47 protein-coding genes and 1 pseudogene (1 of these 48 running past the window's edge) are annotated in these 57,671 nt (G+C 36.9%); 33 read left to right on the top strand and 15 right to left on the bottom strand.

Going from position 1 to position 57,671, the window contains the following annotated elements:
• The 10 genes from ACEN3Z_RS03935 to ACEN3Z_RS03890 form a co-directional block, all read right to left on the bottom strand.
• On the bottom strand, nucleotides 1-1,429 hold the 5' portion of the coding sequence (locus ACEN3Z_RS03935; protein ID WP_407089714.1) for a heparinase II/III family protein. 428 nt of this gene lie to the left of the window's left edge; 1,429 of the gene's 1,857 nt are visible here — the first part of the coding sequence; the start codon lies at nucleotides 1,427-1,429; its stop codon lies beyond the left edge, outside the window.
• A 15-nt stretch (nucleotides 1,430-1,444) separates the two neighbouring features.
• Nucleotides 1,445-2,698, bottom strand: coding sequence for a glycosyltransferase family 4 protein (locus ACEN3Z_RS03930; protein ID WP_407089713.1), 1,254 nt, complete (start codon nucleotides 2,696-2,698; stop codon nucleotides 1,445-1,447).
• Complete coding sequence (locus ACEN3Z_RS03925) at nucleotides 2,698-3,306, bottom strand: acetyltransferase (RefSeq protein ID WP_407089712.1); 609 nt, start codon at nucleotides 3,304-3,306, stop codon at nucleotides 2,698-2,700. The genes ACEN3Z_RS03930 and ACEN3Z_RS03925 overlap by 1 nt, the downstream gene beginning before the upstream one ends.
• A gap of 75 nt (nucleotides 3,307-3,381) precedes the next feature.
• On the bottom strand, nucleotides 3,382-3,990 hold the full coding sequence (locus ACEN3Z_RS03920; RefSeq protein WP_407089711.1) for a sugar transferase: 609 nt from the start codon (nucleotides 3,988-3,990) through the stop codon (nucleotides 3,382-3,384).
• Between the two features lie 10 nt (nucleotides 3,991-4,000).
• On the bottom strand, nucleotides 4,001-5,110 hold the full coding sequence (locus ACEN3Z_RS03915; RefSeq protein WP_407089710.1) for a DegT/DnrJ/EryC1/StrS family aminotransferase: 1,110 nt from the start codon (nucleotides 5,108-5,110) through the stop codon (nucleotides 4,001-4,003).
• A 22-nt stretch (nucleotides 5,111-5,132) separates the two neighbouring features.
• Nucleotides 5,133-5,909: a tyrosine-protein phosphatase gene (locus tag ACEN3Z_RS03910; RefSeq protein ID WP_407089709.1), complete on the bottom strand. Its 777-nt coding sequence runs from the start codon at nucleotides 5,907-5,909 to the stop codon at nucleotides 5,133-5,135.
• Complete coding sequence (locus ACEN3Z_RS03905) at nucleotides 5,906-6,646, bottom strand: CpsD/CapB family tyrosine-protein kinase (protein WP_407089708.1); 741 nt, start codon at nucleotides 6,644-6,646, stop codon at nucleotides 5,906-5,908. The genes ACEN3Z_RS03910 and ACEN3Z_RS03905 overlap by 4 nt, the downstream gene beginning before the upstream one ends.
• Nucleotides 6,647-6,648: 2 nt before the next feature.
• Nucleotides 6,649-7,386, bottom strand: coding sequence for a YveK family protein (locus ACEN3Z_RS03900; protein ID WP_407089707.1), 738 nt, complete (start codon nucleotides 7,384-7,386; stop codon nucleotides 6,649-6,651).
• An 18-nt stretch (nucleotides 7,387-7,404) separates the two neighbouring features.
• Entirely contained in the window at nucleotides 7,405-9,291 is a 1,887-nt protein-coding gene (locus ACEN3Z_RS03895; RefSeq protein WP_407089706.1) for a polysaccharide biosynthesis protein, read from the bottom strand.
• Nucleotides 9,292-9,304: 13 nt separating this feature from the next.
• The gene (locus tag ACEN3Z_RS03890) at nucleotides 9,305-10,123 is read right to left on the bottom strand and encodes an LCP family protein (RefSeq protein ID WP_407089705.1); all 819 of its coding nucleotides are present in this window, start codon (nucleotides 10,121-10,123) and stop codon (nucleotides 9,305-9,307) included.
• Between the two features lie 431 nt (nucleotides 10,124-10,554).
• Between ACEN3Z_RS03890 and ACEN3Z_RS03885 the strand changes: the two genes are divergently transcribed.
• The 7 genes from ACEN3Z_RS03885 to sufB all read left to right on the top strand — a co-directional run bounded on the left by ACEN3Z_RS03885 (nucleotide 10,555) and on the right by sufB (nucleotide 17,233).
• A complete protein-coding gene (locus ACEN3Z_RS03885) occupies nucleotides 10,555-10,797 on the top strand; it encodes a hypothetical protein (RefSeq protein WP_407089704.1) in 243 nt (80 codons plus the stop codon).
• A gap of 283 nt (nucleotides 10,798-11,080) precedes the next feature.
• Nucleotides 11,081-11,221 carry a hypothetical protein gene (locus tag ACEN3Z_RS03880; protein WP_407089703.1) on the top strand — a complete coding sequence of 47 codons (141 nt, stop codon included), beginning with the start codon at nucleotides 11,081-11,083 and terminating at the stop codon, nucleotides 11,219-11,221.
• A gap of 740 nt (nucleotides 11,222-11,961) precedes the next feature.
• Complete coding sequence (sufC, locus tag ACEN3Z_RS03875) at nucleotides 11,962-12,732, top strand: Fe-S cluster assembly ATPase SufC (RefSeq protein ID WP_138404801.1); 771 nt, start codon at nucleotides 11,962-11,964, stop codon at nucleotides 12,730-12,732.
• A 9-nt stretch (nucleotides 12,733-12,741) separates the two neighbouring features.
• Nucleotides 12,742-14,046, top strand: a complete 1,305-nt coding sequence (sufD, locus tag ACEN3Z_RS03870; RefSeq protein WP_407089702.1) for a Fe-S cluster assembly protein SufD — start codon at nucleotides 12,742-12,744, stop codon at nucleotides 14,044-14,046.
• Nucleotides 14,047-14,081: 35 nt separating this feature from the next.
• Entirely contained in the window at nucleotides 14,082-15,353 is a 1,272-nt protein-coding gene (locus ACEN3Z_RS03865; RefSeq protein ID WP_407089701.1) for an aminotransferase class V-fold PLP-dependent enzyme, read from the top strand.
• Nucleotides 15,340-15,834, top strand: coding sequence for a Fe-S cluster assembly sulfur transfer protein SufU (gene sufU / locus ACEN3Z_RS03860; protein WP_407089700.1), 495 nt, complete (start codon nucleotides 15,340-15,342; stop codon nucleotides 15,832-15,834). The genes ACEN3Z_RS03865 and sufU overlap by 14 nt, the downstream gene beginning before the upstream one ends.
• A 4-nt stretch (nucleotides 15,835-15,838) precedes the next feature.
• Entirely contained in the window at nucleotides 15,839-17,233 is a 1,395-nt protein-coding gene (gene sufB, locus ACEN3Z_RS03855) for a Fe-S cluster assembly protein SufB (protein WP_407089699.1), read from the top strand.
• Nucleotides 17,234-17,811: 578 nt separating this feature from the next.
• On the opposite strand, the gene ACEN3Z_RS03850 is transcribed toward sufB, so the two are convergent.
• From ACEN3Z_RS03850 to ACEN3Z_RS03840, 3 genes are all read right to left on the bottom strand, one after another.
• A complete protein-coding gene (locus ACEN3Z_RS03850) occupies nucleotides 17,812-18,036 on the bottom strand; it encodes a hypothetical protein (RefSeq protein WP_407089698.1) in 225 nt (74 codons plus the stop codon).
• Nucleotides 18,037-18,299: 263 nt separating this feature from the next.
• Entirely contained in the window at nucleotides 18,300-19,754 is a 1,455-nt protein-coding gene (locus ACEN3Z_RS03845) for a hypothetical protein (RefSeq protein WP_407089697.1), read from the bottom strand.
• A 515-nt stretch (nucleotides 19,755-20,269) separates the two neighbouring features.
• A complete protein-coding gene (locus ACEN3Z_RS03840) occupies nucleotides 20,270-27,307 on the bottom strand; it encodes a Cna B-type domain-containing protein (RefSeq protein WP_407089696.1) in 7,038 nt (2,345 codons plus the stop codon).
• Between the two features lie 127 nt (nucleotides 27,308-27,434).
• On the opposite strand from ACEN3Z_RS03840, the gene ACEN3Z_RS03835 reads away from it, so the two are divergent.
• The 4 genes from ACEN3Z_RS03835 (at nucleotide 27,435) to galE (ending at nucleotide 32,155) form a co-directional block, all read left to right on the top strand.
• Complete coding sequence (locus ACEN3Z_RS03835; RefSeq protein WP_138405491.1) at nucleotides 27,435-28,373, top strand: IS30 family transposase; 939 nt, start codon at nucleotides 27,435-27,437, stop codon at nucleotides 28,371-28,373.
• Between the two features lie 74 nt (nucleotides 28,374-28,447).
• Complete coding sequence (locus tag ACEN3Z_RS03830) at nucleotides 28,448-29,623, top strand: galactokinase (protein WP_407089695.1); 1,176 nt, start codon at nucleotides 28,448-28,450, stop codon at nucleotides 29,621-29,623.
• Between the two features lie 26 nt (nucleotides 29,624-29,649).
• On the top strand, nucleotides 29,650-31,152 hold the full coding sequence (galT, locus tag ACEN3Z_RS03825) for a UDP-glucose--hexose-1-phosphate uridylyltransferase (protein ID WP_407089694.1): 1,503 nt from the start codon (nucleotides 29,650-29,652) through the stop codon (nucleotides 31,150-31,152).
• 13 nt (nucleotides 31,153-31,165) lie between these two features.
• The gene (galE, locus tag ACEN3Z_RS03820; RefSeq protein ID WP_407089693.1) at nucleotides 31,166-32,155 is read left to right on the top strand and encodes a UDP-glucose 4-epimerase GalE; all 990 of its coding nucleotides are present in this window, start codon (nucleotides 31,166-31,168) and stop codon (nucleotides 32,153-32,155) included.
• Between the two features lie 46 nt (nucleotides 32,156-32,201).
• Here galE and ACEN3Z_RS03815 read toward each other — a convergent pair whose 3' ends face one another.
• Nucleotides 32,202-33,230, bottom strand: coding sequence for an aldose epimerase family protein (locus tag ACEN3Z_RS03815; RefSeq protein ID WP_407089692.1), 1,029 nt, complete (start codon nucleotides 33,228-33,230; stop codon nucleotides 32,202-32,204).
• A 171-nt stretch (nucleotides 33,231-33,401) separates the two neighbouring features.
• On the opposite strand from ACEN3Z_RS03815, the pseudogene ACEN3Z_RS03810 reads away from it, so the two are divergent.
• Nucleotides 33,402-34,298 (top strand): annotated as a pseudogene (locus tag ACEN3Z_RS03810) (NAD(P)-dependent oxidoreductase); the annotation flags it as partial.
• 190 nt (nucleotides 34,299-34,488) lie between these two features.
• On the opposite strand, the gene ACEN3Z_RS03805 reads toward ACEN3Z_RS03810, so the two are convergent.
• A complete protein-coding gene (locus ACEN3Z_RS03805; RefSeq protein ID WP_407089691.1) occupies nucleotides 34,489-35,253 on the bottom strand; it encodes a MurR/RpiR family transcriptional regulator in 765 nt (254 codons plus the stop codon).
• A gap of 106 nt (nucleotides 35,254-35,359) precedes the next feature.
• Between ACEN3Z_RS03805 and pfkB the strand changes: the two genes are divergently transcribed.
• From pfkB to ACEN3Z_RS03700, 21 genes are all read left to right on the top strand, one after another.
• Nucleotides 35,360-36,289, top strand: a complete 930-nt coding sequence (pfkB, locus tag ACEN3Z_RS03800) for a 1-phosphofructokinase (RefSeq protein ID WP_407089690.1) — start codon at nucleotides 35,360-35,362, stop codon at nucleotides 36,287-36,289.
• Nucleotides 36,290-36,292: 3 nt separating this feature from the next.
• Nucleotides 36,293-37,696 carry a PTS fructose transporter subunit IIC gene (locus ACEN3Z_RS03795; protein ID WP_407089689.1) on the top strand — a complete coding sequence of 468 codons (1,404 nt, stop codon included), beginning with the start codon at nucleotides 36,293-36,295 and terminating at the stop codon, nucleotides 37,694-37,696.
• 104 nt (nucleotides 37,697-37,800) lie between these two features.
• Nucleotides 37,801-38,151 carry a PTS sugar transporter subunit IIA gene (locus tag ACEN3Z_RS03790; protein ID WP_407089724.1) on the top strand — a complete coding sequence of 117 codons (351 nt, stop codon included), beginning with the start codon at nucleotides 37,801-37,803 and terminating at the stop codon, nucleotides 38,149-38,151.
• Nucleotides 38,152-38,179: 28 nt separating this feature from the next.
• A complete protein-coding gene (gene lacD / locus ACEN3Z_RS03785; RefSeq protein WP_407089688.1) occupies nucleotides 38,180-39,169 on the top strand; it encodes a tagatose-bisphosphate aldolase in 990 nt (329 codons plus the stop codon).
• Nucleotides 39,170-39,375: 206 nt separating this feature from the next.
• Nucleotides 39,376-41,145, top strand: a complete 1,770-nt coding sequence (locus ACEN3Z_RS03780) for a LytS/YhcK type 5TM receptor domain-containing protein (protein ID WP_407089687.1) — start codon at nucleotides 39,376-39,378, stop codon at nucleotides 41,143-41,145.
• Nucleotides 41,126-41,869 carry a LytTR family transcriptional regulator DNA-binding domain-containing protein gene (locus ACEN3Z_RS03775; protein WP_407089686.1) on the top strand — a complete coding sequence of 248 codons (744 nt, stop codon included), beginning with the start codon at nucleotides 41,126-41,128 and terminating at the stop codon, nucleotides 41,867-41,869. Before ACEN3Z_RS03780 ends, ACEN3Z_RS03775 begins: the two co-directional genes overlap by 20 nt.
• 120 nt (nucleotides 41,870-41,989) lie before the next feature.
• On the top strand, nucleotides 41,990-42,931 hold the full coding sequence (gene arcC, locus ACEN3Z_RS03770) for a carbamate kinase (RefSeq protein ID WP_138405037.1): 942 nt from the start codon (nucleotides 41,990-41,992) through the stop codon (nucleotides 42,929-42,931).
• A 225-nt stretch (nucleotides 42,932-43,156) separates the two neighbouring features.
• Nucleotides 43,157-44,638 (top strand): carbon starvation protein A, encoded by a 1,482-nt coding sequence (locus ACEN3Z_RS03765; RefSeq protein WP_138405036.1) that lies wholly within the window; start codon nucleotides 43,157-43,159, stop codon nucleotides 44,636-44,638.
• Between the two features lie 211 nt (nucleotides 44,639-44,849).
• Nucleotides 44,850-45,116, top strand: coding sequence for a hypothetical protein (locus ACEN3Z_RS03760; protein ID WP_407089725.1), 267 nt, complete (start codon nucleotides 44,850-44,852; stop codon nucleotides 45,114-45,116).
• Between the two features lie 81 nt (nucleotides 45,117-45,197).
• Nucleotides 45,198-45,674 (top strand): hypothetical protein, encoded by a 477-nt coding sequence (locus tag ACEN3Z_RS03755; RefSeq protein WP_407089685.1) that lies wholly within the window; start codon nucleotides 45,198-45,200, stop codon nucleotides 45,672-45,674.
• A 97-nt stretch (nucleotides 45,675-45,771) separates the two neighbouring features.
• Complete coding sequence (locus ACEN3Z_RS03750) at nucleotides 45,772-46,140, top strand: iron chaperone (protein ID WP_407089684.1); 369 nt, start codon at nucleotides 45,772-45,774, stop codon at nucleotides 46,138-46,140.
• A gap of 184 nt (nucleotides 46,141-46,324) precedes the next feature.
• A complete protein-coding gene (locus ACEN3Z_RS03745) occupies nucleotides 46,325-46,465 on the top strand; it encodes a hypothetical protein (protein ID WP_407089683.1) in 141 nt (46 codons plus the stop codon).
• 275 nt (nucleotides 46,466-46,740) lie between these two features.
• A complete protein-coding gene (locus tag ACEN3Z_RS03740) occupies nucleotides 46,741-47,418 on the top strand; it encodes a YoaK family protein (protein WP_407089682.1) in 678 nt (225 codons plus the stop codon).
• A 427-nt stretch (nucleotides 47,419-47,845) separates the two neighbouring features.
• Nucleotides 47,846-48,910, top strand: coding sequence for an extracellular solute-binding protein (locus tag ACEN3Z_RS03735; RefSeq protein WP_407089681.1), 1,065 nt, complete (start codon nucleotides 47,846-47,848; stop codon nucleotides 48,908-48,910).
• 167 nt (nucleotides 48,911-49,077) lie between these two features.
• On the top strand, nucleotides 49,078-50,109 hold the full coding sequence (locus tag ACEN3Z_RS03730) for an ABC transporter ATP-binding protein (protein WP_407089680.1): 1,032 nt from the start codon (nucleotides 49,078-49,080) through the stop codon (nucleotides 50,107-50,109).
• A complete protein-coding gene (locus tag ACEN3Z_RS03725) occupies nucleotides 50,109-51,869 on the top strand; it encodes an ABC transporter permease (RefSeq protein WP_407089679.1) in 1,761 nt (586 codons plus the stop codon). Before ACEN3Z_RS03730 ends, ACEN3Z_RS03725 begins: the two co-directional genes overlap by 1 nt.
• Before the next feature lie 47 nt (nucleotides 51,870-51,916).
• Nucleotides 51,917-53,713, top strand: coding sequence for an ElyC/SanA/YdcF family protein (locus ACEN3Z_RS03720; RefSeq protein WP_407089678.1), 1,797 nt, complete (start codon nucleotides 51,917-51,919; stop codon nucleotides 53,711-53,713).
• Nucleotides 53,697-54,572, top strand: coding sequence for a metallophosphoesterase (locus ACEN3Z_RS03715; protein WP_407089677.1), 876 nt, complete (start codon nucleotides 53,697-53,699; stop codon nucleotides 54,570-54,572). Before ACEN3Z_RS03720 ends, ACEN3Z_RS03715 begins: the two co-directional genes overlap by 17 nt.
• 244 nt (nucleotides 54,573-54,816) lie before the next feature.
• Nucleotides 54,817-55,728 carry a ribokinase gene (gene rbsK / locus ACEN3Z_RS03710; RefSeq protein WP_407089676.1) on the top strand — a complete coding sequence of 304 codons (912 nt, stop codon included), beginning with the start codon at nucleotides 54,817-54,819 and terminating at the stop codon, nucleotides 55,726-55,728.
• Nucleotides 55,704-56,234, top strand: a complete 531-nt coding sequence (locus tag ACEN3Z_RS03705) for an acyl-CoA thioesterase (RefSeq protein ID WP_407089675.1) — start codon at nucleotides 55,704-55,706, stop codon at nucleotides 56,232-56,234. The genes rbsK and ACEN3Z_RS03705 overlap by 25 nt, the downstream gene beginning before the upstream one ends.
• 309 nt (nucleotides 56,235-56,543) lie before the next feature.
• On the top strand, nucleotides 56,544-57,512 hold the full coding sequence (locus ACEN3Z_RS03700; RefSeq protein ID WP_407089674.1) for a nuclease-related domain-containing protein: 969 nt from the start codon (nucleotides 56,544-56,546) through the stop codon (nucleotides 57,510-57,512).
• Nucleotides 57,513-57,671 lie beyond the last annotated feature (159 nt).

Here is a 57,671-nt window from a genome sequence, read left to right as displayed (position 1 = left end):
CAATTTTTACAGTATTATGTGCAGCAGTTAATGATAATTCTTGGCCTAATTTTGATGCATATGAATATGTACCGCTATCACAAAAGATATTTAATCCTTTATGCCACAAATCAATATGCATTTGATCCATTTGCGCTGGTCGCGTTTTATAATCAGATAAAATTGTCATTAAAAAACCATTTTGATGTCTAAGCGAGTAGAATCCAGCATTTTCAAAGGCTAATGATTCTCTTTGGATATCTACTATCGGCAAATCATCGATATTGTTCTTTGTAAACCATAATATTTCCTCATCATAAATGTCAGATTGATAAAGTCTTTCATTATTTATTAAAGAATGGATTGTATTAATTACAGGTCTAAAATCTCTATAAGTAGATGATGATAACGGGAAGATTAAAGCTCCATCATTTGAACCATAGTTAGGCATTACTCCTGATTCATCTTGTAAATGATAAAGAAGTAAAGAACTTTTTAAGATTAATGATTCACTTTTTTTAGATAAAGTTTTTGTTGTTTTAATATTAATTTTCAAAAGCATTTCCATAATTTGAAGCGCAAACCTTTGGTAGTTAAACGAATATTGTATATAACCTCCGTCTGGCATAAATTGCTTTGCTATTTCTTCATCCATCAAATTATAGGCTTTTAATAAAGCTTTATCATCTTGACAACACCAAGCACCTATTATGAGTCCTAATATTTCTGTTAAAGTATGGTTATTTTTTATACATTTATGTGCATAAAAAAAATTCGATAATACCTTTTTGTATGAATCTGAAATTAGTTTAGTAATATTCTTCTCATCTTTAGCTGTAGTAACTTCATATGCTTCAAAAACAGAATAAGAGAATAACCCACCAATCATGCGTAATGTAGTTTCCTGGCTACATTTATAATTTGCTCCATAGCTATATTGGTTGTTTATAAGCCAGTTATTAAGTTGTTCTGAAAATGCTCTATAGTATTTTAATTCTTTGGTTAGCATAAATGCGCGGACAAAACTGAAAAAATGTGTAAATCGTGAAGCTTCCCAAACAATTTTTATATCCCCTCTTTCAGGATCAAAGTCTGGAATTTCATACCATTTTGTTTTACTATCAACTTGCACGCCTGTTATGGGATTTAAATGCCAATTTATAGGGTTACCATAATCTAATTCTATCGAAGAAAATCCTTTTATTTTGCCCTCAATGGCTGCATCAGCAATATTAATGATCTCTTGTTTATTATCATCAGGCAGTTTTTTCAAAAATTGCTCTATTTCCTTGATATTAAAATTAAATATATCAGTTCTTTTAATATTAACTTTTTTTTCATATAATTTTTCTGTTGTAGGTATCTTTTTCATCAATCCTAATTTAGTAGCATATAATGTTCTATTAAACACCCAAGGTATGCCATATTCTGATAATACTGATTTAATCATAGCATATCTCCTTCTCTATAATGATTCAATGATTTCTAATAATTTCTGTGTATGTACTTTGAAATCAAAATATTCAGCCCCATTTTTTGCATTTCTAGATAATTCTTCGTATTTACTTGGTGACAATTCCTTTACCTTTATTATGGCTTCTGCAAGTTCATCATGTGATCCTGTTTCCAATTCTAGCCCACATTTATATTTTTCAATAATAGAGTAACCCATGCTAACAGTCGATATAATCGGTTTACCTGAAGCCATATACTCAAATAATTTGTTGGAGCTATTACCTCGTGACCAGTTATATTGTGTATTGGAGTAGTTTAAAATATTCACAGATGATTTACTTAAAATATATGGTATATATTTTTTCTCAATAAACCCTTTTATTTTGACATTTGTTATATCTTCCTCAACTATTCTTTTTTCAAGCATTTCTCTTTGATTACCATCACCATAAATTAAAAACTGAAAATTTGGGTCATCCTTAAGATGTTTAGCAGCATCCAATATATTTCCTACATTGTTTACTGGTCTAATAGTACCAATATATGTTATGTTGAATTTTTCAGTCTCCAAATCTTTATCATCTAACATATTTTCTGATATAGCTCTATTAAATTCTTCGATGTCTAGTCCATTATTAATGTAATATGCCTTATCAAGATTAACTTCTCCTCCTTGCGCTACGTCCCACTTTCTTTCTTTTATGTAGTCAGTATCGCCTTCTTTAGTGAAAATCAGTGCATCTGCGTTTTTATATATCCAATGCTCACCTTTTATTAATAGCTTACCTAACAAGCTCTCTTCTTTAAGTTTATTAAATTTAAAGATTGCTTCTGGCCAAAGGTCTCTTATTTCACATATACACGGGATATTTAATCTTTTTGCAACCTTTATCCCTGCTACCATTGTTAATGGATGGACACTCGAAGCTAATATAAAATCCGGCGTCCCATTTTCTTTAATATATTCTTTAGCAACAGCGAATATATTATAAAAAAAAACTACCATATTCATAATACGATCTAACCCGTTCTCAGTTGATAGTTTAGTCTTTACGAACACAAATGGGATATTGTTAATCATATTCGTAACATATTTTTTGCGACCTGTATCTATATACTCTTCTGTATAATGGTAAGTATTAGCACAAAAAATTGTTACATCATATCCTATTTTTTGTAAATTTTCAGCAAACCAATAATGACGTCCGCCCTTTACTTTGTACATCTCAGTAGCATAATGATTCCATATCCAAATCTTCTTCATTAACCAATTCTCCTTACCGGTGTTCCAACATATGTTCCTTCTGTAATAATATTCTTTACTACCGTACTACCTGCTCCTAACGTAACATTTCTAGTAATTTCAATTTTATTTATCACTGAACTGCCCATTCCAATCCAAGACAATTCTCCTACTTTAACTTCTCCAGATAAATTCGATCCAGGCGATATGTGAACAAAATCTCCTATTACATTATCATGATCCACAGTACAGGCAGTGTTTAATATATTTGCTTTACCAATTAAAGTAGAAGCATTTAAAATAACACCTGGCATAATTACAGTTCCAATTCCAATGTTAACTGTTCGACTAATTGTTGTATGTGGATGGATTAAAGTCACAATTGTCAAATGTTCTTTCTCAAGCATTTCAAATATTTTTTTTCTTACTTTATTTGAACCTATTCCAACAAAGAAATCTGATTCTTTATAGTTTTTATAATCCGATATTGGTCCGGTGATTTTAAAACTTTGATTAGAAAGATTGTCATCTAAGAAAATGATATTTGACCATTTGTTCATTTTTTCCGCAATCTCATGGCATACTTTGGCGTGCCCACCTGCACCCAATATTACTAGTGTATTCTTCATAAACATTCTCCTTATCCAAATATATCGATTTAAGTATTTGGGAAAGCACTATTTCATTGGAGTATTTTGTCTTAATTACTTTTTATTACCTTTAAATGGTTCCATTGTTACTGAATCCTGAGATGCAATTCCATCACGTTTAAATACAGTTATTACTGTCAGCAAGACTATCTTGACATCATTCATAAACGTTATATTATTCACATATTCTACATCTAAGTTAAACTTATCATCCCAAGCTAAAGTGTTTCTCCCTTTTACTTGAGCTAACCCTGTCAGGCCTGGTCGAACCTTATGACGTTGATTTTGATGTTCATTATATAAAGGTAAATACTGAACCAGTAACGGTCTTGGCCCAACGATACTCATATCTCCAATAAAAATATTCCATAATTCTGGTAATTCATCTAAAGATGTCGACCGTAGTAATTTTCCGAATTTATTTAAACGAATCTCGTCAGGTAATAATTCCCCATCTTTATCCCGTTCATCGGTCATAGTTCTAAACTTATACATTTTAAATATCTTCTCGTTCATACCAGGCCGTTTCTGAACAAATAGAACTGGTGTCCCTAGTTTAGTCTTTACTAAGAAGTAAACAATGATAAAGATTGGCGAAAGAACAATTAGTGCCAATCCTGATAAAATCACATCTAATAATCTTTTGATATATTTTTGATACATCATCCTCACCTTACTTCCAAAGTGATTTGATAATTTCTATAACTCTATCTTGTTCAGATTCTGTCATCTTAGTATCACTTGGCAAGCATAAACCTTTTTCAAAGTATGCTTCGGATACTTCTCCACCAACGACATCATACTGTTCGAATATAGGTTGCATATGCATTGGTTTCCATATTGGACGTGATTCAATATTCTCATTGTTTAATACTTCCATAATCATACTTGGTGTCACTCTATCTGACTCTAAGATAATGGCACTCAACCAATAGTTCGCCCGTTCATCGTCTCGTTCTTTAATGAAAGTAATCTCAACGATATCTTTAAAGCCTTCAACATAACGGTTGAAGATTTCACGTTTTTTTTCAACACGATCTTCTAGTACCTTTAATTGTCCACGACCAATACCAGCTAATACATTACTTAGACGATAATTATATCCAATATCTTCATGTTGGTAATGAACTGCTTGTTCGCGTGCTTGCGTAGCCCAAAAACGTGCCTTATCAATACCTTCTTTATTATCAGATACTAACATCCCACCACCTGAGGTTGTGATAATCTTATTACCATTGAATGAATAGATTCCATAATCGCCATATGTTCCTGTCCATTGATCTTTGTAGATAGTTCCTAGACTTTCAGCAGCATCTTCAATTAAGGGAACATTATGTTCTTCACAAATCGCTTTAATCTCATCAATTCGTGCAGATAGTCCATATAAGTGAACTGCGATCACAGCTTTAGGTTTGTATTTCTTAAACGCTTCGCGTAACTTTTCAGGATCCATATTCCAATCACCTGGGGCTGAATCAATAAATACTGGTTTCGCATGTTGATAAATAATCGGGTTGATTGTTGCTGAGAAAGTTAATGATTGTACAAACACAATATCACCTTTCTCGACACCTACTGCTTTTAACGCTAAGTGAACAGCAGCTGTCCCTGATGTTAGAGCAGCTGCGTTAGAAGTACCTACCATAGTTGCGAGTTCTTCTTCAAAAGAATCGACATTCTTACCAAGGGGTGCAATCCAATTTGTATCAAATGCTTCTTTAACAAACTGTTGTTCATACCCTTGTTCACTCATATGAGGTGAAGCTAGAAAAATTCTTTCCATTATATTTCCTCCTAAACAAATTTTAAAATAATCCAAACCACTTTTTACGGAGCTTATTAGGTTCAATTGGTTCTAATATCTGCACTGGATCACCAATAAAGATATTCTGGGCATTTACTTTAAGGTAATTCGTTGTTTCTTCATCATATTCTTGCGTCAATTTAGCAAACGCGTTCTTCATATTCATCGGTCTGTGTTCCATATGATGGACATCAGAGGCTAATATGTGGCATAAGTTATGGTCAATAATTTGTTTGCTGTTTTCAACTAGTTTTTCACCGTAGTAGCCTGAGTAACTTGATGTTGTAATTTGTGTTAAACATCCCATTTTAACTAATTCATAGAGTCGATGCAGATTTGTTGATAGTTCATGGTTACGTTCTGGATGGGCTATGACGGGCGTAATGCCATTATCAATTAATTCTTGCAATATCTCATCTGCTATTTCTGGTACTTTGTCTGATGGGAATTCAATTAAATAATATTTACCCGTTACATCTAATGACAATAAATCATCATTATACAAATCATCAAAAAACTTATCCGTCAGTCGAATCTCCTGACTAGGGTAAACTGCAAGTGGAATGTTTGCTTGATGATACTCTTTTTGTAAAGCTTCTGCACTTCGAATAACATCCGCTTTACGATTCAGATATCTCCCATTACGGTGATGCGGGGTTAGAACCATATGTTCCACCCCTTCATCAACTGCTTGCCTAGCTAATTCAATGGATAGTTCTAATGTTTGAGCACCATCATCCACACTTGGTATTAAATGCGAATGTAAGTCTATGATCATGCTTCATCATCCTCTAAGCCATAACCATATCCGTAACCATAACCTTTACCTTCTTCAAAAGGTACATTATTTACAACAAAGCCTAACAAATTAGCTTTTACATTCTCTAAAGCTTCCTTGGCCTCACGTACTTGATCTTTACGAGCATAGTTTTGACGAGCTACTAATATGACACCATCTACTCGAGTCGCAATAATCTGTGCATCTGTTACAGAATTTACTGGCGGTGTGTCATATATGACCATATCAAAGTTCTCAGCCAACTCTTGCATTAATACACCCATTTGTGGTGATCCAATTAATTCTGCTGGATTCGGGGGTATCGGTCCCGAGGGTAAGAAATATAAATTCAATTCTTTTGACTTTTGAACCACTTGGTTGAATGGAAGTTCTGGATTAGCTAATAAAGTAGTCAACCCTTGTTCATTATTCAATTTGAAAGTTCGATGTAAAGTTGGCTTTCTTAAGTCGGAATCTACAACTAAAACATTTCGTCCTGTCTGTCCTGTTGTATAGGCTAGGTTTGCAGAAGTTGTTGATTTCCCTTCCATCGGCATACTCGACGTGATCGCAATCGAACGCATCTCTTTACCCATTTGTGTAAAATCTAAGTTAGTTCTCAATGTTCTGTATTGCTCGGAAATCACTGACTTTGGTTCATAATATGTCACTAATGGAGCTCCAAGTCTTTGTTCTTTTTCCGCTTTAGCTCTATTGTTATTTCCAAATCCAAACATCTCTACACTTCCCTTCTTAATGGTGTATTATTCGTTTCAATTCTATAACGATTTTTCTTCACTTGTGCTGGTGTCAATTCATTAATCTCACCTAAGCGAATCATTCCCATATTGGTTAGGTCTTCTGCTGATTTCACTCGGTTATCCATTAACTCTTGAATTAAAGCAATCCCTACCATTATAATAAACCCAAGCATTCCACCAATTAAGGCATACATAATTAAACTTGGTGATACAGGATTCGGATTGTATGAAGCTGACGACATAACATAAATACCGCTCACATCATCGCCGTAGAATTCTAATAGTGTGTTTTCAAATTCAGCAATGATACTGTTCACAATGTTTTGTGCATCTGTAGGTGACTCCATTGTTGCTGAAATATAGAAGGCCTGTGAGTTTTGGGATTGTTCTACGCTAATTGCATTCCTTAATTCACCAATCGTGAAATGATTCCCTAAACTTTCATTTACAGCTGTTAATACAGCATCTCCTTGAATGATGTCGGTATATGTATTAATCAAGAATACATTTGATTGAATTTCATTATATTGCAATGCCGTTTCTTGATTGCTACTTTGATTCACTAGTAACTGTGCTTCTGATTCATACTGACGATCGACGAATAATATCATAAAAGCCACCGCTAATGTTGCACCGATAATCGTCATACCAGCAATTCTTACAAAGTACTTACGAAATAGATTCCACAAATCTAATAAACTAATTTCTTGTTCCATATATCCTCCACTAACTTCTTATTGTTCAGCACTATGATTGGCGAAGTCAATAATCGCCTGTTTTAATTTTCTTGGGTGTAAGTCATTTAGACTTTCAACAAACTCAACGGTTTCACTGAGCGGTTTGTCCACGACTTTACCGATAAAGATATTCTCATCAATTTGTTCTTCGACGAGTTCGCCGGATGTTAATAACTCTTCATATAACTTCTCACCCGGTCTTATCCCGGCTTCCACAATTGGAATCTCTGATTCCGTATGGCCGCTAAGTAGAATTAACTTGCGCGCTAAGTCTACTATCTTGACTGGCTCTCCCATATTCAAGATGAATACTTCTCCGCCTTCTGCATGTGCTCCCGCGAATACAACCAGACGACTTGCTTCTGGTATGGTCATAAAGTAACGGGTCATTCTAAAGTCTGTTACTGTAACAGGTCCGCCGGCGGCAATTTGTTTCTCAAAGAGTGGGATGACACTTCCACGGCTGCCTAACACATTTCCGAACCGAACCGCACAAAAGATCGAGTCACTTTGTTTGTTCATTCCTGTGACGATGAGTTCGGCGACACGTTTTGATGCTCCCATCACATTCGGTGGGCGAACGGCTTTGTCCGTTGAGATCATCACCATCTTACCAACTTTAGCTTGGTCAACGGCTTTGGCTACATTGTAAGACCCTAGAATATTATTCTTTAAGGCTTCTTCTGGGTTCCATTCCATGAGCGGTACATGTTTATGCGCTGCTGCATGATATACAATATCCACTTCTTCTTCTTTGAATAATTCATAGATTCGCTCATAATCTTGCACATCCGCAATCACAGGAACGAATTCGGTCATCGTATCGAGTTGTTGAAGTTCTTGATAGATTAAGTAGATTGAGTTCTCACCATGTCCAATGAGTAGGACACGCTTTGGATTAAAGCGACTGATTTGTCGAGTGATTTCTGATCCAATAGATCCACCAGCTCCGGTGATCGCAATGGTCTTGCCTTCAATTTCTTTTCTTAAATGACTTTCATCCAATTGGATTTCTTTTCTTCCTAAGAGATCACCAATATCTACTTTTTTAGGACCATGATTCATTTGATAAACTCCCGTAATGACATCTTCCACTTTAGGCATCTTATAGGGTTTAATATCATATTTGTTGAGTTCAGTAATGATTCTTTCATAATCTTCGGGCGTTAAACTTGGTATAGCAATAATTGCTCGATCGATGTCGTAGTCTTTCTCAATAGCTTCCAATTGTGATAGATTTCCCGCAACTTTTATACCCGAGATACTTTTACCTTGTTTTTTGGGGTCTTCATCTAGAATCGCCACTACTTCTGTATCTTGTGGATTCCGTATGTGATTCTCTACGAAGAGTGATCCACCGTCACCTGCGCCAATCACAATAATTTGCTTAATATCATCCGTTTGGGTACGCCGACTTTGATCTTTCAATAGGTAGATATTCTGCCAAAGAACACGTAAACCAATGCCGATAATTCCAGCTACAATCCCCGCAAGTACCATGAAGCGTAAAGCAATCATAAAATCGAAAAAAATGGTGATTAAACCACTTAAAGATCCACTCAGTACGAATGCCATGAATAGAGAGAATAAATCTCGTACGCCACTATAGCGATTAATCCGCATATTTAATTTAAACACTCGACTGATAATTATATAGATAACAAAAGCTACAATTGTGAAAAGAAAGTACCCTTTTAATCTTGGGCTAATCATATTCCAGTAAAAGATATAGGCGCTCGCTGATCCAATACAAAGACAAATGAAATCTGCGAGTAACCAGACTATTGTTTTTTGAATGTTGTTCATTTTCTCAATCCACTTAACAAATACAGTGGTTGAATTTTGTTTTTCCAATCGGTCACCAACTTTACTATTTTTATTCATTTATTATCTTTTATTAATGTAGTTGTTCTTTTAATGCTGCTAATGAGTTTTCATCAATGATGTCATAGTAAATACCATCGATCATCTCACCTGTTCCCGTTAATTGATAAGTTTCAATTTCGATATTTGAATTGTAAGTTTTGTATAAATCGAATAATTGTGGCAAGCTTAAGTTTGTTTCAATATTATCTGATAAGGCAGAGAACATCTTAATATAGTTTGGTATTGATTCCAGTTCCGTTGCTTTTTGCATCACTGCTTGTACGATTTCACGCTGGCGTTCTTGTCTCGCGTAATCACCGCCTGATGTATAACGCTCACGTGCATAAGCTAATGCCATATCGCTATCTAATTCGGTTGTGACTCCAACTACGAAATCATAGCCTCCTATCGAGAAAGATGTCGGTGGTGTCACTTCAATCGTTCCAACTGCTTCTACAATCTCCTTCAGTCCTGCCATATTAACTACGACATAGTTTTCAATATTTGTTTCTAAGAAGTTATTTACCGTGCTTAAACTTAATTCTGCGCCACCAAAGGCATATGCATGGTTAATTTTATCTAATCCATAACCTTCGATCTCAACATAGGCATCTCGTGGGATACTTGCAAGAATTCCAGTTTCTTCTTCCTTATTAATATCCATAACCATCATTGTATCTGAACGACCTTGATCCACTCTTCCTAAGTCTCCAGTGTCTGCTCCCATAAATAACATCGAAAAATGCTCAGAAGATTCTGATGACTCTTCCTGAGCGGATACAAAGGGGTTGGGACTTAATGTTGAGGTAACCATTAGTAATATAAGTAAAACATTCCGGGGAAATTTCATCCTTTTTACTCCTCTTGATTAGATTATCAATCCTTCGATATTAAGTTAATTTTTAATTTTTCTAGTTTTGATAATATTTTTTTATAGATTGTTTAATTTTACCTTAATTATACGCATAAATCTATAGTATTTAAAGGGGAAATTCGTTTATATTTCATTGAAAACGATTAATATATGTATATTTAATTATAATAGTAATGAAATAATTTATTCTATGCGACGAATGTAGCCTTATTATTCACTTAAATTATGATACTACATTTTTCTCTTTTTTCTTTATTAACCCTTAAAATTTACATAAACTTTACAATACTAATGGCTAAAACTATAATGAGTAACTTTATATTACAGTATATTTTGTTGGACTCTGATTAGAAAGCATTTGTTTATTGATAAGTTGAAAGGGATTCTATGAGACGTTTATTTAAGGCATGCAATCTTCCCCGCCTTTAATTAATTGGCTTATTGCTGTAACGGGATGTCTGATAACAATTTCTACCTTAGCTGAACATCTAGACGATACTGCTCGTATTATAAAGGAAGATATTACTTTCTTAAGTGGGTCGAAACTTGATTTTGACATTGATTCACCGCATAAAGGATATCGAATTATGATGGAACAAACAGCAGATATGCAAGAATATTTTCATGTGCAGTTTCCTAAGTCTCACTAAGCACTTTATGATATATATCATGAGTTTAGACAATTACTGGGTCGGTCTATGGATGAGAATAAGATTGACTTACGAATCTATATAGATTCATTAATTTGAAATATTTAATGGTTGATTTGCACGGGAAGTATTATGATGGGCACTATTCTCATGCGCGGATGATTCAGAAGTTGTTATCATTTGAATTGTGAGATTATTTGGCGATTGAGACGTACCAGCACCGGGAGTTGAGTGTTGCGCGCTTGAATTCAAGTAAGGTGGAATTATTATTAGTACGTTTAAGTTGCCTGATACGATTGGGAAGTTGATGGTGGTGATTGATCACTACCTGAACTTTAGTGATTTGAGCCGAATTAAGGCAGCGATTCAAATTGTGTTGGAGGAGAAAGCTGAGAAGTATTGGGAGTTTGGTCTTGAATTTTAGGTGGGATGGGCGTTACCTTGGTGGGTGATGCTCTTTTTTTGTGGGGATTTTTGGAGAATTTGGCGTTTGCGGGGCGTCGTGAGGTGGCGCGATGGACCGTATTTGCGTTTGAGGAGTGTCGTGAGTCAGGACGATGGACCGCATGTCGATTTGCGGAGTGTCGTGAGTCAGCACGATGAACCGTAAGTCAATTTGCGGTACGTCGAGCCGGTGCGCGACGCCCTTTTCTATTGATCAAATCGAAAAAAGTCACCCTGTTGGATGTGTCGCGGTCCAATCGGTGCACGAGAAGATACGGTTGCGACGGTTGCCTTTTTGGACGTATTTTTACACGAACGCTTGTTAATCAAGTAAAGAAACATATTTGTCGCAATGATTATTACAATTCAACATGTTTAAAACGATTTTTTCAAAGTTTGAGGATAGAAATTATTAATTTACTTATATAGTTTATGGTATTGTATTTGCTAATGATGCGTGGAGATACTTTTGATATTTATTTATAGACTGATTTTCTTCTACCCTCATAACATGACAAGCTTAGTGCTTAATTTATCTAAACGCTTTCCCAATTCATTTAAATATTAAAGACATGGTAAAAGTAGAGTAGTTTTATAATTTTTTATGTGTTATATTATATAAAATAAAGTTATATGAACGTTTGCCACTCGGCTCATTTAGCTAATTTAATAAAATAAAGTATGGAGCCATCATTTTTATTGAATAATTGGAGGGTATCAATGAAGACATTAGAAATTAAAAACTTACACGTATCAATTGAAGACAAGGAAATTTTAAAAGGTCTAAACTTAACCATTAACACGGATGAAATCCATGCCATAATGGGACCAAACGGAACGGGTAAATCAACCTTAGCAGCGGCGATCATGGGAAATCCAGCTTATACAGTGACCGAAGGAGAAATTTACTTAGATGGTAAAAATGTATTGGAAATGGAAGTTGATGAGCGTGCTCGAGCTGGGCTATTCTTAGCAGTCCAGTACCCAAGCGAGATTCCTGGTGTAACAAATGCCCAGTTTATGAAAGCTGCCATTAATGCCCGTCGCGCTGACGATGACAAAATGAGTGTCATGGAATTTATTAAAAAACTCGATGAAAAGATGGCCATCTTAAACATGCCGGAAGAAATGGCAGAACGTTACTTGAACGAAGGTTTCTCAGGTGGTGAGAAGAAAAGAAACGAAATCTTACAATTAATGATGATTCAACCAGCCTTCGCCATCCTAGACGAAATTGACTCAGGACTTGATATTGATGCCTTAAAAGTTGTTTCACGTGGTGTAAATGAGATGCGTGGCGAAAACTTTGGTGCTTTAATCATTACGCATTATCAACGATTACTAAACTACATTACACCGGATTATGTTCATATTATTATCGATGGAAAAATCGTTAAATCAGGTGGTCCTGAATTAGCCAAACGATTAGAAGATGAGGGATATCGTGGCATCGTTAAAGAGTTGGGCTTAGATTTTGAATTAAAAGAGTAGGTGAAACCTTTGACACAAATACCATTACATGAACAAAAAAGCTTAATTCCACAATACTCAAACGTTACTCAAGCTTTTCAAGACGCACAACAACAAGCCTTAGCTACTTGGGAAGCACTGCCCTTACCTTTTATAGAGCGTATGAGCTACCCAACGTGGGAATTATTCAACCAAGTGATTGCAAGTCCAAAAGCCAGTGCCAATGACTTAGTCTCTACTTATAAAAACAACCTAAAGCTTTCGGATGACCAACAACTGAGCGCCCGCATCGCTCACTGTGGTAATACGACGGATGTTGATTTCGTGCTAGCAGACTTAATGGAGCAAGGTGTAATTATTCAAGACCTCCTCACTGCAATGAATGAATTTCCTGAGTTAGTGGATGCGCATCTATTCAGTGCGATTCCTGCTGCAGAAGATAAAGTTGCTGCCTACCATACAGCCTTTATGAACGGTGGATTATTCATCTATATTCCAAAAAACGTTGAAGTGAACTTGCCGATTGAAGCAGTGTTGCTACAAGACAGTCGTCAAGAACTCGCATTCAATAAGCATATTTTAATTGTAGCGGATACGAATAGTCGCGTTGAATACTTAGAGAAATCAAATACGATCGGCGATAAATCCAATAGTGCCACTTTATTTGTTGAAGTGATTGCTCTCAATGGGGCTAGTGTTAAGTATGTCTCGATGGATTCACTGGGAGCAAACACGACAAGTTTCATTCGCCGCTACGGCTTGACACAACCTGATGCGAATATTTCTTGGGCAGTGGCGGCTATGAATAATGGGGATACAATCTTAGATAGTTATACCGTCTTAGATGGTAACGGCTCATCATCCAACGTTGATGTTATTAGTATCAGTAACCAATCGCAGACACAGACGATTAACACGAAGGTCCTCAATGTTGGTAAGAATACAACTGCCAACATCTTCCAACATGGGGTTATTCTTGACCAAGCGCGTCTAACGTTCAACGGTATCGGCCATATCGTTAAGAATGCTAAGGGCGCAGATGCACAACAGGAAAGCCGTGTAATGATGCTTTCTGATGATGCCCGTGCGGATACAAACCCAATCTTATATATTGATGAGTTTGAAGTCACAGCTGGTCACGCCGCGAGTGTGGGTCAAGTTGATGAAGAGCAACTGTATTACTTAATGAGTCGTGGTTTAAAGCACGAGGAAGCTGAATACTTACTCATCCGAGGATTTTTAGGTCAAGTGATTCAAACAATGCCATCTAATAAAGTAAGACAACAAATGGTCGAGATCATTGATGAGAAACTTAAAACATTAAACCATGATTAATAAATTAACTGTATCAACTATTAGGAGGTGACACCATGACATTCACACCTTTAAGACTCTTCTCTCAAGAGAAAAGCCAGTCTATTCGAGCCCAATTTCCAATCTTAGAACAAAGTGTCAATAATGAACCCTTAATATACTTTGATAATGCAGCTACATCCCAGACACCTCATTCAGTTGTTGAAGCATTAGCCGACTACTACCATCATGATAATGCCAATATTCACCGCGGTGTCCATACTTTAGCCGAGCAAGCCACTCGTGCTTACGAAGGAAGTCGGCAATATATTGCGGACTTCATTGGTGCAAAGGATGCTAGTGAAGTGATCTTCACGAGTGGAACCACCGATGGGATTAATTTTCTTGCTAGAGGGCTTGTTGAAGACCAACTAGAAACCGATGATATTATTTTAACAACACCTCTAGAACATCATTCTAATCTAGTGCCTTGGCAAGAACTTTGTCAACGCAAGGGGGCAAAGTTAGAATATATGCCGCTTAATGAGGATTTTCAAGTTAACCTTTCTGTGTTAAAGAAAAGAAACACAGAAAATATTCGTGCCATCGTGATCCAACATGTATCCAATGTTCTTGGAGTTGAACAACCGATCCAAGCTCTTAGTGAATGGGCACGCGAACACGATATTTTAATCATTGTTGATGGCGCTCAAGCAATCCCTCATCAAGCGATTAACGTGAACGATCTAGGTATTGATGCGTATTGCTTTAGCGGGCATAAAGCTTACGGTCCGACTGGGATTGGTATTTGTTACTTAAATGAAAGACACCACCAACATGCACGGCCCGTTCAATATGGTGGTGAGATGATCCACTCTGTCGGTGATTATGAGAGTAATTATAAAGACTCACCATGGAAGTTTGAAGCCGGCACCCCACCGATTGCACAAGCGATCGCCTTACAAACGGCCTTAGAATATATTAACCAAATTGGTGTTGAAGCCATTGCTCAACATGAAGCCGCTTTGACCCAACAGTTGTACCAAGGGCTTCAAGAAATTGATGGTATTGAACTTTACCAGAGCCCTGATATCATTGCACGGAATCCTCATGGTATTATTAGTTTCAACTTTACTACTATTCATCCCCATGACGCAGCCTCTGCTTATGATATGGAAGGTATTGCTGTGCGAGCTGGACATCATTGCGCCCAAGTATTGATGCGCAAACTTGATGTCGCGGCTACTTTAAGAGCGAGTGTTGGTATGTACAATACTGCCGCTGAAGTTGAACAATTTTTGTTAGTGACAAAGAAAATAAAGGAGTTTTTTGATTATGTCTCTATTTGATCTAACGAGCCTTTACAAAGAAGTCATCATGGACCATTCAAAGAACCCGCGCCATAAAAAACCGATTGCCCATTACACTCATCGTGTTGAATTATTAAATCCGACTTGTGGCGACGCCATTGTTGTTGAATTCACACTGCATAATGACACAATTGAAGAAGTTGGCTTTACCGGCCAAGGTTGTGCCATTAGTATGGCCAGCGCCGATATGATGTGTGACACGTTAAAAAACAAAACAAAGGAGCAAGCGCTTGAGATTATAGAGAACTTTACCCATTTAATAGGTGGAGAACTGAAATCGCAAGCTAAACCTTTAATGGACACGACTCAATTACAAGATGTATTGCAAGATGCCTACTTGTTAGAAGGCATTAAGAAATTTCCTGCACGTTATAAATGTGGCATACTTGCTTGGAGAGCCCTTGAATTAGGCATGAGTCAAATTGCTCAGACAGAAGAAGGAATTATAGAAAGAGAGTGATACAATGAGTGACGTACCAGTTCTCGGCGATTATGAATTTGGTTTCCAAGATAATGCTGAGATTATATTCTCGACTGGATTGGGATTAAATGAAGAGGTTATCCGAACCATTTCCCAAGAGAAGGATGAACCTGAATGGATGTTAGACTACCGATTAAAAGCTTATGAAATATATAAGAACAAACCCATTCCAGAATGGGGGCCTGATCTATCTGGAATTGACTTTAATGACATCACGTATTACCAAAAAGCAACTAACCGCCCTGTTCGTACTTGGGATGATGTTCCCGATGAGATTAAAAAGACTTTCGAACGGATTGGTATCCCAGAAGCAGAACGTGCTTATTTGGCAGGAGCGACAGTTCAATACGAATCTGAAGCAGTATATACACGTATGAAAAGTGCATATGAAAACTTAGGTATCATCTTTACGGATATGGATTCTGCCTTACGCGATTATCCTGAATTGGTTAAAGAATACTTTGGTAGTGTTGTCCCTTCAGAAGATAACTTCCAAGCAGCATTAAACAGCTCTGTATGGAGTGGTGGAACCTTTATCTATGTACCAAAAGGGGTACAAACAACTCTTCCACTGCAGACTTACTTCCGAATGAACAATGAAAAGTCTGGACAATTCGAGCGTACATTAATCATCGTAGATGAAGGTGCAAGTATTCATTACGTTGAAGGGTGTACTGCCCCAACTTTCTCATATGCCAACTTACATGCTGCCGTAGTTGAAATTGTCGTTAAAAAAGACGCCTATTGTCGTTATTCTACCATTCAAAACTGGTCAGACAATGTCTACAATATCGTGACTAAACGAGGTCACTGTGAAGAAGGCGCAACACTGGAGTGGATTGATGGGAACCTTGGTTCTAATCTCACTATGAAATATCCAAGTGTCTTCTTAAATGGACGTGGTTCTCGCGGAACCGTCTTATCAATTGCTTTCGCTGGTGAGAATCAACATCAACATACAGGGGCTAAAATCTTCCACATGGCTCCAGATACATCGAGTTCAATCGTTTCAAAATCGATTGCCAAAGACGGGGGAAATGTTGATTACCTTGGACAGGTCTACTTTGACAAGAACAGTGACCGTTCAATCTCACATATTGAATGTGACACGATTATTATGGATGAAAAGTCACGTTCTGATACAATTCCATTCAACGAAATCCACAACAGCAATGTGACCTTAGAACACGAAGCGAAAGTCTCAAAAATATCAGAAGAGCAACTCTTCTACTTAATGAGTCGTGGGTTAGATGAGGCAACTGCCACTGAAATGATTATTATGGGCTTTGTTGAACCATTCGCTAAAGAATTACCACTTGAATACGCCGTTGAACTTAACCGTTTAATCGCTTATGAGATGGAAGGATCGGTTGGGTAGATTCATTAACTGCACTATCTAATTAAAAAAAGCTTGAGCAGAGACAATATAATCTGCTCAAGCTTTTTTAACTAGATAATATGACTTGTTAAAAAACACCCTATCGAGACTTTATTGATGTGGTGTTTAGATGTCGATTTCCCATTCAGTTCCGATTACTTGGGTGCTCAGGATAATAGAAGCCGCCACATCGTGGGTCTTCATTTTCTTGGATAGTCATCATTTCCTTAGCGAGTTATCCAATCACTAGCCAAATATTGCCATCTTTCAAGTCGAATTCATTCGCCATATATAACTTAGCCCCATTATGTACATATTCCTTTAACGTGCCAACGCTTAATATAGTTACTTTGCTGATCCGTATCCATAATATTGACTGTATCTTCCTCGTTGATCAATATTAACCTCGATTCCACTGGAACATGTCCCCAATCTTCTGTAAATTTTCTACTAATTTCCCACGCGCTCGCTTCATCTGAATAAAGAAATCATTGCCGATCTCTCTTCCATTGTACATCTACATTCCATTTTCATATACTTAATTCTGAAGCAAATTCTTGACCTCAAAATGAAAGTCTTTACGTGACGAGATCAACATAACTTCTATCTGCATACGCCCAGCAGCCAGCGGAAAATTCAAATCTGCTAAAACCAGCCAATTTTTTGGTAATCTCTGGCAACAGCAACAACAAACATTCGCTCTCACCAATAAAGCACGTCCGGTAATTCTCCAAACGCCACTCCAAATTTTTTGGTAACTTGTAGCGGTCTCTCAAACACTCCAAAAATTGCAGTTTATTCAATATAATCCAGCCTCCCTTTTTAGTCCTATGTATATATACGTAAAAAAGAGAGGATTCCATTAATTTGTTTTTGTAAATTTTGGTTTTTGGACCTCGTGATGATGGACGAGGCCAGTTTTCTCTGATATTCGGCCTCGTATACCCACACGAAGTCACTTCCACTCATTTTCAGGCCCCTCACCGATTCAGCAACGAATAATATCTTCCAAATAAAAAGGCACAATCCATATTAGTCATTACTAACATGGATTGTGCCTTATTTTCTACCAGTTTGCATTATCTAATTCAGCTTGTGTCCAAGGATATGGACTAACAGTAATGGGTTCCAATGTTTCTGGATGTGAAACTGTTACAACATTTGTTGTCAGATTATTTGGATGAGCTTTAACATCCGCATAGAAATAACCATTACTATCCGCTGTTATGGGTGGGATGCCCGTTGAAGCGTAACCGTCTAATTGCATTATATTTACTTCTGCAAAAGGATAAGTATACCCTTCAATATAACTTTGTCCTACGAAATACCGTTCTAACGTTAGATAACCCGATTCATGTGCTAACGCCGTAGGTTGGTACTGTACAATTGGCAATTCTGCTTCATAAACTTGTTGTCCCTGTTCATTTAGGATTGTTATTGTTGGAACTCTCCCCACCGCAGCGTCGGCATCAATTGAAAAATACCCCTCATCATTAGGTGTTGTTTCAATGACAGATAGTACCTCATCATTCATAGTCTGTGTCATAGTGACCACTATGTTATATAATGGGTTGACATAACCTGTGACTAAACCATCTTGTGGAAAGACGGGTTCAATAACTAATTCATCTAATTGAGTAGACAGTAGTTCCCACGTTACAGGTGGTATATCGCCTCGTCGCGAGGATAACATTCGCCAATCTTCAGGAACTGACCAATTACTTTCAGTTAAATCTCCCGGTACGATAGTAGAAGCGCCTCTTTCCTTCGCTGCCAAAGCTTCTAATTCTTCGCGAGTCTCAAGGGTCGCATATTCCTCAAAGACTTCAGGTTGATTATGATTATCCCACTTCAATAAACTAATCCCACCTTGATTATTATAAAAGAAATAAATGATATATTGCCAATCTCGTAACGGTTCAGTAATCATTCGACTATTAATATGAACGGGTCTCTCTTCCTGATTATTAGGTACTTTAACCACTAACTCTTTTGTTTCATTGACTTCTGGATGTCCTTCCAAATAAAGAGCATTCTGCCTTGATCGGTTAGGGCCCCAATAACTGTAATACATTGAAATTTTGTTACCTTCAATAGTTACATCAAAGTCAGCAAATTCTCGCTCAGTATTATCTACATGATAAAACCTCATGTTTTTTGGCAACTTATCAAACTCTACTGTAAAAGGATATAACCTTTGCCTTTCGTCTTCAGTAGTATTCTCTTCTAAGTATCGATTCAAATAATCTCCGACAACCATGCTTTGTGCCGTTGAATGTTTTCCATCAATACCATAAGATCGAAAACCTTTAATCTCTCCTGTTGATAAAATATTAGCTTCTTCCTCAGCTAAATAGAGCTCGGCTTCCTCTCTAGTAACTTCCCCATTTATAACCTCCATCAAACTAGAAATAACCCGCTCACGTTGCTCAGCTAGCGTCTCTGCATTCACTAGCTGAGCCTGACTAAAAAACATGCTTGAACAAAGCAACAACAGACACAATCTCATTGTTAGTTTCATATCTTTTCTCCTGTACAAAATTTTTAAAAACATATTTTTATTGATGATATAAAAGAACTTTATAATAAGCAAGCTTAGTTAACTTGTTTATTTATTATATTCGATATCCACTAACTTAACCATTTGTTTATTATCTGTGCTTAAAAATAAATTTGTATATGATGGTATATCGAATATAATCCACAAAAAGGAATCTGTTCATTGGCTTTTAAAATTTAAAGGTAAAGAGGCTGATACAAATAATTTTTTGGGCCTCGTGGTGATGGACTAAGCCAGTTTTGCTTGATATTTGGCCTCTTAAGTCTACACGAAGCCACTTTCCTCTGATATCCGGCCTCGCCAAACCTCACGAAGCCGGATTCCCTCAATATACGGCCTCGTCCCAAAGCTCGAGGCCATTTCTCACCTTACATGACAAAAAAAACAAACTATCTCACTTAGAGGCGCACCCTAAGCTTGATAGTTTGTTTTACTTTCAAAATACTATTACAATAGCATTTTAATTTTCCTCTAGATTACTCTCTAGATTTGAATTTTTGACTCAAAACTAACCCTAAGCCAGATACCAAGACTAGCAATCCAATCCACACATACGATTCCTCACCTGTTGAAGGTAAGTCCGAATCTCCTGATTGACCTGGTCTAGATGGTTTGTCAGGATCAGTTGGTGTTGTTGGACTTTCTGGGTCGTTTGGATCTTCCGGATCTTCCGGATCTTCCGGATCTTCCGGATCTTCCGGATCTTCCGGATCTTCTGGATCTTCTGGAGTTCCTGGTTCTTCTGGATCTTCAGGTTCTCCTGGTTCATCCGGATCAACTGTGTTAACAAAGACTGGAATATCTCCATTAGCTGTTTGATAAGTGATATTTGCGATTAATTCATCGCCTTCACTTATTACTTCAACTGCGACTTTGTACTCAGTATTGTCATAAGTGACTTCGTCATCATTACCTTGTAATTCACGGATTGTGTACTCGTAAGTACCCGCTTCTGTGAATCTTATCGAACTGAATTGAACACTGCCATCTGCCGCATTATTAGCTGTTCCAATCACATTACCGTTTTGAATCACTACGAACTTAAATTCATTTGCTTTAAGTTCTCTACCTTCAAGTTCTTTAAGAGCTTGTAAGTTGACTGAAACTGATGGGTCTGGTGTTGGATCTGATGGTTTGTGCGTATTCGTGATTACTACTACGCCATCTACTAATTCAGTAGTTGTTTCGTAGCCCTCTGGAACACTCACTTCAGTAACTGTGTAAGTAATAGCTTCGCCAGTTGCATTGACTGCTAGATTCGTCCAAGTGTATGACCAGTTGTTTGCTTCATCTAAGACAACTGTCTCACCTTGGTTTTGACCATTGGCAACTAATTGCACTTCGATACTGTCAGGTCTGATGCCATCACGGTTCTCTTCATCATTCCAAACTTTATTCACTGTTAAGTCTCTGACTTCTGGTGAATACGTGTTTGTCAGAATGATATTTCCATGATTGTCATTATTGACTGTGACTTCATAGCCTTCTGGTGTATTTATCTCAACGACTGAATACTCGATGGCTTTACCATCAATATTTAATGGTAAACCTGACCAGCTTGCTGTCCAGTTATTCTCAGCGTTCAATTCAGCGGTTTGACCTTCAAGTGCTTCGCCGTCAGCTGTTAATTGAACTTGGATACTGTCTGGACGGTTGCCGTCTTGGTTATTCCCATCTTGCCAATCTTTTGTGACCGTTACAGAAGTTTCTTCTGGAGTGTATCTATTCGTAATCACACTCTCGACAATTTCTGTTGAGTAATTTTCAACTGTATCTTCTGTAATCGTGTATGTAATTTCTACACCGTTCTCGAAGACAGGTAAGCCTTCAAAGACATGTGACCACTCGTTGGCTTCTGATAATTCAACAGCATCGATTGGTGTTCCATCCGCTAATAAGTTAGCAGTGATACTTTCTGGTCTTAAACCATCTTGATTGTCTGCGTCATCCCATACTTTACTTACTGGTACGTCTTTCACTGCTGGTGTATGTGTGTTTGTAATAACATTCACACCTTCAACAACTTCTTGAGTTGCTTCGTAACCTTCAGGAACTTCTGTTTCTTCAACCGTATATTCAATGGCTGTTCCTGAGGCGTTGACTGGTAATTCAGTCCAAGTTTGTGCCCATGCATTTTCTGCATTTAATTCAACCGGATCGCCTAATGCTTCACCGTCGGCCATTAGTTGAACCGTTACGCTTGTTGGACGTAGACCGTCTTGATTGTCTGCATCATCCCAAGCTTTTTCTACTGCTAAATGTGTTACTGCTGGCGTGTAGCTGTTCGTAATCACAACATTTGTTGGATCTTCAGCATTGACAACGACTTCATATTCTTCTGGAACATTCGTTTCAGAGACCGCGTAGCTAATTGCTGCGCCAGCTTCATTCACTTTTAAGTCCGTCCAAGCATATGACCAATCGTTATCTGCATTTAATTCAACCGCTTCGCCATAAGGTTCACCATTGGCTGTTAATTGAACTTGGATACTTTCTGGTCTAATACTATCTTGGTTGTTAGCATCATCCCATACTTTTCTAACGTTTATATCATTGACTGCTACATCATGAGAGTTCATTACCGTAATTGTATTCTCTTCAATTGGACTAATTGTTGACGTATACCCTTCTGGTAAGTTAACTTCCGCAACTGTGTAGGCAATTGCTTCGCCAGCAGCATTCACTGCTAGATTTGTCCATGTATATGACCAGTTGTTTGCTTCATTGAGGACTATTAGGTCGCCTTGGTTTTGACCGTCAGCAACTAATTGTACTTCGATACTTTCTGGTCTTAAGCCATCACGGTTCTCTTCATCATTCCAAACTTTATTCACCGTTAAGTCTGTAACTTCTGGTGTATAAGTGTTTGTCAGAATAATATTTCCGCGATCTGCGTCATTTACTTCTACTGTAAATTCTTCTGGTACATTTGACTCAACAACTGAGTAAACAATCGCTGTTCCATCTGCATTTAATGGTAAGCCTGACCAGCTTGCTGTCCAATTATTCTCCACGTTCAATTCAGCTGTTTGGTCAATGATTTCACCGTCTGCTGTTAATTGAACTTGGATACTCTCTGGACGGTTACCGTCTTGGTTATTACCATCTTGCCAGTCTTTTGTGACCGTTACAGATGTTTTTTCTGGTGTATAACTATTCGTAATGACACTATCAACAATGTCTGTTGAATAATTTTCGACTGCGTCTTCTGTAATCGTATAAGTGATCTCTTCACCATTGTTGTAAACTGGAAGATTTTCAAATACTGTAGCCCAATCGTTTGCGTCGTTCAATTCAACTGTATCAACGACTTCACCATCCGCTAATAAATTAGCAGTGATACTCTCTGGTCTTGAACCATCTTGATTGTCTGCATCGTCCCAAACTTTACTTACTGGGATATCTGTAACTGCAGGTGTATGAGTGTTCGTTATAACATTCACACCCTCAACAACTTCTTGCGTTGCTTCGTAACCTTCAGGGATAGTTGTTTCTTCAACCGTATATTCAATGGCTGTTCCTGAGACGTTGACTGGTAATTCAGTCCAAGTTTGTGCCCATGCATTTTCTGCATTTAATTCAACCGGATCGCCTAATGCTTCACCGTCGGCCATTAGTTGAACCGTTACGCTTGTTGGACGTAGACCGTCTTGATTGTCTGCATCATCCCAAGCTTTTTCTACTGCAACTTGTGTGACTTTTGGTGTATAGCTGTTCGTAATCACAACATTCGTTGGATCTTCTGCGTTAACAACAACTTCATAGTCTTCAGGAACATTTGATTCAGAAACGGCATAGTTAATTGCTGCGCCAGCTTCATTCACTTTTAAGTCCGTCCAAGCATATGACCAATCGTTATCTGCATTTAATTCAACCGGCTCACCGTATAGTTCACCATTAGCTGTTAATTGAACTTGGATACTTTCTGGTCTGTTGCCATCTTGGTTATTAGCGTCATCCCATACTTTTCTGACCGTTACAGATGTTTTTTCTGGTTCTGGTTGATCTTCGCCAGGTGTATTCTGGAAAACAATAGAACTAGGTGTTGTACCATTTTCAGAAACTCTAATAGTAATTGGCTCAGGTGATAGGATATAGCCTTCAGGAGCAACTAACTCCGTTAGTAAATAAGAACCTATGCTTTTCACTGTTAATGTTTTATTATCTTCCCCATTTACAAGTTGACCATTAGCAATTCTAATATTATCAAAGATAGTTACATTTCCGTCATCTTCAACTTTTTCAAGTTTAAATTGAGCAACTTGATTTTCATCTAGAACTCTCTCTCCAGTCACACTATCCACTTTTGAGATATTCAATGGATAAGTACCTGGATCTACAATTGTAATGTTAGCTGGTGGATCTGTTTTAGTTATAAAGTTTGAAATAGTGTCTCCAGCTTTAAGATCAATACCTTCTTTTAATTTCACTCTAAATCTTAATGAAATTGGTCCCGTACCAAATCTAGTTCCATTATTGGCAATTTTTAGGGCGCCGTCTTCAAAAATAACATCAACTTGTCCTCCCAAGTTTGTATAAGCACCCTGAGTTCCATTTGATGGAGTTGCTGAATCAGAATCCCCTGATGATAATAATCCAATAAACTCAAGTTGATTAGGAATAATATCCTCTAAAGGAATAATTGTTGTATTATAAAAATCGGTTTGTGGAATTAAATCAATTTTGTAGTTAAACTCTGTATGTTTCAGTTTACCTTCTGCATCTAATTCTAATGGATAGTTTTTAACATAATCAATTTCATCTAAATCAGTAACAGTTTTACGAACATACAACTCTCCACCAGTGGTTTCTCCTGATGTTTGTGTTGACGATGTATAGTCGATTCCTGTGTCAGTTCCTGTTAAACTGGCATTGTTTCTAATTAACGCTTGACTTTGATCAGTAATCGTTTTTGTTGTTAAAGTTACGTTAATAACCCAACGCGCTTTTTTTATTTCTTCTGGCATAGCATCATCAAAATCTAAAGTTAGAACTCCATCATTCAGATTAGTATTAATATAATCTGTACTTTGCCCATTCCAATTATCAGATAAAGAAATATCATAACCTGCATCTAAATCAAAAATTGGATCCAGAACATCCGTTATCGTTGATTTTGAAATATCAACCGCATTTACTCCAGCATTCCAATCATTAACAACGAATGTATATGTAACTTTAAATGGTTCACCTAAAACAGGTGTGCTTGGATTTGTAGTTTGAGTTTTATTAAATACGTTACTATCAGTTATTGTTGTTTGACCTTTTCGGTCAATTACATTTGTCGTCGCTTCTCCAGTATCTTTGAAATCTCCGGCCTCTGCGACTGCTGTATTTTTATAACTATAGTAATCAAAGGCAGGTATTGGCGACCAATAATCTTTTTGATTATTTAATGCAGTAATATTACCTTTTAAAATAATTGTATAATCAGCTGGCTCTTTTCCAGCATTAAATTTGAATTGTTTATTCTCGATTGAGTAGTTACCGATTGTTTCATCTGTGTTATCTACTGTTCCTACTTGTACTGTAACTCCTCCATCCGATGTGATCGTCACATCAGATAATTCAAATTCAACTTTGTGATTTGGGTCCAAATTATCAGTTAAAACGAGATTTTCTGTTAGTTGCTTACTATTTTCTTCTTTAAATTTTGACATATTTAATTTAAGAGTATAAGTCACAGGTATCGGGATTAAATTACCTTCATTATCAAACGTTGCATTAGCAGTAGTTGGATCAACATACTTCTCTAACACATTGCTAGGGTATTCTGGTATAACTTCAGGTTTTTCACCAGGAACATTAACATTACCACTATACTTACCATCTCTATCTTCATCATTAATCTTTGCTTTATTATTGAAAACATATGATACAGAACCTTCTTCGCCATCTAATTGTTCATTCTCTAATAATTGATTAAGATGAGTTTCTAAAGCTTTCGCATCATTAACATTTGCATTATAGTTAATCGTAATACGACTATTAGGTGGTAGCTCATAGCCTTCAATACTAAATGTATTACCATTGATTGTTAAGTAATCAGTTAAATCAACAGTAGTGTTTTCTTTATTCCATCCGTTTGAATCCCATGATTCTAAAGTTGCTGTAAAACTACCTTCATTATAGGTTAATAAATCATCTAACTCATCCTTAATGTTAAGAATTCCACCTGTAGTAGTTTGATAAACTAAGGTATAAGGAATATTTACTGAGGTAATATCATCCTCGACAGTAATAAATTGCTCTCCATCTTCATTTACTTCGCCTTTAATTTTATTTCCTAGATCCCATATATAACTTTGAACATTCTTACTGCTTTTTTCCTCTTTAATATCACTCTCAGAATCACCAGGTTTTCTTATAAAAATAGACGTCTCAGTCGTTACTCCATCTAATTTCCATGAGATGGTGTACTCTTTTGACTCTTCAACTTGCTTTACATTTGATCTAATGCTTATAATCCCTTGGTTATTACCACTTAAACTATCTTTAAATTTTATCTTATATACGTTACCCTCTTTTTCGACTGTATAACTTACATTATCTTGGAGTTCATTCAACTCAACGAAATTAGGATCAATTTCAATAGTGAATTCTTCTCCTCCAGACAATTTAGTTAAATCGTATTGGAAGCGAAGTGCAAATTCACCTGTTCCTTCATTATATTCTGGCTCTAATGCATAGAAAGCATCACTTGTTGCTCCTATTGCCATTACTTTCATACTGTCGCTATCTTCATCATCTTCTTCGGGATAAATGATGTTTGGATTTACGAAGTTATATACTACCGGACCAATTTGGTCAACTGTATTACCATTTTCTAAAACTTGTGCTGTTACGGGAACTGTAATATTTTCTTCTTGAATTTCAGTAATCGTTTTGAATTCAAATGAGAAATCTTTATTGTATCCAGTAGGTAAATCACCGATGTTATAATTAACATAGAGATTATTATCATCGTAGTGTTGTGATAAATTAGTTAATCCTTGATTATAGAAGTAGTCAGAAATATTACTATATTCTTCAATATAATTTACAGGTAACTGAACTCTTACAACTACGTTTTCTGCAGCAGCATTACCAATATTCGCTATATTAAATTTCAACGAACTAGTATAACCAACGGCTTCACTTTCATACGTTTGTTGAATAAAAGAAACAACCACATTTGATGATGCATTTTCTTCAACTGATTCAACTTCAGTTTCATCAAACTCCAAATTCTCCTCTAAATTTGAATTATCATCATCTGATATTTCGTCATATTCACTATTTATCTCTTCTTCTGTGACCACCTCTTCAACAAGATTTTCTTGTTCTGATGGTGGGACTATATTTAAATCACCTGATTCTTCAGTTACTAATTCAACATCTTCATATACTTCTTGGTGACTTTCTATTGCCACTTCTTCACCTTCTGCAAAAACAGACTGTAAACTAAATAATGGTTGAATAAAAATATTAGCTAATAAAACACCAACCATAAATAGATTTCCTTTTTTGATCATTGGTCTTCTCCTCACTATAATTATTATATATGATGAATTGTAAAATTAAGTGCGACAAATAAAGAAACCCATAACAGGTTCGTGTAAAATGTTAGTAATGACAAAAACATAAACACGGAGGTCTGTTATGAGCTACACACATCTTACCATAGAGGAACGTTCAAAAATAGAAATACTCTATCAAGAAGGCTATAAAATTAATCGCATTGCTCAATTAATCGGGCGCCATCGGTCAACGATTTATCGAGAACTTAAACGATGCCCTTCAGATCAATACCAAGCTCAGGATACCCATGAAGGTGCCAATCAACGTGCACGTCTTAAGGGTAGAAATCCTAAGTACACGGTCGAGCTACTTAAAGACATTCAAGATAAATTAGAACGTACATGGTCACCTGAACAAATTGTTGGACGAGATTATCAGGGGAAAATTTCCTTTAAATCCATCTATAACTGGATTTACCAAGATATCTTAAAGGTGCCCCTAACGGTCTTAAGACACAAAGGAAAAAGTCGAGAGCCTCAAGAAACGCGAGGAAAGTTTAATATCGGCACTCCCATCTCAAAACGCCCCAAATCTGTGAAGAATCGAAAAGAGTTCGGGCATTGGGAACTCGACACAGTTGTTTCTTCTCGAGGTAAGAGTAAAGGTTGTTTCGCGAGCTTTGCAGAACGAAAAAGCCGTATATATATTGCTTTACCCATGCCAAATCGCTCTAAAGTTGCTATGCAAACTGCGATTGAAGATTTGAGAGAAAACTTACCTAAGGAAGCTTTAAAGTCCTTTACCTCAGATCGAGGAAAAGAATTTGCTTGTTATCCTGAGGTCGAAGCAGCAGGGATTGATTTTTATTTTGCCGATGCTTATAGTGCCTGGCAAAGAGGAACCAATGAGAACTCTAACGGTTTACTGCGTGAGTTTTTTCCTAAGAAAACAGACCTCGCTAGAGTAATTTCCCAAGAACTCAACCAAGCTTTGTGGTTAATGAATAATCGACCTAGGAAATGCTTAGATTACCAAACACCTTTGGAAGTATTTTTACACGAACTCTTATTAATTGAGTAAATAAAAAATTGTCGCAATAATTATTGCAATTCAACAAATAAAAAAATGATGTCATTTTATTACGGAGGTATGTTATGAAAGAAAAAATGATAAATAATTTAGAAGCACGGTTTAAAGAGGTATTTCAAAGCTCCTCAACATCCCAATACTTCTCACCAGGACGTGTAAACCTCATCGGGGAACATGTTGATTACAATGGAGGTCACGTACTTCCTTGCGCAATTACACAGGGAACAATGGGGCTAGTGAGGTTGCGTGATGATATGACGGTCAATTGTATATCAGATAACTTTGATGAATTGGGTGTTATTTCGTTTGATTTAGACCAAGAGTTGATCTTTGATAAGCAAGATAATTGGACGAATTATGTTAAAGGAATGATTAAGTATGTTCGAGAAGCAGGACATACAGTGGACAAAGGATTTGACTTACTCATTTACGGAGATATCCCTAACGGAGCGGGGCTTTCGTCATCTGCATCTTTAGAATTATTAATCGGAGTCATATTAGAATCAGAGTTTAATTTAGACTTAGAGCGATTAGATTTAGTGAAAATTGGGCAAAGAGTTGAGAATGATTTTATTGGTTTAAACACGGGTATAATGGATCAATTCGCCATTGGAATGGGTCAAAATGATCATGCCATCTATCTAGATGTAAATACGCTTGACTATACGTTAGTGCCGGCAGAATTTGGTGATAACGTCATCTTGATTATGAATACAAATAAACGCCGCGAGTTGGCTGATTCTAAGTATAACCAAAGACGTTCTGAGTGTGAGGCAGCGCTAGAGGAGCTTCAAACAGAATTAAATATTCAGACTTTAGGCGATTTATCGAACGAAGCATTTGATGCTAATACTGGACTGCTTAGTAATGAGACTTATTTAAAGCGTTCTCGACATGCAGTATACGAAAATACTCGAACACAAGAAGCAGTTGAATTATTGAAAGCAAATCAACTTGAAGAGTTTGGCCAGCTGTTGAATCAATCACATATTAGTCTTCGAGAAGATTATGAAGTGACTGGTGCTGAATTAGATGCTTTAGTTGAAGCAGCTTGGGATCAAAAAGGCGTTCTTGGTGCACGCATGACGGGGGCTGGTATGGGTGGTTGTGCTATTGCTTTAGTAAACAAAGAAGCAGTGGAAGAAGCAATTAATCAAATAGGACAACGATACAAAGACCAAATCGGTTATGATGCGAGTTTTTATATCGCTAAAATTGGCGACGGCGCGAAGAAATTATAAAGCAGACTATTGATAGGAGGAATTTTGTGAGTTTAAACATTCAAAAAACAATTCATCAGTTCACAGACAAAGCGGTTCAATTAAAAGTACTGGATGCGTTAGACCGTCATTATACTGTCAATCGCTTGCTGGCTATTTTAAATCTTAAAGAAGCAGGTTTACCTGAAGTGGCTCAAGCGGACGTTAGCTTGTTGGAGTACATGGACATGTTAGTACAATATGCAAAAGATGAGCGAATTATTGATGTGACGCAATCAGAGACTGAGATGCTGGAAGCGAGAATCATGGATTTAATAACACCACCCCCATCGAGCGTGAATCAGAAGTTTTGGGACAAATATCAAGCGAATCCAGAACAAGCGACGGACTATTTTTACGAATTATCACAACAAAATGATTATATTAAAACACGTAATATTGCGAAAAATATTATCTTTACTGGACAAAGTGAGTATGGGGATTTGGAAGTGACAATCAATTTGTCAAAACCCGAAAAAGATCCAAAGGAAATCGCGAAAGCATTAACTCAAGAAAGTGTGGACTATCCTAAGTGTGTGCTTTGTATGGAGAACGAAGGGTATGAAGGGCACGCGAATCATGCTGCGCGTCAAAACCACCGGATTATTCGTATTGACTTACCTGAAGAAACGTATGGTTTCCAATATTCACCGTATGTTTACTATAACGAGCATTCAATTTTTTTAAATGAAACCCATATGCCAATGGCGGTTGACCGTAAATGTTTTAATAATATCTTAGAAATTGTGAAAGTATTACCACATTACTTTGTGGGTTCAAATGCTGATTTACCACGTGTAGGTGGGTCAATCCTAGCACATGACCACTATCAAGGTGGGCGTCACGTATTTCCGATGGAAAAAGCTAAAGGCTTTAAGACGGTACAATTAAATAAATTTGATCAGGTTGAAGCTGAATTAGTTTATTGGCCGATGTCTGTGATTCGTTTAAGAAGTAATAAAGCAGAAGATTTAGTTGAAGTATCAACGTTTATCTTAGATCAGTGGATGGCATATTCAGATAAAGACCTAGATATTATCGCTTATACCGATGAAGAGCGTCATAATACCATTACGCCAATTGCTCGGTTTAAAGATGGTAAGTTTGAGATGGACTTAGTTCTGCGTAACAACCGAGCGAGTGAAGACTATCCGGATGGAATCTTCCATCCGCATCAAGATGTGCATCATATTAAGAAAGAAAATATCGGTCTCATTGAAGTGATGGGCTTAGCGGTATTGCCACCAAGATTAGTGACTGAATTAGAGACGGTTAAAGCGTATCTATTAGGAAAAGGAACTATAGAAGAAGTGACACCTGTTCATCAAGAATGGGCTGTGGAGATGGCAAGCAATACGGAAGCAATTACTGAAGAGTCAATCCAATCAGTGATTGAAGAGAATATGTCATTAAAATTCGCTCGCGTCTTGGAAGATGCTGGTGTATTTAAACAGACAGATGAAGGTAGAGCAGGGTTTATTCGCTTTATCGATGCATTGAATCAAGTGTAAAGGGTGTGAATAGATGAATGTATTAGTTATAGGTGGAGCCGGCTATATTGGCTCACATGCTGTTAATAAGCTGATAAAAAAAGACTACAACGTTAGCGTCTTAGATAATTTAGTGACGGGTCACCGCGGTGCGGTAGATGAAGCGGCTACTTTTTATTTGGGTGATATTAGAGACAAGACGATGTTGAATCAAATTGTACAAGATGAACAGATCGAGGCTGTTTTTCATTTCGCGGCCAGCTCATTAGTGGGGGAATCGGTTGAGAAACCGTTGAAATACTTTAACAATAACGTTGTTGGTATGGAAGTACTACTTGAAGTCATGCAAGAGAATGATGTGAAGAAAATTATCTTCTCCTCAACTGCTGCAGTGTATGGGGATGTCCAAGCGCCTTTAATCACGGAAGATGAGCTGAAAGCTCCAACGAGTCCGTATGGTGAAAGCAAGTTAATGATGGAGAACATGATTAAGTGGTGTGATTTAGCACACGCGATTAAGTTTGTATCATTGCGTTACTTTAATGTCGCTGGCGCATTGAGTACGGGTGGAATTGGTGAAGATCATGATCCAGAAACGCATTTAATCCCTATTGTACTACAAACGGCTTTAGGTCAACGTGATGCAATGACGATCTTTGGTGATGATTATGATACGCCGGACGGAACATGTATCCGAGATTATGTACACGTTGAAGACTTGATTGACGCACATATTCTGGCTCTAGAGTATTTAAATACGAACACTGAAAGTCAGATATTTAACTTAGGTAGTAGTACGGGGTATTCCGTGAAAGAAATTGTTGAAGCGTCACGTAAAGTAACGGGGAAAGAAATCCCAGTAAAAATCGGTGAACGACGAGCTGGAGATCCAGCAAAATTAGTAGCCGCGAGCGAAAAAGCGCGTGAGATATTAGGATGGAAACCGGCCTATGAAACGATTGAGGGTATTATTCAGACTGCTTGGAACTGGCATGAAGCTAATCCTGAGGGGTATGCTAATTAAAATATCAAAAACCTTGTGGCTACACTAGCTACAAGGTTTTTTTGAGTTAATAAACTAATTTATATGTTGTTGCACTTTCGAACTGTGTTCCTTTTCGTAAGATATCATTCCCAAAGGCATCGTGATTAACCGCATCAGGGATAGTCTGAGTCTCAAGTGTAACTCCAGCGTATTGATGTAGTTCCTCACCCCAAATTCCCATTGGAGGATCTACGACACTATGTGTGTAAACGACAACTGATTCACAGTCTGTAGATACTTCGATGGAACGATTCAAGACAGGGACCGATAAGACAATAGGAGTATCTGAAGCATCTGCTTGTATAACAAAAGGGTGGTCAAATCCATTTTTCAACTCAACTTGAGCGTCATTTAATTTGAACTGATCTCCAATCTGTTTACCTTCACGTACGTCAAAAGCTGTACCCTCTACGCTTGATAATTCACCAACGGGTGTTCCTTCTGCTTTAACGGGTACATACTTATCCGCTTCGATCTTTAGTTGGTGATTAAGAATAGGCACTGTATGTGTTCCATTTAAGTTAAAGTAGACATGATTGGTCGGGTTGAATAGTGTGTCTGCATCCGAAGTAGCTTTATAAGTGATTTTCCATTCATTATCGACCGTATAAGTATGGATAACTTGAGCTTCTAATGTGCCGGGGAATCCATTCTCACCATCTTGATCAGTCAAGGAGAATGTAATACAAATTTCTGAGTTTGTTTGTATAATGTCGTATTCCCAATACCTCAAATCAAAGCCATTAGGTCCACCGTGTAAGTGGTTATCACCCTCATTTAGAGGGAGTTGATAGTCGTTTCCATCAATTGAAAATTGTCCCTTGCTTATTCTTCCCGCAATTCGGCCGATTGTTGCTCCGTAATAATAGCCTTTTCCTTTTTCGGCTTCTTGAGGGTTATCAAAACCCAGTATTAAGTTATCTGAGCCAATCTTCCATTGGTTGATTCGAGCTCCTAGATTGGTGAAAGTAATAATAACATCATTGTTTGTAATTTGAATTAAATCATACTCTTTGCCGTTGCATGATCCATATTTTTTAATAGTATAATCCATATTCAGTAAGCGCCTCCATTATTGTGATGTATCAAATTTAGCTTATTTAATCAACAAATACAAGAAGAAGTTATAAAATATACATTGATACTTATCAGAACTTAGAGATCAGTAATACCTATAATTTATCTTTCTTCACCCCCAATGTTATAATAATCTCAGAACGCTTTATACATCACAAGGAGGCATAACATGAGAGTTGGATTTATCGGTTTAGGTGTCATGGGACAAAGTATGGCAGGGCACATTCTTGAAGCAGGGCATGAATTATTTGTATACAATCGAACAAAATCAAAAGCCAAGAACTTAGTCGACAAAGGTGCAACGTGGTTGGATACACCTAAAGAAGTAGCAGAAGCAACAGACATTGTCATTACGATTGTTGGCTATCCACAAGACATTGAAGAAGTGTATTATGGGAATAAAGGCTTGTTTACGGGAGCTCATTCAGGCAGCTTGTTTATTGATATGACAACAAGTACACCGTCGTTAGCGATACAATTGGCAGACAAAGCGAAAGAATTGAATGTTAGCGTATTGGATGCGCCTGTAACAGGTGGGGATATTGGCGCTCGTGAAGGGCGTCTGGCTGTTTTAGTTGGAGGGAATGCAATTGATCTAGAGAAAGCGCGTCCGGTTATTGATACATTCGCAGCCAATGTGACTCATTTTGGTGAGCATGGCTCCGGCCAACATGCCAAAGCAGTCAACCAAATTATGGTTGCTGGAACGATGTTAGGCTTGGCTGAGATGATGACCTATGCTAAAAAAGCGAATCTATCGTTAGATAAAGTGGTCGAAACAATTGGATCTGGAGCAGCGAGTAACCGCTCCTTAGCAAATTATGGGCCGCGAATTATTCAAGATGACTACTCACCTGGCTTTTTTGTGAAGCATTTTGTGAAAGATTTAAAGATTGCTTTAGATGAATCTAAGAAAATGGAACTGGAGTTACCGATGACTGAATTAGCGCATAAATTATACACGCAACTTGCTGAGGCAGGGCATTCAGATGAAGGAACTCAAGCTATTGTGAAGTTATGGTGGGACGGAGAATTAAATGAATGAGCCAAAGTTAGCGATTTTTGGATTGATACTGGTTATTTTATAATCTATTTTAAAACTTGGATAATTCTGTTTTGGAAGTCTCGAATAATAACGAAAATGAGATTATTAAAGTTTTTAAAAAATTTAACTTAATATAACAGAAAATAACTCGTAAAAAACCTAAATATTTTTTACGAGTTATTTATAATATTTAATTGAAATCATCATTAATCCTCACGGCATAAGCGTCCGAAATAATCCTAGTTAGAATAGATAAAGGGAGTCTTGATTTGACTTCAAATTCAGGGATAAAGGAGTCAGAAGCCTTAAATCCTAGAAATAATAAAGTGGAGTTTTTCGCTAAAGAGCTATGTTTAGAGGTCGTAATAGTTATAGTTGTTGTTTCGTTTCTCAAACAATTGTCACTAGCCTCAACCAACTCTTCGGTCTCGCCACTTAGGGAGATAAAAATCACTACATCATCTTCATGAATATTCCTACTTTTGATTCTGATGATATTTGGATCTGAGTATGTTTCACAATATTTATTGAGAACAAGAAATTTTAACATCATTTCTTCTGCAACATAAGTCGATAAGCCTCTGGCAAAAATAATTACTTTTCTAGAAGAACTTATTTTTTGGACAGCATCCTCTATTGTAGTACTATCAACTTGCTTTATAGTTAGCAGTGTTTCTTGTTCATTCTTTTCTATCGCACGGCGAATATTTTGATCAGCAACATCAATAAGTTCGAAATTCCATTCTTCATTTGAATTTGTAGAACTTTTTAAAGTATGTCTAAATGATGTATAGCCTTCAAAACCCATTTTTTTCATAGTTCTAACAATAGTCGCAGTTGATACATTTGATTTTTCACTTAATTGAACAATGCTCATCGCTGGAATCTTGGTAACATTATCATTGATATATTGCCAAACGAACTCTTCGGACGGCGTTAATTTATTTGTGGTCATTAAATACTTCCTTTCAAAATATTGTAAATGTTTTCGTTTGAAACACAGGCTCTGAAAACATTTTCATTTAGAATTTAGTTATAATATATATGAACGGAGGGATACTGTGATTTACACATTGACAATGAATGCAGCGATTGATCTTTTTATTGAAACAAACAAAGTAGAGTATGATTCAGTAAATAGGTCAAATTATGATGAATTACAACCGAATGGAAAAGGTATTAATGTTTCTTTTATTATGAAACAACTTAATATTGACACCACTGCTTTAGGGTATGTGGGAGGGTTTACAGGCGATTATATCATAAATGAGTTAAATAAGAAAAATATAGGAACAAATTTTGTGTCAGTTGACGGAAACACAAGAATAAATGTGTTTACTAGGGTACTCTCGAAAAAAGATGAATTTAAACTCGTAAACAAAGGGCCGAATATAAATTATCAACAAAAAAATAAATTATTAGATATTATAAAAAATCTTAAAAATAGTGATATGTTAATAATAAGTGGAAGTCTTCCTCGTGGGATTGAACCAAAATTTTTAATAGATATTATAAAAATTTTAAGTGAAAATAAAGTACAATTCATACTGGATACTAGTTATGAAATTGTAATGGATTTATTAGAATTTGAACCTCTTATGTTAAAACCTAATATTGAGGAATTACAAATTTGGACGAAAACGAAAGTGAATTCAACGGAAAGTATGCTAGCTGTGTGTAAAGACTTGATAAAGAAAGGAGCTAAGAGTGTCTTATTGTCCTTAGGATCTGATGGAGCAATGTATGTTAATGATAATTCAGCATTTAAAGTGAATGCACCTCAAGGGAATGTTGTAAATACAGCATGCTCGGGAGATACTTTATTAGGGAGTTTTGTAGCAAAAAGATTAAATGGAGAGTTAGTAGAAGATGCACTAGCATTTGCAGTAGCAGCAGGTAGCTCAACAGCATTTTCACCAGGGTTAACAGATTTTATAGACGTACCGGAATTATTAAAGCAGATAAAAATCGAAAAAATAGTGGAGGAATAAAAAATGGAAAAATACAAAATAATTGCTGCTACAGGATGTCCAACAGGGATAGCGCATACATATATGGCACAAGAAGCTTTGGAGCAGGCCGCTAAAAAAAGGGGAGTACCTATAAAAGTAGAAACACATGGACAAGTTGGAATAGAAAATGAATTAACGCCCTCAGAGATTAAAGAAGCCGATGTGGTAATAATTGCATCAGATAAAGATGTTCAAGCTGAAAGATTTGCAGGAAAGAGAGTAATATCTGTATCAGTTGGTAAAGGAATAAAAGAAGCTGATAATTTAATTGAAAAGGCATTAAGTGGAGAAGGTAAGATTCTTAAAGGTGACAATTATAAGTCTGATACTGATGAAAATACTGAAAATGACGAAACTTTAGGAAGAAAAATTTATAAACACCTAATGAATGGTGTTTCTCATATGCTACCATTTGTAGTAGGGGGAGGAGTTTTGACCGCAGTTTCATTTCTTTGGGGGATTTATTCTGCTGATCCTAATAGTGAGCAATATAATGCATTTGCAGCTACTTTAAATCAAATCGGTGGCTTGTCTATGGGACTAATGGTACCAGTATTTTCTGCATATATTGCTGAGAGTATTGCCAAAAGACCAGGTTTAGTAGTTGGTTTTGTTGGCGGGTTGATAGCTAATGAAACAGGGTCAGGATTCTTAGGAGGAATTCTTTCAGGTTTCTTAGGTGGACTAATAATAATTTTGTTAGCTAAACTATTCGAAAAATTGCCTAAATCTTTAGATGGACTTAAAGCTATATTTTTATATCCAGTTTTAGGTGTATTCTTGATAGGTATTATAGTGTTTTCAACAGGAGGACCAATTGCTAGTGTTAATGAAGGAATGATGAGTTTCCTGGCAAGTGTAGAAGGATCAAATCCGTTACTACTAGGATTAATTGTTGGTTGTATGTCAGGGTTTGATATGGGAGGACCTGTAAATAAAGCTGCATATGTAACAGGAACTTTACTTTTAGGTCAAGGAAACTATACTTTTATGGCCGGAGTATCAGCAGCATGTATAGCCCCTCCATTGATGACAACTGTTGCTGTGCTCTTATTCGGTAAATACTATTCTAAAGAGGAAAGAAATGCGGGTTATGTTAATTTGATTTTAGGGTCAACACACATAACTGAAGGTGCAATTCCATTTGCTGCAAGTAATCCGTTATTAAATTTACCTTCTATTATGCTAGGTTCATCTGTAGCTGCAATTATCACCTACTTATTTCAAGTTCAAGTTCCCGCTCCACATGGTGGATTTTTAGTACTTCCTGTAGTAACACATGGTGTGCAATGGGTATTTGCCATACTAATAGGATCAGTAGTTGGGGGAGTAATGTTAGGATTAATTAAAAAAAGAGATTATAATAAACGAATTATTAGCAATTAAGGAGTGAATAATTTGATAAAAGAAGAACTAATATTTTTAAATAAAAATTTGAAACGAAAGGTCAAGTATTCGAGTTTTTAGCTGAAACTTGTGAAGAGTTTAATATAAGTGATTCTAAAAAAGCAGTATTTGATGAATTAAATAATAGAGAAAATCAAGGAACAACAGGGATGATGGATGGTTTTGCTATTCCACATGCTAAATCTGAAAACATAAATAATGTGAGTGTAATAGTAATTAAAAATGACCATGGGATTAGTTGGGAATCAATGGATGGTGAAGATATAGACTTTATTATAGGTATGTTTATTCCTGAAAATGAAAAAGGTTCAGGTCATTTAAATTTATTATCACAAATTGCTAAGATGTTAATGAAATCAGATGCAAAAGAAAAATTAAAAAAATCTGATTCTGTCGATAAAATAAAAGAAGTACTTTTAAATAATATTAATTAAAACTTTTTAAGTTGTTAAGGAGAGAAGTATGTTAAATATTAGCGAAGAAAAATATGATAAATTAGTCGCATTGTCAAATGAAAATTCAGTGATTTCAGCACTTGCTATTGATCAACGAGGATCATTGAAGAAGATGCTAGGTAGCGAAGATGATTCAACAATTGAAGAGTTTAAAAAGATGATATCAAAAAATTTGACACCTTTTTCATCATCAATTCTATTAGATCCTGAATATGGATTGCCTGCAACAGAGGTACGTGATAAGAATGCAGGTTTAATTCTCGCTTATGAAGAAACAGGATATGATGCCTCATCTGAAGAGAGATATCCGGACTTATTAGACAATTGGTCAGCATTAAGAATAAAAGAAGCTGGCGCAGATGCTGTAAAAATTTTATTATATTATGATATTGATGCTAGTAAAGAAATAAATGATATTAAACATGCCTTTGTTGAACGTGTAGGATCAGAATGCGATGCAGAAAACATTCCATACTTTTTAGAGATATTAACATATGATACAAAAATCCAAGATGTAAAAAGTAGGGAATATGCAGAAGTAAAACCTCATAAGGTAAATAGTGCCATGGAATTATTCTCGGATCCTCGTTATAAAGTAGATGTTTTAAAAGTTGAAGTACCGGTTAACATGAATTATGTTGAAGGGTATGGTAATGATGATGAAATCTTATATTCTAAAGAAGAAGCAAAGCGTTTATTTAAAGAACAATCTGAAAAAACACATCTACCATTTATTTTCTTAAGTGCCGGTGTTTCTGCGCAGTTATTCCAAGAAACGATAAAATTAGCAGGTGAATCAGAGTCTACCTTTAATGGAGTACTGTGTGGCCGTGCAACTTGGAAAGAATCCACTGATATTTTTGCGGCAGAAACAGATTCAGAATATACAGAGACCAATACTTGGTTACAAACGACAGGAAAAAATAATATTGAAGAATTAAATCAAGTGTTGAATCAACATGCAGTTTCATGGAAAGATAAAGTATTAGTGAAATAATCGAATGATTGTATATATTACATACACAATACAAGAGATTTACATGAAGTAAAAAACGCTCTATTCAAATAACATTACCCAATTCAGCCATGAGCCTCAGTGCTCATGGCTTTTTACGTCCCAAAGAAACCTCCATCAACCTATCTCCCACGCACATTTTTAATGTGATATAATTTATTTATATTGAGTCAAGGAGTTGATATACGGTGCTAGCGTTAGTTTTATTTGAGCGAGCTGCAATTGTTATTTTGTTAGCTTATATTCTTATGAACAATGATTATTTAAAACACATGTTATTAAATCGAAGCCAAACGAAATCGGTGATCGGTCTTAGTTTAATTTTTTCAGCATTTGCTATTCTGTCTAATATTACTGGGGTGTTGATTTCTTTTGACCAGCTATCTTTCTATCCCTTATTCGGTCAATTAACGGATGAGGTTGTGATTGCGAATACGCGGGTGTTGAGTATTGGTGTGAGTGGAATTGTTGGCGGGCCTTTAGTAGGAACGATGGTCGGGGTCTTGTCGGGGATCTTCCGATATTTTCAAGGTGGGACGGACCCGCATATTTACCTAATATCTTCTATATTAATCGGAAGCATTGGTGGAGCCTTTGGTCATGCCTCGATTAAAAAGCAAACCTACTTAACTCCGTTTCAGGGTGCAGGTGTGGCGGTACTTTTGGAGCTGGTTCAAATGGCATGTATTTACTTTCTAAGTTCGAACCGCGCGATGGGAGCAAATTTAGTGCAAGTGATTATGTTTCCAATGATGCTCGTTAATAGTGTTGGGATGAGTATTTTCCTATCAATTATATTGAATACGATTCGCCACGAAGAAGGGTTGAGAGCCATTCAAACGCAAGATGTCTTGCAATTGACGAAGGAGACTCTACCTTTATTTGGGAGTGGTTTGAATCCTGAGAATGCGCAGAAAGCAGCTGAGTTGATTCATAAGACGATGAAGGTGTCAGCGGTGAGTATTACGAACCGGAAAGATATTCTTGCTTTTACTGGGGCAGGAAGTGACCATCACCGAGTTGGCTCAGACTTGGTGACGGATTTATCGCGACAAGCGATTACGGAGGGTGAGATGTTGGTGGCGCATACGCGAGCGGAGATTGGTTGCCACTGTGAGTCTTGTCCTTTGGAAGGGGCGATAGTGCTGCCTTTAAATGACGGAAATGATATTGTTGGCACTTTAAAATACTACTTTACAGATGACGACCAATTAACTGAGGTTGAACAGAAGTGGGCTGAAGGACTATCAGAAATCTTTTCAACCCAAATTCAATTAGGAAAAGTTGACTCGCAAAAGCATTTGCTGAAACAAGCGGAGCTACACACTTTACAAGGGCAAGTGAATCCACATTTCTTCTTTAATACGATTAATACGATTAGTGCGGTGATGCGCTTTGATCCTGATAAGGCGAGGCGATTATTAATTAAATTAAGTCAGTATTTTCGTGCGAATTTAACTGGAAACCGCCAAATTTTAGTACAAGTGACGAATGAACTCGAACAAGTCAGAGCGTATTTAGAAATTGAAGAAGCACGCTTTCCAGATAAGTTTGAAATCAGTTTTGATATATCCGAAACGTTGCATCACGTATTAATTCCATCTTTTCTAATGCAAGTGTTAGTTGAGAATGCGATTCATCATGCCTTTAAAGAGCGAGAAACGGACAACAAGATCCATATCGCATTAAAGCCCCAAGGTGAAAACCTAATATTCTCCGTTGAAGATAATGGGTATGGAATTCCAGAATCTATCATTGAAAAGTTAGGGAAAGAGGTTGTGGAATCGGCAGAGGGGTCTGGCACGGCGTTGGAGAATTTAAATAAACGTTTAGTAGGTATCTATGGTACGAAAAGTGAGCTCCAGATTGAATCGTCGTCTGACGGAACCAAAGTGAGTGCTTTAATACCATATCTTTCAGAGAAGGAGAAGATGAATCATGAAAATTCTTTTAGTTGACGATGAGCAATTGGCTCGTCAAGAATTGAGTTATTTACTGACAGAAATAAAGTCGGGGAATGACTATTTTGAAGCGAGTCACATTAAGGCTGCCCAACAAATGCTCTTAAAAGAAGCCATTGATGTGATTTTTCTAGACATGCATTTGCAAAATGAATCTGGCATGGAGTTAATGGAAACTGTGACTCAGATGAAGGAACCGCCATTTGTCGTCTTTGCGACGGCTCATGATGACTTTGCGGTGAGGGCATTCGAGCTGGATGCGACGGATTATATCTTAAAGCCATTTGATTTGGAACGACTACAAAAAGTCATGGGGAAAATAGAAGCCCGAATGAGTCACCGGTCTGTTCAGAATGTACCGGATAAAAAATCTGACGCATCTTCGCGTGATAAACGCTATTTACCGATTGAAGATGAGGATCGAATTGTCATGGTAGCAATGAATGATGTTTATGTGGTGACGACTGATGAAGGCGAAGTCATTATCCAAACGCATGATAAAGAGTATCGTATGCGCGAGTCACTCAAAGCAATGAAGGAAAAGTTACCTGAGGAAAACTTCATGCAAGTTCATCGAGCCTATATTATTAACTTGAATGAAGTTGAAGAAATCCAGCCTTGGTTCAACCGAAATTATCAAGTCACGATGAATAATGGGTCAAAAGTCATTGTGAGCCGGTCATATATGCAAGCGTTCAAAGCTGTTTTTGGTTTGTCCTAAAGAGGGGCTGTATTTGCTCACAATCCGAAATTAAGAATTCATAATACTATGGCGTAACGGCTGAGAATGATATACTAGTCGGTGTTAAAGTATTTTATTACAAATTAATCGGAGGTAGTTATGGGTAAAAGAATTGTTGTAGCCTTAGGTGGGAATGCAATCCTTACGGATGATCCATCAGCAAAAGGACAAATCGAAGCTTTACGTTATACAAGTAAGCGACTTATCGAACTTATCAAGGAAGGTCATCAATTAATTATCAGTCATGGAAATGGCCCACAAGTAGGGAACTTAGCATTACAACAGGCAGCCGCTGATTCAAAAGAGAATCCAGCCCTACCTTTAGATACCCTTGTGGCGATGACTCAAGGAAGCATCGGGTATTGGCTCCAAAAAGCTTTGAATGAAGCCTTAGCTGAAACAGGCATTAATAAACACGTGGCTTCAGTTGTCACTCAAGTTGTCGTTGACGAAAGCGACCCAGCCTTCGCTAACCCAACTAAACCGGTCGGCCCTTTCTATTCCAAAGAAGACGCAAATAAATTAACTGCGGAGACTGGAGACATTTATGTAGAGGATGCGGGACGTGGCTACCGAAAAGTCGTCCCATCTCCAAAACCTATAACAATTGTTGAATACCCAGCCATCGAGAAACTCATTGAAAATGACTTCATCACGATCACAGCTGGAGGCGGCGGGATCCCAGTCAAAGAGGTCGAGCATGGGTACAGAGGATTGGAAGCAGTCATAGATAAGGATTTTGCTTCAGCTAAACTGGCTGAGTTAGTCGGAGCAGACTACTTATTCATCCTTACAGGGGTAGATAATGTCTACGTTAATTACAACAAAGCTAACCAAGAAAAATTAGAAGAAGTGACTGCTGACCAGCTAAAAGAGTGGATCAATCAAGACCAATTCGCCTCAGGTAGTATGTTACCAAAAGTGGAAGCAGCCATTTCATTAGTAGAAAATCGTCCTGAAAGTACCGTAGTCATCACGTCGCTAGAAAACATCGAAGCGATTTTCGGAGACGGTTCTGTAACGGTAATAACAGCAAGCTAACTAAAATAAAGGTCGAGTCACGAGGATTCAAGAGGCAAAATCATCGTGAGTCGGTCTTTTTCAAGCTTTCATTGATATTTGAGGCTTGTTAGAGAGAAAGTGTAAACGCTTCACCTGCCGAGATGTGCATTTCATCTAAAATATTGTGCATTTGGTCACAAAACAGCCCTATTCTTTCTTATTTAATGTATATTTTAGTTAACAAAGAAAGAAGGAGTGGAAAAGATGATTTCCTTATTGGGTGGTATTGCTTTACTAGTGATTGGGTATTTTACTTACGGAAAATTTATTGAAAAGAACTTTCAAATTGCTCCAGATCGTAAAACACCTGCGGAAGTATTAAAAGATGGCATGGATTTCGTGCCAATGTCTCGTTCGAAAAATGCCATTATTCAATTATTAAATATTGCGGGGACAGGGCCAATTTTTGGTCCAATTATGGGAGCGCTCTACGGGCCAATCGCTTATGTATGGATTGTTGTCGGCTGTATCTTCGGGGGAGCCGTTCACGATTACATGATCGGTATGATTTCTTTACGTAATGATGGTGCTCACTTACCAGAGTTAGCCAGTCGTTACTTAGGTAAAAACTTCAAACATATCGTAAACCTATTCTCAATTGTATTACTCCTATTAGTAGGAACGGTATTCGTAATAACGCCAGCTAACTTAATTAGTAGTTTAACACCTGATTTCTTAACGATTGGTATTATTACGTTACTTATCTTTGTTTACTATGTCATTTCAACGTTATTGCCAATTGATAAAGCAATGGGGAAAGTATATCCATACTTTGGAGCCATCTTAATTATCTCGACAATTGCGATTGGTTTAACATTAATCTTTGGAAACTACCAAATGCCAGAGTTAACTTTATCAACAATTCGTTTAGAAGACTATAACGGTGTACCAATGTTCCCAGCGATTTTCTTTACAATTTCATGTGGAGCATTATCAGGTTTCCATGCAACTCAATCACCAATGGTTTCTCGTACAACAACATCAGAATCACAAGGTCGGTACATTTTCTATGGAATGATGATTGCAGAAGGTGTTATCGCAATGATTTGGGCATCGGCTTCAATGAGTTTATTCGATGCAGGAACGTTAAGTGCCTTAATAAATTCAGGAACACCATCGGCAGTTGTGAACGAAGTGTCAGTGATGTTATTAGGTAATGTCTTTGGGACCTTAGCCATCTTTGGTGTGATTGTTCTTCCAATTTCATCGGGTCTATCAGCTTTCCGAAGCTTACGCGGAATTATTTCGGACTACATCAATGTGAAACAAGATACAACTAAGAAAGTCTTAATGTTAACTATTCCAATTTTCGTCGTATCATTCATGCTTACTTTAGTAGACTTCAATTTACTATGGCGCTACTTTAACTGGGCAAACCAAGTGACAGCCGTAATTGCATTATTTATTGCGACACGTTACTTAAGATTGAAAAATCGAAACTATATTGTTGCTCTAGTGCCAGGTGCCTTCATGTTATATGCCGTGCTAGTGTATATCTTAAGTGAGCCAATCGGCTTTAACCTAGGCTTAACACCAGTGACATATCTTGTCGGTTTAGTCGTATCCGTGATTATCCTTTGGTACTTAAGGAAAGCAGGAACTAAACAGATCAGTACTCTGGACGAAAACTCAGAAATCGTCAACGACCACTTGCCAATTGGAACCTTCTCATCGGGGAAAGTGTAGATAGTATATATTACAAACTCAAGTAACCTACTAACATTTTTAAAATGTTGGTAGGTTTTTTTATCCCAGTTATATTCATCCCGCAACAATTCCCATCTTCTGGAACTGTGACCTGACAATGGAACCCGGTCCAAACTAATTGAAAGCGGTTGCCTAAACTGGGAACTTCACTTAATATAAATATACATTATAAAAAAAGGAGTGAGTAAGTATGATGCAAAAGATACAGCGTTTTGGAGGAGCGATGTTCGTTCCGGTTTTATTATTTTCATTCGCAGGTATTATTCTTTCTTTAGCCATTCTCTTTCAGAATGAGATGATCAGCCGAGCAGCGAATGAGAGTGATGTGTTAATAATTGCGATTACGAGTAGTCAAGCACGCTTACTTACCCGCATTGCCAAGTATACGATTTACTTTCAAACAATTACTATTCCTTATAAAAATGATGAGATGGTATCTTTTCTACCCGTCAGTTGAGTTACGAATATGTTATTTTTAAAGTATTTTAATTATGTTCGAAAATTAGAATCCGAAGAAAGTTAGGAGAACCTTATGATTATGTCGAAAAAATTAATGAATCGTATGATTTATGGTGTGATAATATTATTTTGCCTTACCCCTTTCTTATTCCTCTTCTACATTAATATAACCGCATCAATGCAGTCGGTCACGATGGTTGATTTACTTCAAACAACTCCGGTACTGACGTTACAAATGCTAGCCATCTTTTTATTACCGCTAGCAGGTTATTTAATTAAGTTGAAATGGGATAAAGTGCAAGACGAGGAAAGTCAGCATATTTTCTACGCTAGCATTGCTCTATTAATGATTGCCTTATTTATGTTAAATAATGTCGTACACGGATTTTTATTACTGATTTTATTATTTTTCGTCACAAAATATTTTGCGATTTCAATTAAAAAAGCTTTCGCGACCTTTAAACAACCAAAGTTCGCCTTGGCGACTTATAGTGGTGAAATCTTTATGTTAGTAGTATCAATTATGATTCAATTGATGATGAACCGGGTCATGTAAGAAATTAGAAGCATTTAATCCTGAGTAGGCTCTGAGATTAGATGCTTTTTGCGTACTGTAGTATACTTAATCTATAGAGATAACAAGGAGTGGTGGTGTGGAAACATTTGAAGAATACTTGAATGCCATGGGAGACCCTGAGCATAAAGAGAAGCTGACTGAAATTCTAGTCTGGGTTAAAGAGCATTATCCAAATTTAAATACGCGAATTGCGTGGAATCAACCAATGTTTACAAATGAAGGTACATATATAATAGGTTTTAGCCATTCCAAGGGGCATATTTCCCTAGCGCCTGAAGTGAAGCCAATCAAAGAGTTCAAAGAAGAGATTGAAGCCCTTGGCCTCAGCCATACGAATAATATTATTCACATCAAGTGGACTGATCCAACCCCCTTTTCATTAATTGACACCTTGATAAAATACAACCTCGAAGACAAAGCCGGTTACACAAAATTTTGGCGTTAATCGAGGATTAGCGTCTTTTTTATATTGACTAATAGGGGAGTCAGTTTTAGAATGATTTAGAAAAGTGTTATCAAGAAGATAGGCCCGATGAAGTGAGTGTGTTAGTTTTTGATATTGGTGGAGCTGTCGCAATGAATAGGCAACTGTAAGAGGGCGAAACTTATTTGCGAGTGAATTTGGCTATATGTTAATGGATTCGGAAACAACATTAAGTAAGGCCGCATCAACGTATTCCCAAATGAAGCAACATAATAAAGCCAACCAAGCTGAGGCACAGATTAAAGACGGTCTTGAACTATTTGAAATCGCTGAAGCGGGTAATTGAAATGCATTAGAAATTATCGATGGCTTTATGAGCTTTCTTGCGTGGGATTTATAATTTATCTGTGATTATCAATCCGAATTAATTGCGCTCGGAGGCGGCATTTCTGTGCGGGAAAATATTGTCGAAGGAATCGCTTTACGGGTTAAAATGTTTTTAGACCGAGACGGCGCATCTGAAATTGAGCCAATGTCCAAGAATGTCACTTTTATAATGATGCGAATTTAATGGGAGCCGCAGTGAATTACAATCGTTACTTTATCTAAAGGGAGTGCAGAATGGAAAGGCATAAGATAAATTATAAGTTGGCAATTTGGATATTGGTGCTTCGCTTCATAGCCGGCTATCTGAATGTGATGGTGCTCTTATTATTTGCTCAATCAGTTGCTGGACATACTGGTAATTTGACTAAAGTTGCTATCCTGTTTGCGCATGGAGATTATGATGTGATGTTAAACATGGCCTCCATGTCGATCAGTTTTTTAGTAGGGGCAACTGTTGGAGGGTATTTTTATCCAACTGACCGGTTTCAACCACGATTAAATTACGGAAATTATTTAATTATTATGGGTGTCATTTTATTACTGTTCAACTGGTTTGGTTATCAATCAGTCTATTTCCTTATTTATATTGCCTTTAGTTTCGGCCTACAAAATGGGATGTTCGTCTTCTATAAAGGTTTGGTCATTCGAACAACAATATTAACTGGAACAGTGACCGATATTGGTGTGGAGCTGGGACGCAATCTCCGAGGTGGAACCGAAGACCGCTGGAAACTGCGCTTTCACATTGTGAATCTGTTGTGCTTCTTAATCGGCGCTGTATCAGCGACAGCCATTCATCTATACACAAATTGGAATGTGCTATTGATCGCAGCCGTGATTGATATTGCGATTGGTTTATATTATTTCACCTTAAAAGAAGACATGATTAAAGAGAGTTTGGAAGAGGAATAGTGAGGAAGACCTGCGAATGTAGGTCTTTTTTATTTGGGTTTGGGGTTGTGGGGCGTCGTGAGTTGGCACGACGGACCGCAAATCCGTTTCCGTAGCGTCGTGAGCTAGCACCACGCCCCGCAAGCTCATTTCCGGACCGTCGCGGGAGTTTACGACGCCTCGGAGACTCACCTTTGAATGAATATTAATAAAATAAAAACGAACTATATGTCTATTAGACGTATAGTTCGTTTTTTATCACATACATTTTGGGTTAAAAAGCATAAAATAGGAAAAGTGCATTGTGAAATTCTGCAAGGTGTTTACAATGGGAATCGATATTATTTACATAAACTTTACATAAAAAGATAAAAATTTACTTGAAATTTACGATAAATTTACAATAGGTTGTTAATATTAAAGCTGTTAAAAATTTAGGAGGAATATTATGAAACTTAAAAAAGCGTTAGGGTTTATTACAGTTGCAGGGACAGTATTATCAAGTTTAGGTTTATCTAGTTTAACATCAAATGTGCAAGCTCAAGATATGAAAGAAGTCGTAGTTTACTCAAACTCTTTATCTGATTCTCGTGAAGAATGGATTGCTGAACGTGCAGAAGAAGCTGGATTTTCTTTAGAATTTGTAGCTGCTGGAGGAGGAGAAATCCTTAACCGTTTATTAGCAGAAAAAAATGCACCACAAGCTGATGTAACATTCGGTATGGATGAAGCAAGTTTTGCACAATTAACTGAAGAGCAAATATTATTAGAGTATGTTCCTACTTGGGTAGAAACAATCCCAGAAGAAGCAAATATTGGCAATGGTTTCTACCATCCATTAGTAGAGCAACGTATCTTCATGATTTATAACCCAGAATTTGTAAGTGAAGATCAAGTGCCTTCTAATTGGCAAGACTTAGCAGCAAATCCTGATTTACAAGGAAAATACATGGTTCCCAACGAATTAGGTGGAGGAACAAACCAAAAGGCAGTAATGAGTATTCTACTACAATACCAAGATGAGAATGGCGAATACGGTATCTCTGATGAAGGTTGGATACAAGTAGAAGAGTATTTAAATAACGGTTATATGACACCAGAAGGTGAAGACGCTTGGCAAAACTTTGCAGACGGAAAAACTGTTATGACATATACATCAACAAGTACTTTACCTTTAATGGAAGAACAATATGGATTTGAAGGAGTTATTGTAAACCCTGAGCAAGGTGTAATTACAATGCGTGAACAAATCGGTATCTTAGATAAAGGTGAAGATCATGACTACACTGCTGCACAAGAATTTGTTGAGTGGTTCGGCGGAGATGAAATCCAAGCTGAGTGGGCACCTGAATTTGGTTCTCACCCATTAAATGAAGTGGCTTATGAAGCAACAACTGATCGCGTCAAAGAAATTGTTGATGCAACAGAACCAATGGATGTTGATTGGGATTTCGTTCGTGAAAACATCAGTTCTTGGGTTGAAAAAATTGAATTAGAGTTAATGCCTCTATAAGTAGCGAAAGAATACGGTAAGTAATTGTGAAGGCACAATTAGGAATGACTCATCAGTTTACTACGTTAATCTGACTATTATTATTTCCTAAAGTCTTAACAATCATAAAAGGTGTTGAGCGGAAGAATATCATTCTTTCGCTCTTAATTTTTAGGGAGGATTTTTTCATGATTGAAATCAAAAATTTAGAAATTAAGTATGATGATTTTGTAGCAATCGATAATATAAGTTTTACTATTGAAGAAGGTGAGTTTTTTACTTTGCTTGGACCTTCAGGATGTGGAAAGACGACAACACTACGTTCAATAGCAGGTTTTCTTACTCCCAGTCAAGGAGAAATTAAAATTCACGGAAATAATATTATTCCGATTCCAATTGAACAAAGAGACATAGGAATGGTATTTCAATCCTATGCGTTATTTCCTGCGATGACAGTTTATGACAATATAGCATACGGGTTAAAGGTTGATAAGCTACCGAAACAAGAAATTCAAGTAAAAGTAGATGAGTTAGCAAAGCTAGTTGAACTAGATCAAAGTCACCTTCATAAGAATGTTTCTGAACTTTCAGGTGGACAACAGCAAAGAGTAGCCATTGCTCGTGCCTTAGCAAAAAATCCTAAAATTGTCTTATTTGATGAACCACTTTCAAATTTAGACGCTAAATTACGTAAACAATTAAGAAGTGAATTGAAACGAATCCAAAGTGAGACAGGGATGACAGCAATTTACGTGACACATGACCAAGAAGAAGCTCTTGAATTATCCGATCATATAGCAGTTTTTAATAATGGAAAGATTGATCAAATAGGAACGCCAGAAGAAATCTATAATCAATCAAAAACGGAATTCGTTTGTAAATTTATTGGAGAAGCAAATATAGTTGGAAATGAATTGATGTCTAAGATCAATGAACAGCTTGGTGAAAATCAACAGTTTGATTTATCAAAAAAACATTATATTCGGGAAGAAAAAATCAAATTGTGGCGCACTAATAACGAGGAAGATTCAGTAGCGTTAAAAGCGACAGTTTCTCATATACAATTTGCAGGAAAATTTTTAACTTATACATTAAAAAGTTTTGGGACCATTTTTAAAACGATTGAAAAGCAAGATGGGAATCAGACAGATTTTGCACAAGATGAAGTAACAATATTTATACATCCTAAAGATATTCTGGAGTACGAGGTGAGTTTATAATGGCATCAGTTACAAGAAAGAAGAATTTTTTACAGCTACTCCCAATGATATTGTTAATTCTATTTATATTATGGTTTTTATTAACTTTTTTATTTAATCCTGTATTTACGATAATGAAAGATACATTTTGGGTAGATCGACAGTTTACAACAGATGCGGTGTCGAAAATATTGCGTTCGAATAGGGCTGTAACAGCGGTTATGAACTCTGTGATTTTAGCAATTGTGTTAACTTTTACAATAAATATTGTAGGTACCTTTATTGTTTTGGTGACAGAATACTTTGATATAAAGGGAGCCGCTATTTTAAGAATTGGCTTTATGTCGACACTCGTTTTTTCGGGCTTAGTATTAAACAATGGTTATTTATATGTTTACGGACAGAATGGTATTTTAACAAAGTTACTGCTCTCAATTAATCCCAATCTTGATCCACAATGGTTTACGGGATTTCCAGCAGTAGTGTTTGTAATGACTTTTGCCTGTACATCAAATCACATGTTGTTTTTGAGAAATGCTGTAAAAGGATTGGATAGTAGTGTCATTGAAGCAGCAGAAAATTTAGGGAGTAGCCAGTGGCAAATATTAAAGAGTGTTGTCATTCCAATGTTGAAGCCTGTACTAATTACACTGACAATCATGTCATTTCAAATTGGACTGAGTGCGATGTCAGCACCTCTAATGGTAGGTGGAAGTTTCCAAACAATTTCACCTCTAATATTGACATTTTCTCAACGCCCAGCTTCCCGTGACATCGCTGCTTTACTTTCACTAGTTTTAGGTTTAGCTCAGATCGTATTACTAATCGTGATGACATACAACGAAAAAAAAGGGAATTACTTATCAATTTCTAAAACAAAAACGAGACTAATAAAACAAAAAATTAACAATCCAATATTAAATACTGTAATTCATATAATTGCATATGTTCTATTTATAATTTATGTTCTTCCTTTAATATTAGTAGTATTGTTTAGTTTTATGGATACACAAGGCATTACACAATCAATATTATCGATGGACTTCTTTACATTAGAGCATTACCAAAGTATTTTGAGTGATGCAGGCAACTTACAACCTATATTAACCAGTTTTACATTCTCTGGTATTGCGGCTGTTGCTTCTGTAATCTTCATGTTAGTTATAGTCCGTTTAGTTATGACTCATCGAAAAAGTAATTTTTTCGAAGGTATTGAGTTAGCATTTTATATACCTTGGTTACTACCAGCATTACTAATCGCACTAGGAGTAATTCTAGCTTACGATGAACCGTCTGCTTTGCTTTTTGGTAATTTAGTAGTCGGAACATGGTGGGTATTACCAGTTGTATATTTAATTATGATGCTACCCTCAACTTTAAGGTATTTGAAGAGTGCATACTACTCTTTCGATCAAAACCTAGAAGATGCCTCACGCGTACTTGGTTCATCAGGTTTCAGGACATTTTGGCAAGTAATATTTCCAGCTTTATTACCAACAGCCTTAGCCTTAATTGCTTTGAATTTTAACAGTTATTTAGCAGATTATGATTTATCCGTTTTCCTATATCAACCAGGGAGACCGACGCTAGGGATTGCCATTAGGGAAAATGCAGCACCTGGAGCAAACGTTGATGCAGTTGCTGTAAACTTAGTTTACTCAGTGCTATTAATGGTCGTGAGTTCATTAGTACTTTACTTTGTTTATGGACGAGGTACACGAGTTGGGGAGAAACGAAGTGGTTTCGTAAGAGCCTCGAATAGAAAACGAGGCAGAAAATGATAAATAATAGATTTCAATACCACTTAAACAAGTATCCTTTTTTAATAATGTCTCATCGTGGCTTTTGGGGAGGCAATATTATTCAAAACACAACTCAATCTGCTCAATTAGCTTATGCAGCTGGAGCTGATATTGTAGAAATTGATATTTGTCGATCCAAAGATGGAGTTTTTTATCTCTTTCATGATGGTGGGGAGTTAGACTTATTAGGTATTAACAAGCCATTTTGGAAATTTAATTCTGACTTTATAGATAGCGCTTCGGTGTTAAATTCATTAGGTAACCCATCAGGTTATCGAATACAAAGGTTGTCTGAATTTTTATCATGGCTCCCGAATGATAGATTAGTTAATATTGATCGTTCATGGCATTATTGGGAAGATAAATCATTTTTTTCACTGATACACAATTCTGGGAAAAGTAAATCTCTTTTACTCAAAAGTCCAGTCAATAATAGGTGGCTTACTTCATTCGAAAGAAACGCAGGTGATCTTGCTTTTATGCCAATTGTTAAAAGCCACGAAGATGTAATAAGTGTATTAGGATATGACAATTTGAACACAGTTGGAATGGAATTAGTTGTAAAATCAGTCGATAGTGAATTATTAGATAAGAATTTTATTAAAACACTCAAAAACCATGGGTTCTTTTTGATGGCAAATGCTGAGAAACTAGGTGAAAATTTCAATTTATTTGCCAACTTTGATGATGACATGGCATTACTTGATTCATTAAATTCTGGTTGGGATGCATTTATTTCTCGGAACATCGATGTTATACAAACTGATTGGCCGAATTTCTTGACCGACTATCGGATTAAGATTGAAAAAAATGACAAATATTTGGAAGAACAAGAGAGTTTTAAAGATTACAACGGCCTAGTTGATCCACAAAAGTTACGCCCACTACTTGGGGAAAGTTATAGCAACCAAGCTGCTTTTAAATCAGTAGTTGATTTAGTGAACGAGTGGCAAATGAAAAGAGCATTAGCTGAGTTAACTAAACTGGAAAAGTCAGAAACGACAGCCATTGATGCATTAAGATTCAAAGCGGAAATATATTTTGTCTATGAAGCACATTCAACTTTAATGAAAGTTATTGATAAGCTTCTAGGGGTTGAACCAGATGATTTACAAGCGCTTTGGTTAGGAGCAATTAGTCGAATAGCCAATAATGAACAAGAAGAAGCTCAAGTTTATATAGAAAAATTATTAAACTATCATCCAAAATGGGCTGAGAAATTACAAAAATATTTAGAAATAATTTCTGAGTACTCAAACTTAAAGCATGTAGTTTCCGATTTAGAAAAATTAAACTCATTAGATGTGATTGCAATTTATGGATATGGATTAACTGATAAAGGAGAAATTCCACGTATTCTAGAAAATCGGCTCCTAAAAGGTTTGGAATTATCACAAGCTTTCCCTGAAGCAAAAGTGATAGTGAGTGGTGGTGCAGTCACAACACCGTTTAATGAAGCAGAAGCAATGACATCCTTTTTAATTGAACATGGTGTGTCTAAAGAGCGTATAATTATGGAGCCTTTAGCGAAAGATACCGTTGGAAATAGCGTTATGATAGCTCCAATATTAAAAGAATCACGTTTTGAAAACTGTAGTGTAGTTACTTCGGTGACACATTTACCTCGAGCAATTTTGAGTTTAATCGGAGCTTTAGATTCCGTAGATTATACTTTAGATATTTACGGCTCTTCAGCTGAAGAGATGATAATTGATATACCACAAAATGAAAGACGCTTAACTTATAGTACTCTGTTTAGAGCCTTGGAACTATATACTAAAAATGATTTGGAAAGTGTGAGATTTAATGACAGTAACTTTTAATGAAGAAGGAAAATTTCGTATTGCTCAGGTAACGGATGTTCATTTAAATCATTATCCTTTTGATGACAATGATGAACAAATTTTATCTGATATATTTAATGCAATTCAACATATTCAACCGGATTTAATAATGATTACAGGAGATTTTAGTAATAGTTATAATAATCCAGAAGAACTTGGAATAATGACTGGCTTTTTTGAATTTCTTAATAAGTTTGATATACCAAAGGCAATCACTTATGGAAATCATGATACAGAATTTGAATTGAGCCGACAGGACGCAGAAAAGTTGTTTAACAAAGTCGTTAAAAATAAAGTAATTCGAAAACATGAAAAAATAGTAGGAGATTTAACTCAATATGTCATTGAAGTTAATGATGCGAGAGGCTTTTTAAATCGCGTACTCTATGTAATGGATACTGGACATGTGGCTCCGGGCCCGATGAAGACTAATGATTGGATTTTACCAAAACAAGTAGAGTGGTTTAGAGAAGCGAGCAAGGAATATAAAGCGCTCAAAGATAATCTGTTATTTATTCATATTCCTATACCAGAATACTTGAGAGCAAAGGATCAAATTGTTAGTGGCACTTTATTGGAACCAGATCAATTGATATCAACAAGTCGAGTAAATACAGGGCTATTTTCTGAATTACTTTTTTCAGATCAAATATATGGAGTGTTTTGTGGACATAACCATTTGAACAACGCAGAACTGCTTTGGGAAGGAATTCATCTTTTCTATGGAATGTTTAGTGGTAAAGAAGAGAAGGCTGGGGATTTTCGTGGTATACGATATATCGATTTAGCTACTGATGATTCAGTTCAATCTGAATGTGTATTTTATAAAGATTTGTAATAAGTGAGCCTGCTTTGTAGCAGGCTTTTTTCATTATAGAAATTTTGAATGAAAAGGGTAGTATTGTGGGTTGTGGGGCGTCGTGAGCTAGCACCACGCTACGCAAGCTCATTTTCGGACCGTCGTGGGAGGTCACGATGCACCGCACCAAGTCGTCATATTCTATTTTCCGAGGCGCTGGGCGTATATTTTTCCGCAATACTTGGTATAATAGGTATAGAATGCAAGTTAGAGAGGTTTTTATATGGTAAGAATAGGGGTAGTTGGCAGTATTTCCACGGATTTTGTCGTAGAGGCGAGTCGCCGGCCTGAGCAAGGTGAGACGGTTTTTGGAGATTCATTTGAAACATGTTTTGGTGGTAAAGGTGCGAACCAAGCAGTGGCGTCTGCGCGTTTAAGTGCCGATGTATCAATGATTGGCGCAGTTGGCGATGACGAGTTCGCGGATCGTTTAGTGACAAATTTAAAAAATGAAAACATAAATACAGACGCAGTTCAAAATGTGAGCGGTGTGCCTTCCGGATCGGCGATCATCACTTTAGTTGAGCGAGACAACTCGATTATTTACGTTGCTGGTGCAAATGACGAGGTCAAGCCAGAAGATATTTCAAAAGCGCTAGTGAAAAGTTTTGATATTGTGCTTGTTCAAAATGAAACACCAGTTGAAACCATTGAGCAATTAATTGATATGTGTAATGAAGTTGATACGCCAATTATACTCAACCCTGCACCCGCACGTGAAATGAGCGAAGCTTACATTGCTAAAGTAGACTATCTGACTCCGAACGAATCCGAGTTCAAGGTGCTATTTCCCGAGGAGACGATGGAAAATATTTTACAAAAATATCCTAATAAAATTATCGTCACTTTAGGAGCTGAAGGAGCGGTCTTCTTCGACGGAAAATCACGTCAGTGGATTCCGGCGGTTGATGTGCCGGACGTGGTCGACACAACTGGAGCGGGTGACACATTCAATGGGGCGCTAGCGTTTGGAGTAGCTTCAGGCTTGGCTTTAGAAGAGAGTGTGCAGTTTGCGAATTTAGCTGGCTCGCTTTCAATCACTAAAAAAGGCGCCCAAGCAGGGATGCCGACCTTAGAAATAATGCGAGAACATAAAGAATTTAACACAAAATGGAAATTTGGAGGAGAAAAATAATGACAATTAAAAAAGTAAGTGACTCACGTGTGGTGCAGACGCACTTGATTATGCCTGGGGACGGGAACCGTCACAACACACTTTACGGCGGAAATTTAATGCGCATGATTGATAACGTATCAGCGATTAGTTTCACAAGACATACGCGTTCCCTTGGTGTAACTGCTTCGATGGATGTTTTGAATTTTATTAAACCATTACCCGTATCGAATTCGGTGTGCATCGAAACGATCGTCTCGGGTGTTGGCAAACGCTCAGCAGAAATTTTCGCGAAAGTCATCGGAGAGGATCTAGCAACCGGCGAACGCTATTTAGCTGCCACAGCCTTTTTAACATTTGTGGTCGTGGACGAAAATGCGCCAGACATCCCGCAACTTGAAGCGGAGACTAAAGAAGAGCGCTACATAATGAAAGGTTACGCAGAGCGTCGTAAGAAACGTTCAGAAGATCGCCTGGCAGATCGTGAATTTCAAGAAAATATTTCAATTGAATTCCCTTGGGGATAAGAAAATAGAGTCAAAGCACAACTGCTTTGGCTTTTTTATTTGGTTGCGGGGCGTCGTGAACCGGCACGACACTCCGTAAATTGACTTGCGTAGCGTCGTTTTGACTCACGACACTCCGCATTCGCGAATACGGCGCATCGTACTCACCCACGACGCTCCGGCAACTGATTTGCGGTACGTCGTACCAGCTCACGACGCACCTTAACCAGCTTAATCCAAATTTATTTCAAAAATCTGCAAATAAAATAATGGAAATGCCCATTTTTTACGTATGTATATATAAAAGAAAAATATACTGGAGGTAAACACATGGACAAACCGTTTGAATTGCAATTTTATGAATGCTTAAATGAAAGGTGCGAACTACCGACTTCTGTCAAAAACAGACTAGCCAGACAACAAGTCGGTTACGAAGGACACTTAGATTTTATTAATATACTGAGGGATAATCTCCCCGGACATTTTGTAATATTAAATGATATTTTCTATAAATTGCCTTATAAATTTACTCAAATTGATACGATTTTAATTACAGTTCATGCGATTTACCGATTTGAAGTGAAAAATTTACTCAGTGAATTTACGTATAAGGAAGGCTTTTGGTACCGAAAAGGTGAGCGGCTGTCGCGTAATTTCTTTACCCAAGTCAAACGAGCGGGAGAAATTTTTGAGGAAATTATTCAAAATGATGGACTTTATTTTCCTGTGGAATCGCAACTGGTGTTTATCAATGAGGACGATACGGTTAAAATTTTCGATCAGGAAAATGTCAGCCCCTATTTAATGCGGTGGGAACTGCGATCATATTTGAAAAAAGTGGTTGAAGATAGCCGAGGAGGCTCGATGAATCCGAAAGAAGTCGCAAAGTACTTAATGAGCAAAGCAACTGAAGGGCATTTAGTGAGTGAGGTGATGGACAAGAAATTGCGCGCCTTAGCGCGGAGTGGTATCCTGTGTGAAAATTGTGATAGCTGGCGAGTAGATGTGATATCGCGACGCTATCATATATTGTGTAAAAATTGCGGGCGCCAAGAACCAAAACAAAGAGCGGTTCTGCGCACGATTTGTGATTATGGCGTTTTGTATTACGAATGGCCACTGACGAAAAGTTCGGTGACTGAATTTATTGGCGAACCAAGTCTAGAGTATATTATTAAGCGGACTTTACGAAATTATTTTGAATTACACTCAAAAGGGAAGGCATCAACTTATGTCAACCCGGCAAAACGAATGAAGTTTGCCTTTAAAGATGAGGAATTTAGATATTATTCAAAATAGGGCGTCGTGAAGTCGCGCGATGCTCCGGAAACTGATAAAGCCCATATAATTGTGTAAAAGTAAAAAACCATAATAATCTCTTTGGTACAATGTAGTTGACAGACAAACATTGAAAGGAAGATTATTATGGCTCAATTAAATATTACCTTAAATTTAGAA

The sequence above is a fragment of the Ruoffia sp. FAM 26254 genome (genome assembly GCF_045528545.1).
In the GTDB taxonomy this organism is placed as follows: Bacteria; Bacillota; Bacilli; order Lactobacillales; family Aerococcaceae; genus Ruoffia; species Ruoffia halotolerans.
Note: the sequence above shows the minus strand (reverse complement) of the source record. Positions and strands in the feature narration are given on the sequence as shown.

What these genes read in the sequence shown, in the direction of transcription:
- ACEN3Z_RS03930 (WP_407089713.1), bottom strand. Translation starts at nt 2,698, where the DNA reads ATGAAGAAGATTTGGATATGGAATCATTATGCTACTGAGATGTACAAA.
- ACEN3Z_RS03925 (WP_407089712.1), bottom strand. Translation starts at nt 3,306, where the DNA reads ATGAAGAATACACTAGTAATATTGGGTGCAGGTGGGCACGCCAAAGTA.
- ACEN3Z_RS03920 (WP_407089711.1), bottom strand. Translation starts at nt 3,990, where the DNA reads ATGTATCAAAAATATATCAAAAGATTATTAGATGTGATTTTATCAGGA.
- ACEN3Z_RS03915 (WP_407089710.1), bottom strand. Translation starts at nt 5,110, where the DNA reads ATGGAAAGAATTTTTCTAGCTTCACCTCATATGAGTGAACAAGGGTAT.
- ACEN3Z_RS03910 (WP_407089709.1), bottom strand. Translation starts at nt 5,909, where the DNA reads ATGATCATAGACTTACATTCGCATTTAATACCAAGTGTGGATGATGGT.
- ACEN3Z_RS03905 (WP_407089708.1), bottom strand. Translation starts at nt 6,646, where the DNA reads ATGTTTGGATTTGGAAATAACAATAGAGCTAAAGCGGAAAAAGAACAA.
- ACEN3Z_RS03900 (WP_407089707.1), bottom strand. Translation starts at nt 7,386, where the DNA reads ATGGAACAAGAAATTAGTTTATTAGATTTGTGGAATCTATTTCGTAAG.
- ACEN3Z_RS03895 (WP_407089706.1), bottom strand. Translation starts at nt 9,291, where the DNA reads ATGAATAAAAATAGTAAAGTTGGTGACCGATTGGAAAAACAAAATTCA.
- ACEN3Z_RS03890 (WP_407089705.1), bottom strand. Translation starts at nt 10,123, where the DNA reads ATGAAATTTCCCCGGAATGTTTTACTTATATTACTAATGGTTACCTCA.
- ACEN3Z_RS03885 (WP_407089704.1), top strand. Translation starts at nt 10,555, where the DNA reads ATGCAATCTTCCCCGCCTTTAATTAATTGGCTTATTGCTGTAACGGGA.
- sufC (WP_138404801.1), top strand. Translation starts at nt 11,962, where the DNA reads ATGAAGACATTAGAAATTAAAAACTTACACGTATCAATTGAAGACAAG.
- ACEN3Z_RS03865 (WP_407089701.1), top strand. Translation starts at nt 14,082, where the DNA reads ATGACATTCACACCTTTAAGACTCTTCTCTCAAGAGAAAAGCCAGTCT.
- sufU (WP_407089700.1), top strand. Translation starts at nt 15,340, where the DNA reads ATGTCTCTATTTGATCTAACGAGCCTTTACAAAGAAGTCATCATGGAC.
- sufB (WP_407089699.1), top strand. Translation starts at nt 15,839, where the DNA reads ATGAGTGACGTACCAGTTCTCGGCGATTATGAATTTGGTTTCCAAGAT.
- ACEN3Z_RS03845 (WP_407089697.1), bottom strand. Translation starts at nt 19,754, where the DNA reads ATGAAACTAACAATGAGATTGTGTCTGTTGTTGCTTTGTTCAAGCATG.
- ACEN3Z_RS03840 (WP_407089696.1), bottom strand. Translation starts at nt 27,307, where the DNA reads ATGATCAAAAAAGGAAATCTATTTATGGTTGGTGTTTTATTAGCTAAT.
- ACEN3Z_RS03835 (WP_138405491.1), top strand. Translation starts at nt 27,435, where the DNA reads ATGAGCTACACACATCTTACCATAGAGGAACGTTCAAAAATAGAAATA.
- ACEN3Z_RS03830 (WP_407089695.1), top strand. Translation starts at nt 28,448, where the DNA reads ATGAAAGAAAAAATGATAAATAATTTAGAAGCACGGTTTAAAGAGGTA.
- galE (WP_407089693.1), top strand. Translation starts at nt 31,166, where the DNA reads ATGAATGTATTAGTTATAGGTGGAGCCGGCTATATTGGCTCACATGCT.
- ACEN3Z_RS03815 (WP_407089692.1), bottom strand. Translation starts at nt 33,230, where the DNA reads ATGGATTATACTATTAAAAAATATGGATCATGCAACGGCAAAGAGTAT.
- ACEN3Z_RS03805 (WP_407089691.1), bottom strand. Translation starts at nt 35,253, where the DNA reads ATGACCACAAATAAATTAACGCCGTCCGAAGAGTTCGTTTGGCAATAT.
- ACEN3Z_RS03795 (WP_407089689.1), top strand. Translation starts at nt 36,293, where the DNA reads ATGGAAAAATACAAAATAATTGCTGCTACAGGATGTCCAACAGGGATA.
- lacD (WP_407089688.1), top strand. Translation starts at nt 38,180, where the DNA reads ATGTTAAATATTAGCGAAGAAAAATATGATAAATTAGTCGCATTGTCA.
- ACEN3Z_RS03775 (WP_407089686.1), top strand. Translation starts at nt 41,126, where the DNA reads ATGAAAATTCTTTTAGTTGACGATGAGCAATTGGCTCGTCAAGAATTG.
- arcC (WP_138405037.1), top strand. Translation starts at nt 41,990, where the DNA reads ATGGGTAAAAGAATTGTTGTAGCCTTAGGTGGGAATGCAATCCTTACG.
- ACEN3Z_RS03765 (WP_138405036.1), top strand. Translation starts at nt 43,157, where the DNA reads ATGATTTCCTTATTGGGTGGTATTGCTTTACTAGTGATTGGGTATTTT.
- ACEN3Z_RS03760 (WP_407089725.1), top strand. Translation starts at nt 44,850, where the DNA reads ATGATGCAAAAGATACAGCGTTTTGGAGGAGCGATGTTCGTTCCGGTT.
- ACEN3Z_RS03755 (WP_407089685.1), top strand. Translation starts at nt 45,198, where the DNA reads ATGTCGAAAAAATTAATGAATCGTATGATTTATGGTGTGATAATATTA.
- ACEN3Z_RS03745 (WP_407089683.1), top strand. Translation starts at nt 46,325, where the DNA reads ATGTTAATGGATTCGGAAACAACATTAAGTAAGGCCGCATCAACGTAT.
- ACEN3Z_RS03740 (WP_407089682.1), top strand. Translation starts at nt 46,741, where the DNA reads ATGGAAAGGCATAAGATAAATTATAAGTTGGCAATTTGGATATTGGTG.
- ACEN3Z_RS03735 (WP_407089681.1), top strand. Translation starts at nt 47,846, where the DNA reads ATGAAACTTAAAAAAGCGTTAGGGTTTATTACAGTTGCAGGGACAGTA.
- ACEN3Z_RS03730 (WP_407089680.1), top strand. Translation starts at nt 49,078, where the DNA reads ATGATTGAAATCAAAAATTTAGAAATTAAGTATGATGATTTTGTAGCA.
- ACEN3Z_RS03725 (WP_407089679.1), top strand. Translation starts at nt 50,109, where the DNA reads ATGGCATCAGTTACAAGAAAGAAGAATTTTTTACAGCTACTCCCAATG.
- ACEN3Z_RS03720 (WP_407089678.1), top strand. Translation starts at nt 51,917, where the DNA reads ATGTCTCATCGTGGCTTTTGGGGAGGCAATATTATTCAAAACACAACT.
- ACEN3Z_RS03715 (WP_407089677.1), top strand. Translation starts at nt 53,697, where the DNA reads ATGACAGTAACTTTTAATGAAGAAGGAAAATTTCGTATTGCTCAGGTA.
- rbsK (WP_407089676.1), top strand. Translation starts at nt 54,817, where the DNA reads ATGGTAAGAATAGGGGTAGTTGGCAGTATTTCCACGGATTTTGTCGTA.
- ACEN3Z_RS03705 (WP_407089675.1), top strand. Translation starts at nt 55,704, where the DNA reads ATGGAAATTTGGAGGAGAAAAATAATGACAATTAAAAAAGTAAGTGAC.
- ACEN3Z_RS03700 (WP_407089674.1), top strand. Translation starts at nt 56,544, where the DNA reads ATGGACAAACCGTTTGAATTGCAATTTTATGAATGCTTAAATGAAAGG.